Source organism: Chryseotalea sp. (genome assembly GCF_057350905.1).
In genome coordinates, this window is sequence record NZ_JBMRCF010000012.1 from 57672 (window position 1) to 115342 (window position 57671).

General features: G+C 40.4%; 51 protein-coding genes and 2 tRNA genes (2 of these 53 cut by a window edge). 26 read left to right on the top strand and 27 right to left on the bottom strand.

Annotated features, from left to right (window positions below):
• A protein-coding gene (locus tag ACO1XM_RS15640) for an Mrp/NBP35 family ATP-binding protein (protein WP_486230658.1) crosses the window boundary here: on the bottom strand, positions 1 to 735 show its 5' portion. It extends 360 nt beyond the left edge of the window; only the first 735 of its 1095 coding nucleotides appear in the window; its start codon is at positions 733 to 735; its stop codon lies off the left edge, out of view.
• Between the two features lie 1002 nt (positions 736 to 1737).
• On the opposite strand from ACO1XM_RS15640, the gene dnaG reads away from it, so the two are divergent.
• The 4 genes from dnaG (at position 1738) to surE (ending at position 6596) form a co-directional block, all read left to right on the top strand.
• Positions 1738 to 3651: a DNA primase gene (dnaG, locus tag ACO1XM_RS15645; RefSeq protein ID WP_486230660.1), complete on the top strand. Its 1914-nt coding sequence runs from the start codon at positions 1738 to 1740 to the stop codon at positions 3649 to 3651.
• A 146-nt stretch (positions 3652 to 3797) separates the two neighbouring features.
• Positions 3798 to 5021, top strand: a complete 1224-nt coding sequence (locus ACO1XM_RS15650; RefSeq protein WP_486230662.1) for a bifunctional 3,4-dihydroxy-2-butanone-4-phosphate synthase/GTP cyclohydrolase II — start codon at positions 3798 to 3800, stop codon at positions 5019 to 5021.
• A 71-nt stretch (positions 5022 to 5092) separates the two neighbouring features.
• Positions 5093 to 5713, top strand: a complete 621-nt coding sequence (locus tag ACO1XM_RS15655) for a hypothetical protein (protein ID WP_486230664.1) — start codon at positions 5093 to 5095, stop codon at positions 5711 to 5713.
• Between the two features lie 106 nt (positions 5714 to 5819).
• Complete coding sequence (gene surE / locus ACO1XM_RS15660; protein ID WP_486230666.1) at positions 5820 to 6596, top strand: 5'/3'-nucleotidase SurE; 777 nt, start codon at positions 5820 to 5822, stop codon at positions 6594 to 6596.
• A 237-nt stretch (positions 6597 to 6833) separates the two neighbouring features.
• On the opposite strand, the gene priA is transcribed toward surE, so the two are convergent.
• From priA to rpsF, 7 genes are all read right to left on the bottom strand, one after another.
• Positions 6834 to 9326 carry a replication restart helicase PriA gene (gene priA / locus ACO1XM_RS15665; protein WP_486230668.1) on the bottom strand — a complete coding sequence of 831 codons (2493 nt, stop codon included), beginning with the start codon at positions 9324 to 9326 and terminating at the stop codon, positions 6834 to 6836.
• A gap of 10 nt (positions 9327 to 9336) precedes the next feature.
• Complete coding sequence (locus tag ACO1XM_RS15670) at positions 9337 to 10215, bottom strand: alpha/beta hydrolase (RefSeq protein ID WP_486230670.1); 879 nt, start codon at positions 10213 to 10215, stop codon at positions 9337 to 9339.
• The gene (locus tag ACO1XM_RS15675) at positions 10212 to 12185 is read right to left on the bottom strand and encodes a thioredoxin domain-containing protein (RefSeq protein WP_486230672.1); all 1974 of its coding nucleotides are present in this window, start codon (positions 12183 to 12185) and stop codon (positions 10212 to 10214) included. Before ACO1XM_RS15675 ends, ACO1XM_RS15670 begins: the two co-directional genes overlap by 4 nt.
• 164 nt (positions 12186 to 12349) lie before the next feature.
• The gene (locus ACO1XM_RS15680; protein WP_486230674.1) at positions 12350 to 13327 is read right to left on the bottom strand and encodes a GSCFA domain-containing protein; all 978 of its coding nucleotides are present in this window, start codon (positions 13325 to 13327) and stop codon (positions 12350 to 12352) included.
• Positions 13328 to 13492: 165 nt separating this feature from the next.
• On the bottom strand, positions 13493 to 13936 hold the full coding sequence (rplI, locus tag ACO1XM_RS15685; RefSeq protein WP_486230677.1) for a 50S ribosomal protein L9: 444 nt from the start codon (positions 13934 to 13936) through the stop codon (positions 13493 to 13495).
• Positions 13937 to 13962: 26 nt separating this feature from the next.
• Entirely contained in the window at positions 13963 to 14214 is a 252-nt protein-coding gene (gene rpsR, locus ACO1XM_RS15690) for a 30S ribosomal protein S18 (RefSeq protein WP_127123633.1), read from the bottom strand.
• On the bottom strand, positions 14211 to 14591 hold the full coding sequence (rpsF, locus tag ACO1XM_RS15695) for a 30S ribosomal protein S6 (RefSeq protein WP_127123634.1): 381 nt from the start codon (positions 14589 to 14591) through the stop codon (positions 14211 to 14213). The genes rpsR and rpsF overlap by 4 nt, the downstream gene beginning before the upstream one ends.
• 259 nt (positions 14592 to 14850) lie before the next feature.
• Here rpsF and ACO1XM_RS15700 point away from each other — a divergent pair, with 259 nt between their 5' ends.
• From ACO1XM_RS15700 to ACO1XM_RS15710, 3 genes are all read left to right on the top strand, one after another.
• A complete protein-coding gene (locus tag ACO1XM_RS15700) occupies positions 14851 to 15291 on the top strand; it encodes a hypothetical protein (protein WP_486230679.1) in 441 nt (146 codons plus the stop codon).
• Positions 15292 to 15362: 71 nt separating this feature from the next.
• Positions 15363 to 16268 (top strand): site-specific tyrosine recombinase XerD, encoded by a 906-nt coding sequence (gene xerD / locus ACO1XM_RS15705; protein ID WP_486230681.1) that lies wholly within the window; start codon positions 15363 to 15365, stop codon positions 16266 to 16268.
• Positions 16269 to 16372: 104 nt separating this feature from the next.
• Positions 16373 to 17407, top strand: a complete 1035-nt coding sequence (locus tag ACO1XM_RS15710) for a quinone-dependent dihydroorotate dehydrogenase (protein ID WP_486230683.1) — start codon at positions 16373 to 16375, stop codon at positions 17405 to 17407.
• Positions 17408 to 17572: 165 nt separating this feature from the next.
• Here the strand turns inward: ACO1XM_RS15710 and ACO1XM_RS15715 are convergent, their stop codons facing one another.
• The gene (locus tag ACO1XM_RS15715) at positions 17573 to 18043 is read right to left on the bottom strand and encodes a RidA family protein (RefSeq protein WP_486230685.1); all 471 of its coding nucleotides are present in this window, start codon (positions 18041 to 18043) and stop codon (positions 17573 to 17575) included.
• A 140-nt stretch (positions 18044 to 18183) separates the two neighbouring features.
• On the opposite strand from ACO1XM_RS15715, the gene ACO1XM_RS15720 reads away from it, so the two are divergent.
• The 4 genes from ACO1XM_RS15720 to ACO1XM_RS15735 all read left to right on the top strand — a co-directional run bounded on the left by ACO1XM_RS15720 (position 18184) and on the right by ACO1XM_RS15735 (position 22053).
• Complete coding sequence (locus ACO1XM_RS15720; RefSeq protein ID WP_486230687.1) at positions 18184 to 18660, top strand: hypothetical protein; 477 nt, start codon at positions 18184 to 18186, stop codon at positions 18658 to 18660.
• Between the two features lie 116 nt (positions 18661 to 18776).
• Positions 18777 to 19601, top strand: coding sequence for an outer membrane beta-barrel protein (locus tag ACO1XM_RS15725; protein ID WP_486230689.1), 825 nt, complete (start codon positions 18777 to 18779; stop codon positions 19599 to 19601).
• A gap of 253 nt (positions 19602 to 19854) precedes the next feature.
• Entirely contained in the window at positions 19855 to 20760 is a 906-nt protein-coding gene (locus ACO1XM_RS15730) for an EamA family transporter (protein ID WP_486230691.1), read from the top strand.
• A gap of 102 nt (positions 20761 to 20862) precedes the next feature.
• Positions 20863 to 22053 carry a metallophosphoesterase gene (locus ACO1XM_RS15735; RefSeq protein WP_486230693.1) on the top strand — a complete coding sequence of 397 codons (1191 nt, stop codon included), beginning with the start codon at positions 20863 to 20865 and terminating at the stop codon, positions 22051 to 22053.
• Here the strand turns inward: ACO1XM_RS15735 and ACO1XM_RS15740 are convergent.
• The 10 genes from ACO1XM_RS15740 to ACO1XM_RS15785 form a co-directional block, all read right to left on the bottom strand.
• A complete protein-coding gene (locus tag ACO1XM_RS15740) occupies positions 22048 to 22851 on the bottom strand; it encodes a glutaminyl-peptide cyclotransferase (protein WP_486230695.1) in 804 nt (267 codons plus the stop codon). The two genes, ACO1XM_RS15735 and ACO1XM_RS15740, sit on opposite strands and share 6 nt — an antisense overlap.
• Before the next feature lie 432 nt (positions 22852 to 23283).
• On the bottom strand, positions 23284 to 24006 hold the full coding sequence (locus tag ACO1XM_RS15745; RefSeq protein ID WP_486230697.1) for a head GIN domain-containing protein: 723 nt from the start codon (positions 24004 to 24006) through the stop codon (positions 23284 to 23286).
• Positions 24007 to 24172: 166 nt separating this feature from the next.
• On the bottom strand, positions 24173 to 24823 hold the full coding sequence (locus tag ACO1XM_RS15750; protein WP_486230699.1) for a pyridoxamine 5'-phosphate oxidase family protein: 651 nt from the start codon (positions 24821 to 24823) through the stop codon (positions 24173 to 24175).
• A gap of 584 nt (positions 24824 to 25407) precedes the next feature.
• A complete protein-coding gene (locus ACO1XM_RS15755) occupies positions 25408 to 26487 on the bottom strand; it encodes a tetratricopeptide repeat protein (RefSeq protein ID WP_486230701.1) in 1080 nt (359 codons plus the stop codon).
• 210 nt (positions 26488 to 26697) lie between these two features.
• Complete coding sequence (locus ACO1XM_RS15760; protein ID WP_486230703.1) at positions 26698 to 27768, bottom strand: branched-chain amino acid aminotransferase; 1071 nt, start codon at positions 27766 to 27768, stop codon at positions 26698 to 26700.
• A 54-nt stretch (positions 27769 to 27822) separates the two neighbouring features.
• Positions 27823 to 29214: a pyridoxal phosphate-dependent decarboxylase family protein gene (locus tag ACO1XM_RS15765; protein WP_486230705.1), complete on the bottom strand. Its 1392-nt coding sequence runs from the start codon at positions 29212 to 29214 to the stop codon at positions 27823 to 27825.
• Position 29215: 1 nt separating this feature from the next.
• A complete protein-coding gene (locus ACO1XM_RS15770) occupies positions 29216 to 29665 on the bottom strand; it encodes a DUF1572 family protein (protein WP_486230707.1) in 450 nt (149 codons plus the stop codon).
• A gap of 22 nt (positions 29666 to 29687) precedes the next feature.
• A complete protein-coding gene (locus ACO1XM_RS15775; protein ID WP_486230709.1) occupies positions 29688 to 30239 on the bottom strand; it encodes a GNAT family N-acetyltransferase in 552 nt (183 codons plus the stop codon).
• 3 nt (positions 30240 to 30242) lie between these two features.
• Entirely contained in the window at positions 30243 to 30707 is a 465-nt protein-coding gene (locus ACO1XM_RS15780) for a GNAT family N-acetyltransferase (protein ID WP_486230711.1), read from the bottom strand.
• Positions 30683 to 31597, bottom strand: a complete 915-nt coding sequence (locus ACO1XM_RS15785) for a DMT family transporter (protein ID WP_486230713.1) — start codon at positions 31595 to 31597, stop codon at positions 30683 to 30685. The genes ACO1XM_RS15780 and ACO1XM_RS15785 overlap by 25 nt, the downstream gene beginning before the upstream one ends.
• A 107-nt stretch (positions 31598 to 31704) precedes the next feature.
• Here ACO1XM_RS15785 and ACO1XM_RS15790 point away from each other — a divergent pair, with 107 nt between their 5' ends.
• The 5 genes from ACO1XM_RS15790 to ACO1XM_RS15810 all read left to right on the top strand — a co-directional run bounded on the left by ACO1XM_RS15790 (position 31705) and on the right by ACO1XM_RS15810 (position 38730).
• Positions 31705 to 33141: an aminotransferase-like domain-containing protein gene (locus ACO1XM_RS15790; protein WP_486230715.1), complete on the top strand. Its 1437-nt coding sequence runs from the start codon at positions 31705 to 31707 to the stop codon at positions 33139 to 33141.
• A gap of 208 nt (positions 33142 to 33349) precedes the next feature.
• Positions 33350 to 34681 carry a M24 family metallopeptidase gene (locus tag ACO1XM_RS15795; RefSeq protein WP_486230717.1) on the top strand — a complete coding sequence of 444 codons (1332 nt, stop codon included), beginning with the start codon at positions 33350 to 33352 and terminating at the stop codon, positions 34679 to 34681.
• A gap of 35 nt (positions 34682 to 34716) precedes the next feature.
• Entirely contained in the window at positions 34717 to 35442 is a 726-nt protein-coding gene (locus tag ACO1XM_RS15800; RefSeq protein ID WP_486230719.1) for a lysophospholipid acyltransferase family protein, read from the top strand.
• A complete protein-coding gene (gene gatC / locus ACO1XM_RS15805; protein ID WP_486230721.1) occupies positions 35432 to 35719 on the top strand; it encodes an Asp-tRNA(Asn)/Glu-tRNA(Gln) amidotransferase subunit GatC in 288 nt (95 codons plus the stop codon). The genes ACO1XM_RS15800 and gatC overlap by 11 nt, the downstream gene beginning before the upstream one ends.
• A 68-nt stretch (positions 35720 to 35787) precedes the next feature.
• Positions 35788 to 38730 carry a tetratricopeptide repeat protein gene (locus ACO1XM_RS15810; RefSeq protein ID WP_486230722.1) on the top strand — a complete coding sequence of 981 codons (2943 nt, stop codon included), beginning with the start codon at positions 35788 to 35790 and terminating at the stop codon, positions 38728 to 38730.
• Positions 38731 to 38969: 239 nt separating this feature from the next.
• On the opposite strand, the gene ACO1XM_RS15815 is transcribed toward ACO1XM_RS15810, so the two are convergent.
• Together ACO1XM_RS15815 and ACO1XM_RS15820 are read right to left on the bottom strand one after the other, a co-directional pair.
• On the bottom strand, positions 38970 to 39473 hold the full coding sequence (locus tag ACO1XM_RS15815; RefSeq protein ID WP_486230724.1) for an SET domain-containing protein: 504 nt from the start codon (positions 39471 to 39473) through the stop codon (positions 38970 to 38972).
• A gap of 94 nt (positions 39474 to 39567) precedes the next feature.
• Positions 39568 to 39999 carry an RrF2 family transcriptional regulator gene (locus tag ACO1XM_RS15820; protein ID WP_486230726.1) on the bottom strand — a complete coding sequence of 144 codons (432 nt, stop codon included), beginning with the start codon at positions 39997 to 39999 and terminating at the stop codon, positions 39568 to 39570.
• Positions 40000 to 40279: 280 nt separating this feature from the next.
• Between ACO1XM_RS15820 and ACO1XM_RS15825 the strand changes: the two genes are divergently transcribed.
• From ACO1XM_RS15825 to ACO1XM_RS15865, 9 genes are all read left to right on the top strand, one after another.
• Positions 40280 to 40364, top strand: a tRNA-Leu gene (locus tag ACO1XM_RS15825).
• Positions 40365 to 40395: 31 nt separating this feature from the next.
• Positions 40396 to 40477, top strand: a tRNA-Leu gene (locus ACO1XM_RS15830).
• Positions 40478 to 40686: 209 nt separating this feature from the next.
• A complete protein-coding gene (locus ACO1XM_RS15835) occupies positions 40687 to 42609 on the top strand; it encodes a 7TM diverse intracellular signaling domain-containing protein (protein WP_486230728.1) in 1923 nt (640 codons plus the stop codon).
• Between the two features lie 50 nt (positions 42610 to 42659).
• On the top strand, positions 42660 to 44534 hold the full coding sequence (locus ACO1XM_RS15840) for a 7TM diverse intracellular signaling domain-containing protein (RefSeq protein ID WP_486230730.1): 1875 nt from the start codon (positions 42660 to 42662) through the stop codon (positions 44532 to 44534).
• Positions 44506 to 45258, top strand: a complete 753-nt coding sequence (locus ACO1XM_RS15845) for a LytR/AlgR family response regulator transcription factor (protein ID WP_486230732.1) — start codon at positions 44506 to 44508, stop codon at positions 45256 to 45258. The genes ACO1XM_RS15840 and ACO1XM_RS15845 overlap by 29 nt, the downstream gene beginning before the upstream one ends.
• 135 nt (positions 45259 to 45393) lie before the next feature.
• Positions 45394 to 46008, top strand: coding sequence for a hypothetical protein (locus tag ACO1XM_RS15850; protein WP_486230734.1), 615 nt, complete (start codon positions 45394 to 45396; stop codon positions 46006 to 46008).
• A 100-nt stretch (positions 46009 to 46108) separates the two neighbouring features.
• Positions 46109 to 47890 (top strand): hypothetical protein, encoded by a 1782-nt coding sequence (locus tag ACO1XM_RS15855; RefSeq protein WP_486230736.1) that lies wholly within the window; start codon positions 46109 to 46111, stop codon positions 47888 to 47890.
• A gap of 28 nt (positions 47891 to 47918) precedes the next feature.
• Positions 47919 to 50666 carry a hypothetical protein gene (locus tag ACO1XM_RS15860; RefSeq protein WP_486230738.1) on the top strand — a complete coding sequence of 916 codons (2748 nt, stop codon included), beginning with the start codon at positions 47919 to 47921 and terminating at the stop codon, positions 50664 to 50666.
• 109 nt (positions 50667 to 50775) lie between these two features.
• Positions 50776 to 51090: a LytR/AlgR family response regulator transcription factor gene (locus ACO1XM_RS15865; RefSeq protein ID WP_486230740.1), complete on the top strand. Its 315-nt coding sequence runs from the start codon at positions 50776 to 50778 to the stop codon at positions 51088 to 51090.
• On the opposite strand, the gene ACO1XM_RS15870 is transcribed toward ACO1XM_RS15865, so the two are convergent.
• The gene (locus tag ACO1XM_RS15870) at positions 51077 to 52096 is read right to left on the bottom strand and encodes a DUF3137 domain-containing protein (protein WP_486230742.1); all 1020 of its coding nucleotides are present in this window, start codon (positions 52094 to 52096) and stop codon (positions 51077 to 51079) included. The genes ACO1XM_RS15865 and ACO1XM_RS15870 overlap by 14 nt on opposite strands.
• A 199-nt stretch (positions 52097 to 52295) precedes the next feature.
• Between ACO1XM_RS15870 and ACO1XM_RS15875 the strand changes: the two genes are divergently transcribed.
• Positions 52296 to 54335 (top strand): PKD domain-containing protein, encoded by a 2040-nt coding sequence (locus tag ACO1XM_RS15875; protein ID WP_486230744.1) that lies wholly within the window; start codon positions 52296 to 52298, stop codon positions 54333 to 54335.
• Positions 54336 to 54484: 149 nt separating this feature from the next.
• Here the strand turns inward: ACO1XM_RS15875 and ACO1XM_RS15880 are convergent, their stop codons facing one another.
• From ACO1XM_RS15880 to ACO1XM_RS15900, 5 genes are all read right to left on the bottom strand, one after another.
• Positions 54485 to 54991 (bottom strand): tetratricopeptide repeat protein, encoded by a 507-nt coding sequence (locus ACO1XM_RS15880; protein ID WP_486230746.1) that lies wholly within the window; start codon positions 54989 to 54991, stop codon positions 54485 to 54487.
• A gap of 342 nt (positions 54992 to 55333) precedes the next feature.
• Complete coding sequence (locus ACO1XM_RS15885) at positions 55334 to 55894, bottom strand: dihydrofolate reductase family protein (RefSeq protein WP_486230748.1); 561 nt, start codon at positions 55892 to 55894, stop codon at positions 55334 to 55336.
• A 164-nt stretch (positions 55895 to 56058) separates the two neighbouring features.
• Entirely contained in the window at positions 56059 to 56313 is a 255-nt protein-coding gene (locus tag ACO1XM_RS15890; RefSeq protein WP_486230750.1) for a BPTI/Kunitz domain-containing protein, read from the bottom strand.
• A gap of 77 nt (positions 56314 to 56390) precedes the next feature.
• Entirely contained in the window at positions 56391 to 57335 is a 945-nt protein-coding gene (locus ACO1XM_RS15895) for a hypothetical protein (RefSeq protein WP_486230752.1), read from the bottom strand.
• An 85-nt stretch (positions 57336 to 57420) separates the two neighbouring features.
• Positions 57421 to 57671: the 3' portion of a helix-turn-helix transcriptional regulator gene (locus ACO1XM_RS15900; protein ID WP_486230754.1), read on the bottom strand. 304 nt of this gene lie beyond the right edge of the window; only the last 251 of its 555 coding nucleotides appear in the window; its start codon lies off the right edge, out of view; the stop codon is at positions 57421 to 57423.

Below are 57671 nucleotides of genomic sequence, written 5' to 3' on the forward strand. Positions count from 1 at the left end.
AACTTTTTGAGGCGTGGTTACAATGATGGCTCCGGTAACAGGCACAGTTTGTACAAGTGTTAAGTGGATGTCGCTGGTGCCGGGTGGTAAATCAATAAACAAATAATCAAGTTCTCCCCACTCAGCATCTGTAATAAACTGCTTAAGAGCAGAGCTGGCCATCGGCCCACGCCAGATCACCGCACTTTCGGGCGGTGTTAAAAAACCAATCGATAAAAGTTTTACACCGTATTGTTCAATAGGTACAATAATGTTTTTGCCATTCACCTGTTTTACCGTTGGCTGCTCATGTTCGCAGTTAAACATGACTGGTATAGAGGGGCCGTAAATATCAGCATCGATAAGGCCAACTTTTGCACCGGCTTTTGCGAGCGCTACCGCCAGGTTAGAGGTAACGGTTGACTTACCCACACCACCTTTACCGGAGGCCACGGCAATAATATTTTTAACCCCTGGCAACAAGGGTGCATTGTCGCGTAAAGAAGTTACAGAAGAGGTCATGAAAATGTCGATGGCAACAGCTTTCCCGACTACTTTTTCAACAGCGTCCCGGCAGTCTTTTTCAATTTTGCCTTTTAGGGGGCAGGCCGGGGTGGTCAATACAACTGTAAAGGCAACTTTATCCGCACTTACCTGAATATCCTTGATCATACCCAGGCTAACCAGGTCGCGTTGAATATCAGGATCGTTAACAGTAGAAAGGGCCTTGCGTATATCTGCTTCTGTAAAATTCATGGCGCAAATTAGGCTTGGAAAATGGAAATTGGAAATTAGAAGGTAGAAGTTAGAAAATAGACGTTAGTATTTAGACGTAAGACGTAAGATATAGGTGGTAAGAGGTTAGAATTTTGAGGCTAGAGGTTTGAAGTAGCTATACAAAACTCCTTTTCAGAAGAATAGAAACTGAATAAAAATTAGTCTCTGAAATTAATGAGTGAATACTTGAAACGGGCTGCAAATGTAAATAGAAACTACTTTTCTTCAAATGACAGTTGTTGTGATGTAATTTTTAAATTGCATTGATTTTAATTCCCCCGCGACTAAATCCACTAAACATGATAAAAAACGTATAAGTTTTTAACGATATCTATTGCTCATAAATAGACCCGAGTTAAAAACGACTCGGGTTTTTTTATGCAAAAAATAACCCCTGATAGCGGGAACTATCAGGGGCAAATGGGGATCTGAGCGCCCAGTAACTTGCTCGGATTAACATTAGAAGTTAGTAAATGAAAGTCCGTATTACACGGGTTGTTACTATTCGCAGAACGGTTACTGTGCGTCCAATACGCGTAACTATAAAACGAATTAGGTAACACTCAAAAGAGATAGTACTTACAAGGTAAGTACTACTCATGGGAAACAAGTCCTCTAAAATCAAGAGGCCAAAAGGGGTAGGTCACATCATTAGAGTGGCAGCCCCTTTTGCATTTTAATACCCAATATTAGCGTTTTAGTTTAAATGCACCGAACATAAATCGTTGTAAAACTTACCTGAGTGGGTGAAATACACTCAAACTGCCTTATGTAAAACCCTGGTTCCCACCTATAACCAAGAAGCTTGTTTTGACAGAAATCTTTTGAATTTTTGCAAAAAAACTAGGTTTTTTCTGTGTAAATCCGTGTAATCAGTGGCGGATAAAACCTTCAATTTTAGATTCTATCAAATTATCTAAGAAATCTAAAAATCCATCCTCCAACCTCTAGCCTCCAATAGGTATCTTAGCCCCCCAATTCATGATCAGCCGCGAAACCATAGATGATATTAAGAACCGCATGGACATTGTCGATGTCCTGAGCGATTTTATCACCCTGAAGCGCTCTGGTCAGAATTATAAGGCACTTAGCCCTTTTAACAACGAAAAGACACCTTCGTTCTATGTGGTGCCTGCAAAAGGCATTTTTAAGGATTTTAGTAGCGGAAAGGGCGGGGATGCGATCACTTTTATAATGGAACACGAGGGCATGAGCTATACCGAAGCCCTTCGTTACCTGGCCAAAAAGTACGGTATTGAACTGAAGGAAACGGTAGCTGCCAAGGAAGAGCTGGAAGCCCTGAGCGCCCGCGACAGTCTTTATATCGTCATGAACTTTGCCAAAGAGCACTATAAGGGCCTTTTAAAAGAGCATGAGGAGGGAAAAAGCATAGGTTTGAGTTATTTCCACGAACGTGGCTTTAATGACCGCACCATAGAAAAATTCGAACTGGGCTATGCCCTGAATGAGTGGCACAACCTGGAGGAAACAGCACTGACAAAAGGCTATAGTGCTGAAGTGTTGGAGAAGTCAGGGCTGGTTATTTATAAAGAGGATCAAAAACACTATGACCGTTTTCGCGGAAGGGTGATTTTTCCGGTGCACAACCTGGCGGGTAAAATTATTGCCTTTGGTGCCCGTATTTTAACCAAAGAGAAAGACCAGCCGAAGTACATCAACTCACCTGAAACGGAGATCTACCACAAGAGCAATGTGCTCTATGGTATGTATCAGGCGAAGAATGCCATTCGCAAAGAAGATTTTTGCTTTTTGGTAGAAGGCTATACCGATGTGATCTCCATGCATCAGGCCGGTATTGAAAATGCCGTAGCATCATCGGGTACCGCTTTAACGGAAGAGCAGATTAAACTCATTCGCAGGTTTACTGAAAACATTACCGTTTTATTTGATGGTGATGCGGCAGGTATTAAAGCAGCCCTGCGGGGTATCGATTTAGTACTGAAGGGTGGATTGAATGTGCGCGTTTTATTATTGCCCGATGGCGATGACCCGGACAGTTTTTCGAAGAAACACAGCAGCACAGAACTGAAAGCTTATTTTCAGCAGAATACTAAAGACTTTATTTCTTTTAAGATAGATCTGTATGCAGCAGATGCTTCGCGCGATCCGATTAAAAAGGCAGAGGCCATCCGTGAGATCATCACCAGTATCTCAGTAATACCCGATCCGATTAAGCGCTCGGTGTACATCCAAGAAACAAGTGTGCTGCTAAAAATACAGGAAAGTGTATTGCTGACGGAGCTCAACAAAATACTGATTGGCGAACGCAAAAAGCAGCAAGAGAAAGTAAAGGATGAACCTGAAGTTGCCCCAGATTTTAGTGAAGAGTTTCAAGAGAGCACTAAACTGGATACCAGCGGCATGGTGCAAATGCAGGAGCGTGAAACCATACGCCTGTTATTGAATTATGCCGAGAGTGCAGTGGAGGAACAAAAGCTCATCCATTATTTGTTACATGAAATGGATGAGGTGGTGTTTACGAATCCTGTGTTTGGAGAGATTTTTCAAACCTTTAAAACCTTATCCAATGAGGGTAAGGCAGTAGATGAATTTTACTTTTTAGAAAATGGTTCTGCAGAAGTGAAAAAAATTGTGGCTGACCTGATGACTTCACGTTATCACACCAGTCCGCATTGGAGTGAGAAGTATCACATCTTTTTCCCGCATGAAAAAGAGGTAATAGGCGATGTGGCCTACAGCAATGTGTTGCGATTTAAGTTCAGAGCCGTGCAGAAATTAATGGAAGATAACTTGCAGAAAATTAAGCTGGCCACAAGCGATGCAGACCTGGATAAATTTATGACAATCCATGAGCAATTAAAGAATGCGGAAAGGGAAATTGCGGAGACTTTAGGTATCGTGATAGCCAAGTAGTTCAATTTCAAAGTTCAAATTTGAAATTCAATAAGGACAATCCGTCAGACCGCTGAATGCGAAAGTAAACAGCGGTCAGACGGATTTGAATAACAAAAAAGTAAGTGAGAAGAAAACCGAAAGCACTTCGGTAAATTTTTAGAAATATGAGCGAGATAAAATTAAACACGATTGAAGAAGCCATTGAAGATATCAAGAATGGTAAAGTGATTATTGTGGTGGATGATGAAGATCGTGAAAATGAGGGCGACTTTATTTGTGCGGCAGAAGCTATTACGCCAGAGATAGTGAACTTCATGGCCAGACATGGCAGAGGCTTAATATGCTGTTCCTTAATTGAAGACCGCTGTGAAGAACTCGGCTTGGAAATGATGGTAGGCAAAAACACGGCTGCTTATGAAACTAACTTTACCGTTTCTGTTGATTTGATTGGTCATGGTTGTACAACGGGTATTTCTGCCCACGATCGTTTTAAAACCATCAGGGCCCTCGTTGACCCTGCTACCGATCCGGCAGAGTTGGGCAAGCCTGGTCATATTTTTCCGTTGAAAGCAAAACGTGGAGGTGTGTTACGCAGAGCAGGGCACACAGAAGCATCGATGGACTTTGCCAGACTGGCCGGGTTTAAACCTGCAGGTGTATTGGTTGAAATCTTGAAAGAAGATGGCAGCATGGCACGCCTTCCTGATCTGGTTCATGTAGCTAAAGAGTTTAACATGAAACTCGTCTCTATTAAAGACCTGATCGAGTACAGACTGAAAAAAGAATCACTGATAGAAAGACAAGTAGATGTGAACATGCCTACTGCTTATGGTGACTTTAAATTAGTGGCTTATAAACAACTCAATACCAGCGATACACACATGGCGCTTGTAAAAGGCGATTGGGAAAAAGACGAACCTGTCCTGGTACGTGTGCATTCATCTTGTGTTACCGGTGATATTTTTGGATCGTGTCGCTGCGATTGTGGTCCACAGTTACACCGAGCCATGGAGTTGGTTAACAAAGCAGGCAAGGGTGTAGTGCTTTACATGAATCAGGAAGGTAGAGGGATTGGTTTGCTCAATAAGCTGAGGGCCTATAAACTGCAGGAAGAAGGCCTGGATACTGTTGAGGCTAATATTCAGTTAGGTTTTGATATGGATGAACGCGATTATGGCGTTGGTGCGCAGATATTAAGAGATTTGAATATTACGAAAATCAAACTGATTACGAATAATCCGAAAAAGCGTGTAGGCCTTATGGGGTATGGATTAGAGATTGTTGATAATGTTTCAATTGAGATCTCACCTAATCCTCACAACGAAAAATACTTGACTACAAAACGCGATAAATTAGGACACACTATTTTAGGAAAAATAGCGAAATAAGATATTGGTTTTTGATTGTGTGTCGTTTTAAGCACTGAACGTATACATAGAAAAGAAAACTTAGGAGTGACATGAATCGTTATACTAACATGAGGCATCTTCTTTCACTATCCATTATTTGTTTAAGCTTTACCATACAGGTGAATGCGCAGGAGTGGGCATTTGAGCTTTGGCATGAAGGAAAAATAGTGCTTGAGTCAGGCGATACATTAAGAGGTCAGGTTAAATATGATTTGCAGCAAGATTTAATTCAATACAAACATGGCCAGTCTATAGCGCAAGCGCTAACAGCTCGTAAAGTGTTGTATTTTGAGATTTTTGACAGTACCATACGCAAGTACCGTCAATTCTTTTCACTCCCTTATGCCACCAACACTGATTATAAAGCTCCTGTATTTTTTGAATTGCTGGCTGAAGGTGATTTGACATTATTAGGTCGTGAAGCATTGGAATACAAAACCTATAGCAGCCCGTATATGGTAGGCTCTTATACACGCCTGGTGTTGGTCAATACTTATTTCCTTTTGAAGGAAAATGGCAGCATTGAACCCCTGGAAATTAAGAGAGCGGAACTACTTAATATGATGGGAAAGAAGTCGGGCAAAGTGGAGGATTATATGAAAGACAATCGTTTAAAGGTGGACGATAAATTTGATCTTGTACGGATCGTGAAATTCTACAATAACTTATAATTAAATAGTCGACAAACATTTATGAAATGTCCATGAGCAGGGCTCAACCACACAGCTGATCATTAACCTGGACATTTCATTAGATTAAACCTAAAATTATTAATAAATGAAAAGACCTTTGATATTGGTTTCGAATGATGATGGTATTACTTCAAAAGGTATACTCACTTTAGTGAATGTGATGAAAACGATTGGTGAGGTTATCGTAGTGGCGCCCGATGGTCCACAGTCGGGTATGGGGCACGCCATTACAGTAGGAGAGACCTTGCGTCTGGAAGAGTCGACCATATTTGAAGGTGTGAAAGCATATCAGTGCTCAGGCACTCCAGCTGACTGCGTAAAAATGGCGAGACATTATGTGTTGCGTGACCATCGTGAGCCTGATTTAGTTGTAAGCGGTGTTAACCATGGCAGCAATACTTCTATTAGTGTATTATACTCAGGCACAATGTCAGCAGCGATAGAGGGAGCTATTGAAGGAACACCCGCAATAGGTTTTTCACTTTGTGATTTTGGACACGATGCAGACTTTAGTCATGCAGAAGAATATATCAAAAAGATAGCCTTGCAGGTGTTAGAAAAAGGCTTACCTAAAGGTGTTGCCCTGAATGTCAACTTTCCCCCTAAGCGTAACGAGTCGATTAAAGGCATCCGCATATGCAGACAAGCAAATGCCAAATGGGTGGAAGAATTTGATGAACGAAGAGACCCTAATGGCAGACGTTACTTCTGGATGGCAGGCAACTTTGTGAACTTCGACAAAGGTGAAGACAATGACGAATGGGCAATTGCCAATAACTATATCTCTGTAGTGCCTTGTCAGTTTGATTTAACTGCGCATGCGTCTATTGCTGTGTTAAATGAAGCGTGGAGTATACTTTGATTTTTTTTACACACTAGGTAATAACACTAGCGCTTATCTAAAAAATAAGAGGACTCGTCATTACCCCAACACACATTCAACGCTTCGTTCATCGCAATGACGCGATTTTTTAGGTTCGAAGTATTTTTGAGATGGCTTCTAAATAAACTAAGGTAATCCGTCCGACCGCTGAATTCTAAAGTATGCAGCGGTCTGACGGATTTAGTTAACGAAACGGATTACTACTTTAATTTCAGATTAGATAGGATCAACATCAATAATAAAGCGTACAGCGCGAAATTCTTTTTCCTTGTTCAGGCGATCGATTTCACCTTGTATGCTTTTTTTAATTTGAGCTAATTGTTGATTCCCTCTGGCTATCTTGACAAGAATACTCATCAGGTATTGGTTCCTTATTTTGGAAATCATCGGTTCACCAGGTCCCAGCACCTGAATATCTGCAATGGTATTCCGAATGCTTTCTGCCAATTCGCTGGATGCTTGTCTGCATATTTTTTTATCGATATGCTTAACTGTGAGTTCGATTAATCTTGAGTAGGGTGGATACACGTGCTGATGTCGCTCGTTTAGCTCTGCACGGTAGAATCCTTGATAATCGTGGTTGAGGATATAATTGAGTACGGGATGATCAGCCTGAGACGTTTGAATAATGACTTCACCGGTTTTCTTTCTTCGGCCTGCCCGTCCGCTTACCTGTGTAATCAGTTGAAAAGCTCTTTCATAAGACCTGAAATCAGGAAAGTGTAACATGCGATCAGCATTAAAAATACCCACCAGACTTACATTGTCGAAGTCCAAACCTTTGGTAAGCATTTGTGTGCCTACCAAAATATTGGTTTCACCTTTTTCGAATTGCTCTATAATGTTTTCGTAACTGCTTTTAGATCGTGTAGTGTCCAGGTCCATGCGTTGCACATTGGCATCCGGAAAGTGAAGATTCAATTCCTCTTCCAGTTTTTCTGTTCCATAGCCTATGGTTTTAACGCGCTTGGAGGTACAGGTAGGGCATTGATCGGGCATAGACTCTTTATAACCACAATAATGACAAATGAGTGCGTTCCTGTATTGATGGTAGGTGAGACTCACGGCACAGTTAACACATTTGGGTATCCAATGACAATCCTCACAACTGATGCTGGGTGAATAACCACGCCTGTTTTGAAAAATGATGACTTGTTCTTTGGCAGCCAAGGCTTCTTCCATTTTCCTGATCAATAAACCGGAAAACTCACCTTTGTTCGTTTTACGCTGTTGCTCTTCTTGCAGATTGCTGATAATAATAGTCGGCAATTGTGCTTCAGCATAGCGTTTATCAAGTTTTACTAAAGCGTATTTTTTTTGTTCTGTTTGAAAATAAGTTTCAATGCCAGGTGTAGCTGAGCCCAATAATACTTTAGCGTGGTGTAACTGTGCCAGGTAAATAGCACTATCACGTGCATGATAGCGTGGGGCGGGCTCATGTTGCTTATAAGAAGAATCGTGTTCTTCGTCTATGATGACAAGGCCGAGGTTTTCGAAAGGAAGGAAAATAGAAGAGCGAACACCTACAATAAATTTAAAGGTACCATTAAGTATGTTCTTCCAGACTTCAACCCTTTCATTGTCAGTAAAGCGAGAATGATAAATACCCATTACCTCACCAAACACTTTTTTAAGCCGTTGGACAATCTGCGTAGTTAGAGCAATCTCAGGTAGTAATAAGAGCACTTGCGATCCGTCAGCCAGGGCTTTCTGCACCAGGTTGATATAGATTTCAGTTTTGCCACTTCCAGTAATACCATGCAAGAGGACAGTATTTTGTTTCTCGAAAGCAGTCAGTATACTTTGCTCAGCTTCAGTTTGTTCCTGACTTAATACAATTTCCTGTTTTTCGTTTGTTGTACTATAGTCGAATCGTGAAATGTGGATTTCAAATTCTTCAAGTATATTATTTCTGATCAGGGTTGAGAGGGATGATTCTGACAAGTCAGACTGCAGGAGTGTGGAGCGACTAATACCCTGCTTGTTTAATGTTTTATCTTGCAGCACAGGAACTTCCTGTAGATAACGGAGTAAAATTTCTTCTTGTTTAGGTTTATTACCTAACAATTCAAATAATCCTTCCAGTTGTTTATTATTTACATAAGCTTCATATAATCTGATGCGCCTTTCTGTTTTGGGCTTGTATTTATCTTTGATTTCTTCAAAAACAATAATGGCTTCTTTTTTTGTTAGCGATTTGAGAATGCTGTGAACTTGTTTAACACCTAGTATTTTAGAAATATCTGTATAGGTAAGTGGTTCTTGCGCCAGACGTTTTAGGAGGACTTCTTCCTTTTGTGTAAACTCAAAATTACTTTCATTCCAGTCAAAAGCGGGATGTAATTGCACCATGCTTTCGCTGGATAACTTAAGTCCTGCGGGTAAGGCAGCATTAAGTACTTCACCGGGCGTGCAGCAATAGTAATCGGCAATCCATTGAAAAAAGCGAAACTGTATATCAGAAACGACTCGCTCTTCATCGAGCAATTCTAAGATGTATTTCGCTTCATAATCCTTGGGTGGATTTGAATGAAGTTGGGTAACCACCCCTGTCAACACTTTGCGCTCTCCAAAAGGAACAATGGCGCGCTGACCTATTTTGATGTAATCATTAAAATCTTTTGGAACACGATACGTGAATAATTTCGGAATGGGTACCGGAAGTAAGAGTTCTGCAAACAGTGTATTGGTTGATTCAAAAAGTGACACAGTGAATCGTCTAATGTTTTAACAGAAACCTTGCGGGTATATCAAAGCGTGCTCTCCAGTCTGCTTCATGGTGTTCCGCTCCTTCAAATTTTTTGGTTACCCAATGTTCTTTTGGATAGCCACGTTCTTGCATAATCTCGTCAACCACTTTTTGATGCTTTTCATAATAGGCATCTAAACCACCAGTGCCATAATCGAAATAGATGTACGTATGGTTAAATTTGGGAAGATGTTCCTTCACATATTTCTCAAGCACCATGGGTACTTCGGTTTGTTTAAGGTCAAGTGTACCTAACCAGTGTGTTGATAAGCAAGCAACCTTACTAAAAACATCGGGATATTCAAGTACAGCGTATAAAGAAATTAAACCACCCATGCTAGAGCCAGCCATATAGGTATGATCGCGGTCTGGTTTGGTGTGAAAGGTTTTATCAATAAAGGGTTTTAGTTCTGTTACTATAAATTTCAAGTACTCATCAGACAAGGGAGCGCCAGAGACTTTAGTAAATTTTTCTTTAGCCTCGTCAGATAAAAAGGGAAAGGCTTTGGCAGGAAAATATTCAGCAAAGCGTTTTCCTGAATTCCAAATGCCAACGACAATACATTCTTGTACATCTTTTTTGTGCATTAAAGCATGCAGTGTTTCATCCACGCCCCATTCCTGCCCGTTAAAAGCAGTTGAAGCCTGAAAAAGATTTTGCCCATCATGCATGTATAAAACAGGGTATTTCTTTTTTGGATCAGCACCATAACCTTCCGGCAACCATATTTCTACATGGCGCGTGCTTACGTGCGTGGATTTAAAATCTTCAATGCGTTCCAACCGGCCATGACTTACTTGGGCGAAACCGGAGAAACTGATGAGTAGTAAGAGGGCTATACTTTTCATTTGATTTGTTGTAAGGCTTCTTTAATGGTGTTTACTGGCAATTTACAGGTCTTATTAAAACAAACATATACTTTTAAATCACTTTCTTCATTCGTTTTTCCTTTTGCGAGGGATAAAATGCCCTTTTCATTTGCTTGCATGATCAGTGTAAAAGGAAGAAACTCAGCATGCAATTCATTCACTTTTTCATGCAGTTTTTTTCCGGTAACTACTACCTCGGCACGCGTGTGGTATAGTTCCATAGCCGCCATGCCCCAGTTGGCTGTGTAGTTCAACTCGCTTCTTAGTACATGGGCCAGCGATTTAATCATGCCTTCAGCCAGTCGTAAATAGTGATCATGCTCAAAAACCTGTCCAAGTAAGATCAAATTTCGGGCCATCATGGAATTGGAAGAAGAGATTACATTATCGAATACTTCTTTTTTGCGTGCGATGAGATCCTGTTTTGAAGAATAGTAGAAGAAACCATCGCTGTCATCAAAAAATTTATCAAGTACTGAGGCAGTTAAGTCTTTAGCTTTTGCAAGGTAGGAATCATCCAATGTAACCTGATGCATAGCGATGTAGGCAGCAATCAGGGAGGCATAATCATCCAAAAATGCTTCTGTAGCAGAGGTTTTATCTTTATAAGAACGAAAGAGAACATTGTCTTTTAAAAGCTTTTTCTCTATAAAATTGATAATGCCTTTTGCAGCGCTTAAATATTTATCATCCTGCAAATAGCGGTAAGCATCTGTAAGCCCGATAACGGTGAGCGCATTCCAACCACTGAGTATTTTATCATCTAAACCAGGTTTCGGTCTTTTATCGCGTACCGTCAGCAATTCACTTTTTATTTTATTCAGTAGTTCATGATCTACTTCACTATCGGCCTTTCGCTTCAGAATGTTGTTGCCATGCTCCCAGTTTCCTTCGGTAGTACATTCGAAGTGTTTTATAGCTGCTGCATAATTTTCTTTCAAAACACTTTTTAGTTCAGCATCAGTCCAGACATAAAACTTACCTTCTTCACCTTCGCTATCCGCATCCAGTGCAGCGTAATAAGCACCTTCCTGATCCTTCATTTCTCTTTCTAACCATCCGAAAGTTTCTTCTACGGCTCTTTTATATTCTGTGTCTTTGGTCAGGGCATAGGCCTCAGCGTAAAGGCTTAACAATTGTGCATTGTCGTAAAGCATTTTTTCAAAGTGTGGTGCAAACCACTCCCTGTCTACTGAATAACGGGCAAAGCCACCGCCTACCTGATCGTAGATACCCCCATATAGAATGCGCTTAAGGGTAAGGTTGAGGTGACTTAATGCTTCTTCATTGTTGGTGAGTTTGTAATAACGAAGCATCCATTGCCAGACGGATGGCATAATAAACTTAGGTGCCTTGTCTATACCGCCCCAGGTTTTATCAAACTTGGGTGCTGTAGATTGGTATGCTTGCTCAAGTTCCTGTTTCAGGTCGTTGATGGAGTTATTTTGTTTGAATCGTTCAATGTCATTACTGGTGAGTATGTTTCGTAGTTCTTCCGCGGAAGCCAGTACCTGTTCTCGTTTATCGTTGTATGCTTTGTTGATATTGATGAGTACTTGCGCCCAGGCTTTCGGTGAAAAATAAGTACCACCAAAGAAAGGCTTTTGATCAGGGGTTAAAAAAACATTTAAAGGCCAGCCTCCATTAGCGCCCATGGCTTGTACCGCTTCCATGTAAACCTGATCGATGTCAGGTCTTTCTTCTCTGTCTACTTTTATACAGACGAAGAATTCATTCATCAGCGCAGCAATGTCTTCGTTTTCGAATGACTGCTTTTCCATGACATGACACCAATGGCAAGAGGAGTAACCTATGCTAACCAGGATGGGTTTATTTTCCTCTTGTGCTTTTGCAAGGGCCTCTTCATTCCATTCAAACCAATCTACAGGATTTAATGCGTGTTGTAAAAGGTAAGGTGATGTGGCTTTTATAAGACGGTTGGGCTTCATGATCTTTCAAGATTTTAAATTCAAGATTTCAAGGGAAATGTCGTTTAGTCAAGCCTTTTTATAGCCATGGCTCTGCCGAAACGGCCACGTGTAGGCAGGCTCACCTCTAATCCTCTCCGATCGGAGAGGATGAAAATGGAAGCTTGGCTAAACGACATTAGATATCAAATTGCATTAAGCTGCGATTTGATAAGCAACAGTTCTTCTTCAACATTCACCACATTTTTTAGTTCACTTGCTTTAGTGTAAAGTGACTTTAAAAATTGTTGGTGTGCAGCAGAAGAGGGGTGAAAAGGTTTGTGCATTAATGCTGCCTGTATTTCTTTCCATTTTTTAATGAAAGCGATGGTATCAGCATTAAAATAGGTTTGCTGAAATTTTTCCCAGATATAATCTTCAGCTTCTGCTGTCGGATGTAACATATCACTTTTATAGAAGCGATAGTCACGCAAATCATCCATCATGATTTCGTATGCCGGGAAATAGTCAACGTCAGCATATCGCTTACTTAAATGATAACAGCTGGTGCGTAATGTTGCTTTACTTACAGCATTAAGTTCCAGGGTATCTTTCATGTGCCTTACGGGACTTAAGGTTAAGATGATGCGTAAATCGGGCCGTACTTTTTTTAGCGTCTGATATAAATTGTCAAAACTGTCCTGAATTTCTTTTTCGCTTAGTAATGCTTTATTAAACAAGGAAGCAACTTGCTTATGGCAATTGTTTACAATATCGCCTTCTGCTTTTCTTTTATAAACCCAGGCAGTACCGTAGGTAATCAATAAAACGTCACAAACCTGTAAAGTCGCGAGCACACTATTCATTTCTTTTTGAATCTTCTGTTGCAATTCAGTTTTACTCATGGCACTGAAAGAAGAATGCAAATGATAGTTCAGGAATACATCCTGCTGTGCTACGTAAGCATTCTCAGCCAGCCTTGTGCCTGAGAGTGCATGCGACAGTAAATAATGAATGGAGATCGGGTTGTACGCGGTGCCAAATGGATTTACAATCACCTTAAACTTAGCTTCCTTCATTCGTGAGCCAATGGCATCTGCGAAGCAAGAGCCTATAGTGAGGTAGGAATTATTAAGTCCTGATTTATGCTTAGCAGGCGTTGTAAGGAGTTCAGTGCGGAACATGACGAAAGATAGAGATTTTTAGCCTCAACCTCTGCCTCTTTCCATTGGTAGGGTGGTCAACACATAAGAATGAGAACACGAGCGTGGTAAGTCGAGGGTGTGAAGAGACTAAAACAAAAAGGTCAACCAGTAATGGTTGACCTTTTATTATTTGTTCAGTACTGATTACTCAGCTACTACAGAGATTTTAATCTCATGCTTTACTTCTTTGTGGAGATCAAGCAATACTGAGTAGGTTCCTAATTGCTTAGGGCTTTCTTTCAATACTACTTTTCTACGGTCTACATCAAAGCCTTTAGCTTTTAATGCATCAGCTACCTGAATAGCCGTTACAGCACCGAAAATACGGCCTGTTTCACCAGCTTTTGTACCGATAGTAAGCGTTAAGTCACCAATGTTTTGAGCCAATGCATCAGCATCCTGCTTTAACTTGGCAGCCTTGTGCGCCATCTGGCGGATGTTCTCCGCTACCATTCTTTTATTTGAATCTGTTGCTACTGATGCTACACCAGAAGGGATCAGGTAATTGTTGGCATAACCAGGTTTTACCTTTACCACATCATTTTTATAGCCCAAACCCGCAACGTCTGTTTTCAAAATTACTTCCATGATTCTTTCGTTTTCGTGTTGGACAATTATTTCAAGCCATCGCCAGTGAAAGGTAGAATCGCCATGTGACGTGCACGCTTTACAGCCTGGGCCACGCGAGTCTGAAATTTCCAGCTGGTTCCGGTTAGCCTTCTTGGAAGGATCTTACCTTGCTCGTTGATAAACTTCAACAAGAAATCAGGATCTTTGTAATCGATATACTTGATACCGTTTTTCTTAAAGCGGCAATACTTAGGTTTTACCTCAGCGCGCTTGATTGGTTCGTTTTGTAAGCTCATCGTGCTAATTCCTCCTCAGTTTTTCTAACAGGTTTTACTTTTCCTTTGTTAAACTCGCCTTTGCGTCTGCGTTCGTTGTATTTAACAGCGTGCTTATCCAACACGGTTGTTAAAAAGCGCATAACTGATTCGTCTCGTCTGTACTCTGTTTCCAAAGTGTTGATTAGACTAGGAGCTGCGGCAAATTCGATCAGTGCATAGAAGCCGGTTGACTTATGCTGGATTGGGTATGCCAGCTTCTTAAGTCCCCAATGCTCAACGTTTACCACGTTAGCATCGGCCTTCTTCAACACCTTCACAAACTTGTCGACAGTATCCTTCATCTGATCTTCAGACAAAACGGGATTTAAAATGAATACCGTCTCGTAATTGTTCATGTTTTTGTGTGTTTTTAAAATGAGGTGCAAAGATAGGAAATGTGCAGGAAATGGTAAAATACTGTGAGAAGATTGTTTTAGAGCGATGAAATGCAATGAAATTTTGGTTAAATAATTGATTTTCAGCATCTTAAAATAACCTATAAGCTGATGGCTGCCAGCTACGAGTTTCTAGCTTCTAGCCTCTAGTCTCGAACCTCCAATCTCAGGTTTTACAACTATTTAATGCCTAATCTTGTCTAAAGCCTAAAAACTTAGCATGAACAGATTTACCTCAGTGCCTCTTTTAACAGGAATTTTGCTTTCAGCCTGCTTTAATGCCCCACAAACGCAGAAAAGTGCCTGCGCAGTAAAATGGCAATTGGTGGAAATGACTGGTAATATGGCCAATGTGCCACCCCAGAAAGGAGAAGCCATGAGCTGGCAGGAATCATACATCCTGCATGCTGATTCGACTTTTACGAAAGAGAGGCGTGGAGATAAAAAGTTACAGGCAATTGGCAGGTATAAATTTGTTAACATCGGAGAGGAGCAAATGATAGAATTCCAGTATGAGGCTGCCAGCGAGATTGTTGGTTCTTGCATGGCTGCCGACAAAGAAACATTACGATTATCAAATGGCAAATTATACGGAACCTGGCAGGCTTGCGATGGCCCCGGGCTTACCTACGAACGCATGACCGTTGACTGCGAAGATTGATAACATCATTCTTTTAAATTTTTGTTGAGGCTTAGCAAGTGTTCATCGGCTGTTCTACCTTGCTGTGGCATATGTGGACGAGTTATATCAAGCAATTCGAAACGTACCTGAAACTGGAGCGTTCACTTTCTTCAAATTCCATAGAAGCTTATAGTCGTGATGTAGAAAAACTGGCGCAGTTTACGGAGATGACTTATCCGAATACTTCGGCATTGAAATTAAGTTATCCGCAATTACAGGCTTTCATCCAATACATTTCCGAATTGGGTATGAGTGCTTATAGTCAGGCACGCATACTTTCTGGCATAAAGGCATTTTATAAATTTCTGATTGCTGAAGAACTGATCAGTGATGATCCTACTGCTTTATTAGAAGGTCCTAAACTAGGGCGTAAACTACCCGATACACTGAGTGTAGAAGAAATTGATAAACTTTTTGCGGCTATCGATTTATCTACTCCTGAAGGGCAACGCAACCGCGCCATCTTAGAAGTATTATACAGCTGCGGCTTACGTGTTTCTGAATGTGTGGAGCTGAAGATTAATAATTTATACCTGGAAGAAAAAGCTGTTGGCTTTGTGCGCGTGATCGGTAAAGGCAACAAAGAAAGACTGGTGCCGATTGGGCAGGATGCCACGAAATATGTAAACATCTACCTACAACAAATAAGGCCGCTGATTCCTGTGCAAAAAGGATTTGAAGGACACGTATTCCTGAACAGACGTGGCAAGAAACTCACTCGCGTGATGATCTTTACCATTATTAAAAACCTGGTTGCCACCATAGGTTTAAAGAAAACGATTAGTCCGCACACCTTCCGGCATTCATTTGCTACGCACTTAATTGAAGGCGGTGCTGATTTACGTGCCGTGCAGGAAATGCTGGGGCACGAATCGATTACGACTACAGAGATTTACACACATTTAGACAGAGATTATTTACGAAGTGTGGTTCAGCAGTTTCATCCGAGGAGTTAATTGTTGGTTGTTAGTTGATGGTTTTTCGTTATTAGAAATAAGCGAACAACGAACAACGAACAACTAGCAACAATCATTACTTTTGCGCTTATTTGACTGCTGCCATGTATAAATCAATCATTCGCCCGCTTCTCTTCCTTTTCGATCCTGAGAAAGTCCATCATTTTACATTTCGTTTACTGACCTTAAAAGGGAAGGTGCCTGGTTTTAAAGCCATTGTTTCCAGCATATTTAATTACGAGCACGCAACACTTGAGCGCACGCTTTTTGGCATTAGGTTTAAAAATCCTGTGGGACTCGCAGCAGGTTTTGATAAAGATGCAAAACTAATTGATGAATTGGCTGCCTTTGGTTTTGGCTTTATCGAGATAGGTACACTTACACCAAAAGCACAATCGGGTAATGATAAGCCTCGCTTATTTCGTTTGCCCAAAGACCAGGCCATTATTAATCGCATGGGTTTTAATAATGGGGGAGTAGCTGAAGCAGTTGAACGTTTAAAGAAGCGGTCATCTCAAGTGATTGTTGGGGGTAACATTGGCAAGAATAAAATCACACCTAATGAAAATGCACTGGATGACTATGCTTATTGTTTCGAACAACTCTATGCACATGTCGATTATTTTGTAATCAACGTAAGCTCGCCAAATACCCCTGGCTTGCGCGAATTGCAGGAGAAAGAACCCCTGCGCAAACTCTTGTCGTACGTGAAAGGCTTGAGTTTAGCGAAACCAACACCTAAACCTGTGTTATTAAAAATTGCTCCTGATCTTACTGAGAGCCAGTTGAGTGATGTGATTGAGATTTTGAAAGAAACCAATACAGACGGTATCATTGCCACCAACACTACCATATCACGCGAAGGCTTAAGCACATCAACTGCAGAAGTGCTGGCAATTGGCGCTGGTGGGTTAAGCGGTAAGCCACTGACCCAACGGTCGACAGAAGTAATTACCTATTTAAGAAAAAATTTAGGCAAGACTTATCCCATCATTGCTGTGGGAGGTATTATGACCCCACAGGATGCGATTGATAAATTAAATGCCGGTGCAGACCTTATTCAGGTGTACACTGGTTTTGTATATGAAGGGCCAGGCTTTGTAAAAAAAATAAACAAAGCGATTGCCTCAATTTCTTAACCCTCACTTTCTATCAACATTGGTCAGCATTAACTTTTGTTATTCAATCGGAACAACAGTCACTGATTCTTTAACGTATTTGGGTTATGCTGTTTCGGTCTGAGGGGACTCAGACCGAGGAGTAGTGTTTGTAAAAAGAATTAGCAAAGCCATTGTGTGAAATTATTAATTCTCTTTGTCCGGAATAACCGCTATGGCTTCAATCTCAATCAAATAATCCGGATGGACTAGTGATTGTACACCTACCAAAGTACTGGCAGGCGGATTTTCTTTAGACAAGTATCCCTTTCTCACTTCACGCACGATATCAATATCGCTTGGTTTATAGTTAACCACATAGGTTGTCATTTTCACCACATCCTCAAACCGGGCACCGGCAAAACGCAAGCAATACAAAAGGTTATCGTACACCTGTTTTGTTTGTGCTTTTAAGTCTCCTTCGCCCACTACTTGCCCTGCTTCGTTAACGGGTACTTGTCCGGAAATATAGATGGTTTTACCTGAGCCAGTCACCACTGTATGCGTATAGCCACTGGGTTTTATTCTAAAGGGATTGATAAATTCTTTTTCTACAGATTGCGCAAACAGCCCAGACGCAATACTGAATAAGACGATGATAGTTAATAAGTGTTTCATAGAAGTATTTTTTATTGGAAATTAAGATTGTTGATCGCATTTATGACCTTTATCAGGAGAACGATTGCCTTAAGGTATCCTTTCTTATTCCGCTTTCAAACCTAAATTTATACATTAGCTGAAGTAAAATTTATATAGCCATGACACCACTTTTCAAAAAAATGAATTTTAAAGCGCATGAAGCGATTTTCGCTATACAAGCACCTGAAAGTTTTTCCGCTGAATTAAAAGAAATGGGAAAAGTGACTGCGATTAAAACAAGTTTAAAAGCTGCAAAGGTTATTCCTTTCTTCATAGCTTTTGTAACCAAACAAAAAGAAGTTGATGCACTGGCAGAACAGATTGGGAAGTTGGTGAAAGCAGATGAGGTGATCTGGTTTGCTTACCCGAAGGGTACATCGAAAAAGTATACCTGCGAATTTAACCGCGATAACGGTTGGAAAAGCTTAGGAAAACTGGGCTTTGAAGGTGTGCGCATGGTGGCTATTGACGAAGACTGGAGTGCCTTGCGTTTTCGCAGAGCAGAGCATATAAAAACCATGACACGCTCTTTTGCTATGTCAGATAAGGGTAAGGAAAAGGTTGCAAAAACCGCAAAAAAGAAGGTTAAAAAATAACTTTTTGGTATTTTCTCACCTTTGAAATTCTGTTTTTTGATTGAATATCATGCATGCACTTTTAGAATGGTTACCACTTTCTGATCTTGCGCATCAAGGCTAAACGATTAAAACCTATGACTAAACCCCTTTACATTTTAGTGCTTTTTATTTGCCTCGCAACGGTACCTGTATGCGCCCAGATACATTTGGGTGCCACCTCTGCTTACAATGCAACTTTTGTATTGGACAAAGGCTTAAGCGATGACCCCCGCTATAACTCAACGTATACCTATCAGTTATCGCCCGTGGGTTTCAACTTTGGTGTTGACTTCGGAAAAAAATTCGGTTTACAACTGGAGTCTATTCTTTCAAACCAGGGTCAGATTTATGAACTGGTAGATGTTGCCGGTAAGGTGGCAGGTGAGCGCAAAATCGATTTGCAATACATCAATATTCCCATGATGATGAAATTTATGGGCGGTGGCGATGGTAAAGCAAGAACAAATTTCAACTTTGGTCCTCAACTTTCTTTATTAAGTAAAGCCAAAGAAACATTGCAGGCTAATGCAGGTACTTTTTCAATTCCTGAAGGTGTAGATTTTGCAGCTATACAGCAAGAGTTTCCTTCCGCAGTAGATAATGGAGATGGCACTTATGATATCCCTACTACCCAAACACCTAAAGATCTTTTAACAAAGGAGGCCAATGATTTTCGCAATGCTGAATTTCAATTAGCCATGGCTTTTGGTTTTGATCTGGATTTAAGCAAACACTTATACTTGTCTGCACAGGTACGCGCTAACTACAGTTTAACAGACATGCGCAATGGCGATGTGATTGATGCTTTAAAGGCAGGCAATGCCGGTGACATTTTTGGCTCAAGAGCCAACTTGCTGGTGGGTGTACAAATGGGTTTACACTGGTACTTCGGTACTTTGCGTTCTTTTAAGAATAAGTAAGATTCTATATATCGATAATAGAAAGCCATCCCGCATGTGGATGGCTTTTTATATTACTAGAAGTCTTCTCAAAATACTTCAAACAGTATCATTGCGAGGAATTGGGCTGGGATATGCGGTGGATTGACGAAGCAATCTATTTATGATTATTTAAAGCAATGAGGAGGTCTCTTTTTTTTATATGGCCCCTAATGACATTGTTTTTATCGGCTTTAAGTAGCTAAGCACTAAAACTGTATATTCGCCCCATTCTATGCAGAGTTCAAAACATGTGGCGTCAGGGATCGCTGCTTTTATTATCTGGGGCTTTTTTGCCATTCCTTTACGTGCACTCAGTGATTATTCTGCAGGACAGATTCTGTATTTCCGGATTTTATTATCACTGGCGGTTCTCATTGTTGTGGTCGCAGGCTTCAGGCGTAAACAGGTAGGGGAGGCTTTGCAACTATTGAGCGGTTTCACAAAGCGCAAACGCTGGTTGGTCATTCTGCTCACCTTGGGTGGAGGGCTGCTATTAACCATTAACTGGCTTACCTTTATTTATATTGTCAACAACATTAATATTAAAACAGCTTCTTTCTCTTACCTGATCTGTCCGGTGATTACCGCTGTACTGGGGAGTCTGCTTCTGAATGAATCCATGACACAACAAAAATGGCTGGCTGTTGCTTTATGTGCCCTTAGCTGTGTGTTGATTGGATTGAGTTCGGCATTAGAACTTGGGTATAGTTTCCTTACCGCGATTACGTATGCGCTTTACCTGATATCGCAACGCAGAAACCAGGGCTTCGATCGCATGATTACCCTGGCCATACAAGTGGCATTTTCCTTACTGGTGCTGACAGCCTTATTGCCCTACTTGCTAACCGAGGTTCCGCAGACCACAGATTTTTATGTAATCATTTTTATTGTGGCAGCATGCTTTACCGTACTACCGCTTTTCTTAAATCTGTTCGCCTTAAATAAAGTAGATGCAGCTACCATTGGTATCATTATGTATATCAATCCTTTGTTAAACTTCACCATTGCTGTAACTGTCTTTGGCGAGAAGCTGAGTACGATTCAGATTATTGGTTATACAACCATCTTCATTGCCTTGGTATTATTTAATTATACCAGCCTTGCTAAAATTTTTCAACCATCGCACGCTAAAAATTGAACAGTCGCATGTTCACAACTGAACAAAGCTTGCTGCTAAAAGCCTTTTTTAATATGTAATCGGATTGGCAGTGTATTTGAATAGAAGCGGAAAACTTTGTTCATGAAAAAAAGAATCCTAACCTATCTGAAGTACACACTCTATGGTATCCTCATCGTTATTGTTGTTTGTCTTGGTCTTTTATTTTATTCAGGTAATAGCGTAAAGTATAACCGCAATCATAGCATTAACAGTGATTCACTAGCCGGAGAAGGCCCTTATATTGTTTACCAGCATGATCAGGTGCGTCAGGTTTATTTCAAGGGTAGTAAAGCAGAGGGGTATGCGCTTGATGAAAAAATAGTTCAGGACAGTATCGCAGAAGTACGTGTGAATTATTATCCTGATCAATCTTCCTTTAAAGTACAACTCCCCATCTATAAGCATTTTAGACCTGAGGCTGCTGTTTATCCTGAGCCGGAAAAACTGCTTGTTATTTCTGATATCGAAGGCGGTTTTTCGGCTTTCAGAAATCTACTCATCGCTAATGGTGTTATGAATGAAACTTATCAATGGACGTATGGTAAAGGTCATGTAGCACTGGCAGGTGACTTTGTAGACAGGGGTTATTTTGTAACACAGGTACTATACCTGATTTTTCATTTAGAGCAACAAGCCCAGCAGGCTGGTGGAAAAGTGCACTACATATTAGGCAATCATGAAATTATGAACATGCAGGGCGATCATAGTTATGCCGTTGGTAAATATGCCTATGCAGCTACTCTGCTGGGGATACAGCATGCAGAACTGTATGCCGGAGATAAAACCTTTTTGTCGCGTTGGCTGTCTTCAAAGAACACCATGGTAAAAATTGGAGATAATTTAATCGTACATGCAGGCCTGCACCCCGACTTTGTTACTGTAGATTTTAATATTGATTCTATTAATCAGAAAGTAAGAAATAGCTATGCACATACGCCAGTAAGAAGAATGGGTGATGATAAAATGCAATTCGAGCTCTTGTACAGTTACCATAAAAGTCATTACTGGTACCGAGGTTATTTTAAAGAATCGCTTGATGAAAAGGATCTTGACAAACTACTAAAGCATATTGCTTGTAAAAGAATTATTGTTGGGCATACCGTACAATCAAAAGTAAAAACTTTGTATGGTGGAAGAATTGTGGCTGTGGATGTACAGCACAGACAAGAGGAGTGGGGTAGCTATTTTCCGGAAGCTACAGCACAAGCTCTGTTAATCGAACAATCGACTTTATACCGTGTCGACTTAAAAGGTCAGAAGACTGTCTTATAAATTCTCGGCCTCTTTGAATTTTAGGGAATAAATAAATGGCCAGTACTTGCCGGTAACCAGCATAGACTTGGTGCCGGCATGCCAGGCTATTCCATTTAATACATCCATAGAAGGATTAACCATTCTCGCCTGTGATACAAGATCAGACAGATCCATGATGCCAACCACTTTGCCATTGGTGAGATCGATTTTAACAATGCTATTGCTTTGCCATACATTAGCAAAGACAAAACCATCGATGTACTCGAGTTCGTTTAGTTGGTTGAGTACTTTTCCTTCGTAGGTTACAGGCAATGATTTCACCACACTTAAATTCACAGTGTCAAGGAAATAGAGTTTATCGCTGCCATCGCTCATAATGAGATGCTCATTGTTGTGAGTAATGCCCCAACCTTCAGTGCTATAGTTAAAATCTTTTAATTTTTTGAAAGTAGTAAGATCATAGACGAAACCAATTTTACTTTGCCAGGTGAGTTGATAGATTTTATTATTGAGGATGGCAATACCCTCTCCGAAGTATTGATTTGCGAGCGTTACTTTTTTATCAGCTTCCCCGGTAGAAATGTTGACAATACCAATCCATGAATTATTCTGCCCTGTGCTTTCATATAGCTTGCCATTGTGAATGGTGAAACCCTGTGTGAAAGATTTTGTATCGTGTGGAAAACTCCGCTGAACGCTGTAAGCGATGCGTGGTGTCTGAGCAGGAGTGCTATTTTCCTTTTTTTCTTTATCGGAAGAACAGGCACTGACTATCCATGTAGAAAGGAGTATGAAGAGGAGGAGACGATTTAACATGGTCAAAAAATTATGGCTAATACATATGCAAGCTAATTTTTTGTTTGTGATAATAAAATAGGGTGGGGTATTTAATGATGTAAGGTTATTCCTAGGGGTTTATAACTTTAGTATGAGACAGTCTAATAGATGCTGAACTAAAAGAGAGTATTTCAAATTATTTGGTGAATGGGCAATGACAGAGTTTTTACTCTCAGGCCGCATGGCCTCGCATACTCATTCAAGGCTGTATGCTACCCCTGCTTGCGCTAAAGCTTCAGCGAAAGCAAGCGCACGTATCCCTGCCAGGCCGAAGGTAGCATAATGCCTTGTCTGAGTAGGCTGTAAGGAAGCAGCGTAAATTCAATGGATTCAGCACTAAAAAGAAAACCTTCGAATAATCCTGTTGCCAGTTAATTCGAAGGCTTTTTAATATCTTAATGACAGTGCTATTTAATAAGCTCTTTCAACCGTGCCAGAGCCGTAAACTTTTTTAGAAGTGTTTTTTGTATTGCCTTTGTGTTTCAGACTGCCGCTACCCAACACTTGTGCATCCAGCGTGGTGGTTACATTAAGCTCGCAGCTTCCTGAACCACTCAGTTTTGCCTTGACTGTCTCCAGGGGGCAATCAAAAGCGTAGAGGTTACCGGGGCCGCTGATGAAGGCATCCATGTTGGTAGCATATCCCTTCAAAATCAATTTACCAGGACCACTAACTTCAGCTTTGATCTGCTCACCTTTTACATCCACTTCAATGCTGCCACTACCTGATACAAGTAAAGAGATGTTAGAGGCGGCAATAGAGTTTTCAGATACGATCTTTCCGCCACCATTTACCTGTAGTTCGCTTATGTTTTTAACACTCACATAAACCTTCATTGTAGGGTTTACCTTGATGTCGTCAATTTTTGCCCAGATACTTTTGTTGGGTGCTTCTGGTTTGCGTTCAATGTTGATAAGCAATACACCATTTTCGACCTTGATATCCGTAAGGTCATAAATTTCTGTAAGGGCTTCAACGGTTACTTCCTGTTTGTTGGTCTGCTTTAAATATACAGTGTAGTTTGAGTTAACAGCGATGCTCTTAAACTCAGGTAGCTCCAGGGTTTTCTTGGTTACTTGTGCCACACCGAGTAGGGGCAACAAAAGAAATAGAAGAAGGGATTTTGTTTTCATAGTCGATAGATTCATAGGGTTAAATTACAGTTTAGCGGTAAAAGGAAACCGAAATTTATCGATAAAAAAGGCGGTTTATCTCTTTTCTTTGAAGATTGCCCTGTAAACCAGTATAAAAACAACCAGCCCCACACAAAGGGCAATGGTATTACCAAGGGTTAGAAATTTAATCGCGTGCATGTTTCAGGTACGCTGGTAAAGGTACACTTAATTTCATTTCGGGATCAACAATGGGCGCTTTTCTCTCAACTTGTAAGGGCACCACACCCGCCCATATGGGCAGACTATAATCTTCCTCATCGTCTTTAGGGGCACCTGTTCTTACCTTGGCTGAAGCTTCTTCAATCTTAAACTTAAGTACCATGGTCGCCTTCCATTCATTGTCTGTTGGCTTGCGTACATCATCCCACCTGCCAGGTTGCATTTTATTGGTAAACACTTCCAGCGATTGATAAATTTCCTCTTTATCTTCAACACGAACGGCTTCGCTAAACATAACGACTGAGCGATAGTTAACGGAGTGATGAAAGGCAGAGCGTGCAAGCACTAATCCATCGAGGTGCATAACACTAATACAAACTTTCGCTTTGTGCTCTGCCAAATAACGCATGTAATGACTACCCACTGAGCCATGAATGTAGAGATGATCACCAATTCTGCAAAAGCCGGTAGGAATCTGGAAGGGCGCATTGTCTTGTGTAAAGGCAACAGTACAGACGAGCGCATCATCTAGTATGGCATAGATAGTGGCTTCATCATATACGCCCCGCTTGGGTAAGCGTGTGATGCCGGTCTTGTCGGTTTTTTTGATGGTCATGGTTGTATTAATAAGTTTGTTTCAATTTTCTTAAATCTACAATTGTTAGTACTAGGTATCCCATCAAAAATATGGTTGGCGGAATCACTTTCCATGATAGATAAGAATCCCAGGTAATTAGAGCAAAAGTTCCTCCTATTAGTGTAAGAATTTGAAAGACTAACCCATAAATTCGAAGATATTTTATATTACTGTTAGTTACGTTCTTTAATTCTTTAATCCCTTCGTGAATTGAATATACAATGAAACCCAGTGTAAGAGAATTTATTAGAATATTAAGAGTTATGTCAAGCTCATCCTGTGAGCCCCATTTATTTAATACCGTTGCAATCATGTTGTAAACCATATAGGCAACTACACTAAATCTTATTATGGGTATGATCTTCATATTTGCTGCTAACTATTGAATTAACTCCTTAGCTCTTCCGGATTTACAATCTGGAAGCTCTATCAAAGATTTTTTAATTCGTTTTTATACCTAAAGGAATTGAAATGACTTCCTAAACTATTGCGCTTAACTTATGGTCTCAGACCTTAGGATACAGCTTCCGAATTGCAAATTCGGAAAAGCAGTGTAGTTACTCTTATTGACAATACGTTTTTTGCGCGTCTAAGATCATTGCTTTATGATCACCCAGTTTAATACCTCTTGCTAAATCACTGCATATTTTCTCTAATTCATCCTTAGGAATATCGACTTTGTCTTTGGAGGCCATAATTGTCACACCATTATTCTTGCTCAATGTCCGACTGTTTTTAAATTCATATTTTCTCAGTCTTGAAAAGGCCCTGTTACTAATTGCCTCCTTGTATAGAGGCTCTAATTCAATCGCTTTATCATAATCCCTTATAGCCTCATCAAACCTGAGGTCGTTTAAATATGCTGTTCCTCTATGAAAATAGGCGTCACTCAAATCTGGATTTAGTTCAATGGCTTTGTCCAATGTTTTAGCAGCACCTGAATAGTTATACTCGTCAAACATCTTCATTGCTTTTTTAAATAGTGTTTGAAGTTTTTTTTCCTCCGCAGTCAGTATCGGTTCACCGTCCTTGAATTGTGTTTGTCTTTTTAATTGTCCACCAGAGTACCAGTCTTGCCAAAGGCCATCATTTTTCCCATTCTTGAAATTTCCTTTCTGGTGTATTTGTCCTTCAATAAAATAATCAACAGTTTCCCCATGAGTTACCCCGTTTACATAAGTTCTAAAATATTTCTTACTCCCATTTTGATAGTAGACCGTGCGAATTCCATCAAGGCCTCCTTCTTTCAGAATTCCTTCCCCTTGTTTTTTTCCGTTATAGTAGTAATCAATAAATGGTCCAGTGTATGGAACTGTCGAGCCTTTGGAGTACCATTTTCCGTCCTTTTGTTCCATTTGTCTTGTTGTTGATATCTTTTTTATTTCATCAGGCCTTTTTGCAAATTCCTTGGTAATAATGAAAATTATTTTGTCAAAATCTTTATATCCATATTTACCAATCTCAATTTTGTTCGTTACCACAGTTAAAGTTTCAATATCTGTTTCTGTAAGCGTTCCGTCTTCTTCGTCCGGATCTTCTATTATTGCAATGGAGTCAACCACATACAAAACTCTTTCTTGTGTCTCTTGCCCGTAAGTCGTTAAGGTTAAAACTGTTAAAGCGAGAAATATTATTCTTTTCATATGTTAGTTAATCTTTGCTTAAAGCACTACTTCTACTCTTCTAGATCTACAATCAGGAAGTCTTATCAAAGGATTTTTAATTCGTTTGTTTTACTTAAAATAATATTAAAGCTATTGTGTTTAAATAGAAGTCACAGACCTCTGGATACTGCTACCGAATTGCAAATTCGGAAGAGTATACTTTCTAATTTAGTTCTTTTAATTCACCACCTACCGCAGCGTAAAATTCCATCCATGGTTATCCTTCTCCAAACCCATGCGCATGTTGGTCAGTTTCTTTTTTACGCGTGCTTGTATGCTTCCTTCTGAAGCAGGAGGTAAGGTGTAGTCCTTACCATGTATATTAATGGTGGCAATGGGTGCTACAATGGCAGCAGTGCCTGCACCAAAGGCTTCGGTTAGTGAGCCTTTCTTATGTGTTTCAATTAATTCTTCCACACTTACCTTACGCTCTTCCACCACTAAATCCATTTCTTTGGCAAGGGTTAGTATGGAGTCGCGTGTAATGCCGTCCAGGATAGCAGAGGTTAACCTTGGTGTAACAAGTTTGCCATCAATCACGAACATTACATTCATGGTGCCTGCTTCATCGATGTACTTATGTTCTTTAGCATCTGTCCAGAGTACCTGGTCGAAACCTTCTTTTCTCGCCATTTGTGTTGGGTAGAAAGATACACCATAGTTACCGGCACATTTGGCAAAACCGGCACCACCTTCAGCTGCTCGCACATAGGTCTCTTCAACTTTCACGCGCAAGGGTTTGCTGTAATATGGTCCTACTGGACTGGTCATGATCACAAACTTGTATTGATCTGAAACCTTCACACCCAATCTTGCTTCTGATGCAAACACAACAGGACGAATATAAAGTGAGGCACCTTCACTGGTTGGAATCCAGTCGCGGTCTACATCAATCAAAGTAGTCAGACTTTGTTCAAATAAATCGTAAGGTATAGACGGCATGCACATGCGCTCCAGTGATCTGTTCATGCGCTCGTGGTGGCGCTTTAGTCTGAAGATGGTGATTACTCCTGAAGAAGTTTTATAGGCTTTCATGCCTTCGAAAATGGCTTGGCCATAATGAAGGGAAAGAATAGCGGGCGACATCGCCATCTCTCCATAAGGAAGCACTGTTGCTTCTCCCCACTTACCATCAGCATATTCGGCCACAATCATGTGATCGGCAATGTGCTGACCAAAGGCAAGATTATTAAAATCAATTTCTTTTAATCTTGATTGGCTGGTACGTTGAACACGTATGCTGTTGGCTGTTGTTTCCATGGGGATTTGTTTTAATGAAGGTAAACTATTCTATTGTTTTTAAAACAATGGTACTTACATTTTTTTAAAGACTTCCTGTAAGGCATTGAAAGCCTTATCCATGTGATGCTTGTCTGTCATCCAGTTAGAAATGGCGGCACGGATGGCAGGTCTACCTTTATAGACAGTGGGTGTAAAAAATACCTGGCCATGGTCTCGCACAAGACTAAGAAAATGATTGATTTCTTGTGAACTCACGGTTGCTCCATTCAACGTGAAACAAACAATATTGAGTCGTACAGGTGCGAGCAGTTTAAATTCAAACGATTGTTGAAGTAAATCACCAAAATGTTCTGCGGCTTCACAGTTTCGTTGAACAATTTCAGCATGACCTTCTCTGCCGTAAGCCATTAAAGTAAACCAGGTGGGCAGGGCCCGCCAGCGTCTTGAATTTTCAGGCGTGTAATGAAAGAAGTCAGGGCTGACACTCGCATCGCTGAGGTAAGCGGCTGTATTCTGAAATACTTTTCCCTGTAATTTTTTGTGTTTGGTAAACTGCATGGCCGCATCATAGGGAACATTGAGCCACTTGTGGGCGTCAATGGTAATGCTATCGGCATAATTAATGCCCTTCATAAGGTGCTGATGTTTTGGAGAAAGGGCAGCGAAACCACCAAAGGCAGCATCGACATGTAACCAGAAGTTATATTTCTCCTTCAGCATGCCTAAGGCAATCAGGTCGTCAAAATCGCCTGTGTTAACCGTGCCTGCATTGGCAATAACAATTGTCGACTGTTGTGTATGAGTGCTTAAAAAGCTTTCTAGCTTATCTACATCAATGGCTTCGCGTTCAGGTAGCGTGTCCAAGCTTTTCCAGTTTTTGCGGCCTATGCCCAACATAGAAAGCGCTTTGATGCTGCTGGAATGTGCGGTGGCACTTACAACCTGTAGGGATAGGGTTGTAGCTCCCTCCTGACTTATATCGATGCCTTGTTGCTCACCAGCCCACTGCCTTGCAATGGCAAGACTCACAAAATTAGACATAGTAGCACCTGTTACAAAGCTGCCATCAAAATTTGCTTCCAGACTGAAAAGTTGTTTTAAGAATGCTATGGTTTGGTGCTCGATTAAAGGTGCAATAGAGTCATGACTACCAAAAGCATTTTGATCGAAAATGCTGACTAACTGATCGCCAATGAGGGAAGCAGGTGTTGAACCACCTGTTACAAATCCAAAATAGTTAGGGCCTGTGGAATGAGCCAAGCCTGGCACAACGTTTTCTTTAAAATACTGCAATACACTTTCTGTGCCAGCTCCTTTATCATGTAGTTCCTTGTTTTCAATGTTGTCTACATAGCGTCCCGGTCTTGCCACCTCAATGTTTTTGAAATGGTCGGTGGCCATTTTTTTCACCTCATCCAAAAGTGTGGCGATATTTTGGAGATCGCTTTGTAACAGCTCGTGCATTTTATTCTTTGTCGAGTAATCTCCTGTGATAATTGATTTGCCCTAAATGATAACTAAAGTGGGCAGTGAGGTGAACCAGGAAAAATTCTGTAGTGGTTTCTTTATCCATGACAATAATCGGATAATTTGTTGGCATGATGCTATCGTCTAAAGTATCCATAACAGTGCTGATCATGTTGCTGGTGCCATCAATTTTTTCCAGCAGTTCTGTTCGTGAAATGTTCTTTAAAGAGAATTCTAAATCACGCTGCCGTACATAGCCTGTATTGCCTAATGTTGCACCGATGTAGGTATTTAAATTACCAACCAGGTGTAGAACAAGATTACCTGCCGGATTGCTGATGTTGGGAACAGCTATCCAGATGTTTTCTTCTTTCTTGTATAGTGTAATTTCCTCGCGAAGCTTACGTAAGTCGCGGAGTAGAATTTGTTGTAGGGTTTTTACCAGCATTTAGTTTGAAATTTGAAATAATTTACTCAATCCTCTTCTTCATTAAAATATCCGTTTGCACATCGTAGCCTAATGTAAAAGTCTGCTCACTGAATTTCTCAAAGCCCCATTTTTCGTAAAAGGCAATGGCCCTTGGGTTGTATTCCCATACGCCTAGCCAAAGTGTATCAAAGCCCATCGCCTTGGCCATTTCCAGACTATATTCCATTAATTGTTTGCCTACTTTTTTACCTTGATAAAATTTTCTTGCGTAAATACGTTGAAGCTCTAATGCTTTATTGTTTTTAAGTTCAATCGGATTTTTAGAAGAACGCAGTTTGGCATAACCAGCCAGGCGATCGCGTTCAAAGGCCATTAAAAATGTGGTGCCTGGTTCTGCCAGCTCTTTTAGTAATTGTTTTTCGGTGAAGGCCTTACTCACATACTGATGCATATCTTCCTTCGTGTTGGCATGTGCAAAAGTTTCTACAAAAGTCATTCTACCTATAGCAGCCAATTTTGAAGCATCGACTACACCTGCTTTTCGAATACTGATTCCTGATGCCAAGCGTGTAAGTGGGTTTTGTAAAGTCATTGTTTAAAGTGTCAATTTCATTTTGATGTCGCTTCGTTTATAAGGACCATCAAGTGGTACTTCAACGAAGCCAAGTTTTCTATAAAGTTCAATCGCATTTTTCAACGCGGTGTTCGAGTATAGTATAATGGCATGCGCTTTTTCTTGTTTTGCTTTTTCGATGGCGGCCTCTGCTAAAGCCCTTCCAATTTTCAGCCCTTGATATTTTTCATCTACCGCCATTTTGGTAAATTCAAACACACCTGTTTCTACAAATTTTAGTGCAACCGTTCCAACGATATGGCTTTGGTATCGTGCCATGAAGATCTTACCATTGTTACGTAAAATATGTGTCTCTGGTTTTTGCAGTACTTCAAAGTCGATGGGCTCCATCCAGAAGTATCTTTCGATCCAACTCCTGTTGAGCTGTTCAAACCAGGGTTGATGTTCCGATTGGTAATCGATTATTTCGAGAACTGCGCCTTCCATAGATTTTTCAATTGATATCCTCTGTTGACTAAATAAATTCCTGCAATGGTGATGAGCATGGCAATGCCTATTCTCATGTTTAATACTTCGTCTAACACCAGCCAACCTAATAGTACCGCTACCAAAGGATTGATGTATGCATACATGGATACAATCGTCATGGGTAACTTACGAATTGCGTAAGCATAGCAAGTATACGCGATCAACGAACCGAAGATAACCAGATAAAGCATGGCATAAAAGGCTTCTGGTGACCAATGCACATTACTTAAATCATCAGTTAACGGACTTAAGATCAACATAAACAAACCACCAAAAAACATTTGCAAGCCGGCATTGACAAAGGGATTCGTATTAATGTGCTGCTTTTTGATCCATACACTGCCACTGGCCCAACCAGCAGTTGCAAGCAAAGTCATGCCAATGCCCATTAAGTAGTTGCTGTTGGTGAGGTCACTCAGGTTGTTTCCAAAAATAAGTACGATGCCAAGTAAACCCATGATAGTGCCAACCACTATGGGTAGTGTTGGTTTTTCACCTTTGTCAATCGAAATATTGATAATGATGACCCAGATTGGCATCAATGAACAAAGAATGGCTGCTATACCACTGGGGATATGCATTTCAGCCCAGGCCACCAGTCCGTTACCTACAGTCATCATTAAGAAACCCGCAAAGGCTTGTTGCCAGAGAATTGATTTTGAAGGAAGCTTTTGCTTGCCCAGGGTTAGCATGAATGCCAATAGAATAATGCCCGCTGTTGTTTGTCGTATGCCTGAAAACAGAAAAGGCGGGAAATGTGTAACCGCTATGCGAAGCGCCAGGTAGGTAGTGCCCCAAATGATGCAAACAGCGGCCAAAGCGAGGTAAGCGAGGAGATCTTTTCTCATGGTGTAAAAATGATGAACAAATTTGTCGATAATACGTGTAAAAAACAGTTTCAGTTTTATTAATTTTGACCATATCAGTTTAGGATGTCAATTTACCAGTTGCCGTTATGGAAGAGGTATTAGTTAAGGAAGACCATAAATATGTGGAAGTGGCCGACCGCATTGAAAGGCTCATTGAAAATGGTGCTTTAAAAGTGGGAGATAAGCTTTTATCAGTTCGGGCATTGAGTAAAGAGCAGGGCATTAGTGTGAGCACGGCCTTTCAAGCCTACTACCAATTGGAAAGCAAAGGACTTATTGAAGCAAGACCGCAGTCTGGCTATTACGTTAAGTTTTCGCATGCTCACGTATTAGACTTACCCAAGGTAAGTTCTCCGCTGCACGATGCGGTGCCGGTAAGTGTAGATGAAATGATTGACAGTGTGTACAGTGATTTGAACAACGAAAAACTGATTCACTTTTCATTAGGTGTACCTTCTATTTCCTTACTACCAGTGGCACGTCTTAATAAATCCTTATTACACGTTACACGCGATTCCAAAAGCAGTTGCCTCAACTATGAGCATGTACAGGGCAATGCATCTTTGCGCAGGCAAATTGCAAGGCAGTCTTTTAATTGGGGTGGTACCCCCTCAGAAGAAGAGGTCGTGGTTACTGCAGGTTGTGTTGAAGCCTTATCACTTTGTATTAAAGCCATCACCAAACCGGGCGATGCGGTGGCCATTGAAAGTCCGACTTACTTTGCCATTTTTCAGGTGCTGGAAAGTCATGGCTTAAAAGTAGTGGAGATACCAACGGACCCCCTAACAGGAATTGATCTCGCCTATTTGGAAAAAGCCATTCCTCGCTTTGATGTAAAAGCTTGTCTTTTTGTAACAAACTTTAATAATCCTTTAGGCAGTTGCATACCCGATGAAAAGAAGAAGCAACTTGTAGAAATGCTCGCCAAAAAAGAAATCCCCTTAATAGAAGATGATATTTATGGAGAAATGTATTTTGGTAAAACCAGGCCGAAAACCTGTAAGACTTACGACAAGAAAGGACTCGTGCTCTATTGTTCATCCTTTTCCAAAACACTGGCACCGGGTTATCGCATCGGTTGGACTATTCCGGGAAGATTCAAGGAGAAAATTATTCAACTGAAAAGGATGCATACGGTTTCTACCAACACCTTGACGCAGGCAGCCATTGCACATTTTTTAGAGAACGGAAGATTTGAGTTGCACTTAAGACATTTGCGTAAAGCACTGCACACACAATCTTTGCGCTATATACAGGCGGTATGTGAATACTTCCCGGAAGATACACGCATGACACGGCCGCAAGGAGGCTTTGCCTTGTGGATAGAAATGAATCAGCGTGTGGACGCCTACAAGTTGCACAAGAAAGCATTGAAGCAAACCATAGGCATAGCACCAGGGCAAATTTTTTCTTCGCAGGCACGCTTTAGTAATTGTTTTAGAATGAGTTATGGTGAACCCTGGAGCGACAGAATTGAGCAAGGCATAAAAACACTGGGTAAACTGGTCATTCAATCGATTTGATTTCTATTGATAAGCGGTATGCTTGTTAGGAACAAACCATGTATCTTACCTCATTAATAATTAATATTAGATTTCTCCATAAGACTAAGTTTGAAGCAATAAGAATTTCAACCAAGCAGACAATCCGTCAGACCGCTCTATTGCGAAGCAAATAGCGGTCAGACGGATTTTAAGAAATAGCAAAAGCTCTAATAACATATTTAATCTCATGAAATATAAATTACTCTTCATTTTATTGTTGCTGGTGCAAACTTCTTTTGCTCAGTACCCTGTTATACTTTCTCAACGTGAGCAGGCACGTGTTATTGACGAATTGCTTGAAGACCGTTTGCGAAATGTATTGCCTGGATTAATGCGCAATACCGGTATTGATATGTGGGTTGTGATTTCGCGTGAATACAATGAAGATCCTGTTATTGAGACCTTGTTGCCAGCTACCTGGTTTGCCGCGAGACGTACCACTATGCTGGTGGTATTCGACAAAGGCAATGGTGCTGAACTTGAATACCTGGCTGTTGCCCGTTATGATGTAGGCAAGGTTTTTAAACGCGCCTGGAATCCGGATGCCCAACCTGATCAGTGGTTGCAATTGGCGAAAATTATTGAAGAGCGTAATCCAAAAAAGATAGCCGTTAATAAATCAGTTCATGTTGGTTTGGCCGATGGCATTACCGCCAATGATTATGAACAACTGATAAAATCATTAAAGAAAAGCTTCCAAAGCAAAGTGGTTTCTGCTGAGCCATTGTCGGTGGCCTGGCTGGAAACAAGATCAGAAAAAGAGATGGCCATCTATCCGCAAATTTGTCGTATAGCACACAACATTATACAAGAGGGTTTTTCTGAAAAAGTAATACATCCCGGCATCACCACTACCGATGACGTAGTGTGGTGGTACCGCGAAAAAATAAAAGAATTAAAATTAGACACCTGGTTTCAACCTTCTGTTTCTATCTCGCGTAACGAACCTGAAGCCATTTTTTCTAAAAGACCCACACCGGTAGTCATACAACAGGGAGATTTACTGCATGTTGATTTTGGCATTACCTACCTGAGATTAAACACAGATACACAACAGCATGCCTATGTATTAAAACCTGGCGAAACAGATGCACCAGACTATTTGGAGAAGGCATTAGCGACAGGCAACAGATTACAAGATATACTAACAGGACAATTTGCATCTGGTAAAAGTGGAAATGAAGTATTGGCTGCCGCCCGTGCACAAGCCATACGCGAAGGCATAGTTCCCAGCATTTACACACACCCAATTGGTTTTCATGGCCATGCAGCAGGCACCACCATTGGTATGTGGGATATGCAACAAGGTGTACCACACAATGGTGACTATACGCTGCACTATAAAACAGCCTACTCAATAGAATTAAACGCCACCATAAAAATAGCGGAGTGGAATAAAGAGATACAGATTAAGCTGGAAGAAGATGGCTACTTTGATGAAACGGGCTTTCGCTATATTGATGGGAGACAAAAAGAGTTGCTACTGGTACAAAGTCCAAGTACAGTTAATAGACAATAAGTGTAAAAAATTCGGATCTTTGGTGTTTAACTGACATGACCTTCCTTCGCTGGCTCTACACTGCTTATGTTGCTGTACTATTCGTAGTGCTTTTTATACTACTGTTTCCTTTTTTTCTGATTCCCATTTTTTTTCCCAGGCTGCACGCTTTAACGGGTGTGCTTAACCGTGTGTGGGCTTATTTTTTCTTTTCGTTAATCGCCATGCCTTTCCGCCTGGAGGAGAAAAAGCGACTCGACCGCCAGCGACAGTATATTTTCGTGGCCAATCACTTTTCCTATCTGGATATCGCCAGCATGGGTTTTAATCCGGTTAACGCTGTTTTTGTTGGTAAAAGTGATATGGAAAGTGTGCCCTTGTTCGGTTTTATGTATAAGAAACTGCACATCACCGTAGACCGTGGTAGTTTATCCAGCAGGGTAAATACCTTAAAGCGCTCCATGCAAGCCATCGATGAAGGAAAGAGTCTGGTTATTTTTCCGGAAGGCGGAATACTAACACATCACGCACCCAATATGATCAAGTTTAAAGATGGTGCCTTCAGGGTGGCTATTGAAAAGCAAATCCCTATAGTGCCCGTTACCATTCCGAATAATTGGATAATTTTACCAGATCAAACTCCGTTGTTATTGCGGTGGGGTGTAATGAAGGTTGTCTTTCATGAGCCCATAGAAACCAAAGGCATGACATTGGATAACCTGACAAAACTGAAAGAAGATATTTTTAACATTATCGATAAAGAACTTAAGCATGAAAGTTGATCGCGATACCTTGGATAAAATGGCGCACCTTTCTCGCCTGCATGTGGAGGAAAAAGACGCAGAGAAGATGATGGAAGATATGTCGAACATTTTAAACTGGGTAGGGAAACTCAATGAAGTTAATACGGAGGGTGTTGAACCCTTAACCAGTATGAGTCATGAGTTTAATGTGATGAGGGAGGATGTGGTAAAAACGGACATTGCTAAAGAAGATGCATTAAAGCAGGCACCCTCAAAAAATGAAGACTTCTTTCGGGTGCCCAAAATGTTGGAATAGTCTAGTATTAAATGAATTGATGGTAGCGCCCCGACAACAGGGGCTTTATTTTTATTGAGACCGCAAATATGAATAAGCTTTGGTTTTGGAGAACATGGAATACAACGTACAAGCAGCACACCTATTTATTGATGGCTGTCATGCTTATCTCCTTCGTGTTTTTTGCTTTTTATTATTTTAAAGGTGTCGACAGTGTAATCAGCTGGGAAAATTTTCAGGAGCAGAAAATTGTGGAAACCAGCATACACGAATTTCAGTTAGGGCCTTTTGAAATTACAGTACCTGTTAATGTGTACTTGCTTTTTGAATATTTTCAGGGTGGTAAGCTTCAGCCTAATCTATACATCTCTTATGTATTTGTATTGGTGATGGCCATTGCTTTTGTATACCTGGTTACTATTTTTTCAGCACTCGAAAAATTCTGGTACTTCATAGCCAGCGGATTAGTTATTCTTTTTTTAGTAAGCCTCCGGTTGGATGTATTGCAGGTAGCGGGTTTAGGCAACAGTTGGTTTACCATTGGGACTATCGCAGTGTTTCTGCTCCCCAGTTTTTATTTCAATGCTTTTAATAAAACAGCAAGCTTCCAGTTTCGGCTTTTGATTTTCGCACTCATTACTTTGTTGGTCTCTACTGTAATTTATTTTATGGCTGGTGTAAAACTGCCCTTCCTGTATTTGAGTGTAACGGCATACGTACCTGCCATGGTGCTTACCGTAATTTTTATTATGATGGTTGCGCATGAAGTACCGGCAGGTTTTCTATACCTCACCACACAAGCGCAGGCATCAACAGGGTTACGTCATTTTCTAGTCATTACGATTATTTATTTGTTAAACCTGGTCTTGATTTACGGACACGACCATGGTTTCATCACCTGGAATATTCTTTACCTCGACATCTATTTGATTTTTAGTATCACCGTATTTATTGGTTTCTGGGGTTGGAAGCACAGAGAAGTATTATACCAGGGACTCATGCCCTTTTATCCTTTCGGGGCATACTTCTACCTGGCCATGTCGAGCATTGCGCTGATCACTTTCGCTTTCTTATTCGGCACAGCCAATGATGCACCGCTGGAGGCGTTGCGCGATATACTTGTATTTAGTCACCTCGGTTTTGGTTTAATTCTATTATTGTATGTTTTTTCAAACTTTTTAAAGCTTATCGATCGCGATTTATCTGCGTGGAAAGTTTTGTATAAGCCTAACAGAATGCCCTACGAAACATTCAGATTGGGCGGCATTATTGTGGTAGTAAGTTTACTTATTTATAATGATTGGAAAGATTATGTGAATAATTCCTTTGCCGGTTTCTGGACTTCCATGGCCGATCTCTATGTAGCCATAGGAGAGGAGGATGTAGCACAACTCTATTATGAGCAAGGCACAACTTATGGTTATGCTAACCATCACGCTAACTATGCGAAGGGCTATTATTATTCAGGCGAGTTTCAATGGCAACAAAGTCACGAATATTATACACGTGCTAATCTAAAAAGGCCTACTGCTTTTGCCTTGGCTAATGATGCGAATGTTTACAACTGGGAAGAAAATAATTTCAAATCCATTTTCAGTTTAAAGGATGCGTTGAAGCAATTGCCTGATGATCCTTACCTCACCAATAATTTAGGGCTCTTTAAAGGCAAGGTTCACGAACTGGATTCTTCCTTCTTTTTATTAGGCGCCTCACGCAATCATGCAACTACAAAGCATGCCGCTGAGACTAATTTCACAGGAATAGTGGGCATGGAGCTTCTTCCAGTTTCACCAGATTCACTCGCATCCCTTTTTAAAACGGATAACAAAGGTGTGAATGCAAATCTTTTGGGATTATCGGCCATAACACGCCTTCCTTTAAACAAGGAGATAGATTTTATGAAAGAAGGTGCTTTGTCTTTGCATGAGGCAACCCTGCTTCACAATTTTATTCTTGCCAAATCATTAACTATTAGTGGTACAGAGCTTGACAAAGCAGAAGTGGTGGCACGTGATAGCGTTAACCTCGATTATGCAGAAGCCCTGAAAGTTGCCTTGGCTCACGCACACTATCTGCAAGGGAACGTTGCAAGAGCCTTACAACTGATGAGTGAGTTGTCGTTTGTTAGTGCTTCCAATCAGGGTAAATATAATTTTGTGATTGGCTTATGGCTACTGGAGCAAGGTGACCCTGAGGCAGCAGCACTTGCCTTCCGCTATGCTTTTAATTATAATTATGAGGATGCCCAATTCTATATGGCCATAGCCGAAACCGAAAGTGGAAACCTTGGTGAAGCCCTTGCTTTGTGGAAAGGATTGTTGAGTGCCACCAATGAAGGTGAAAGAAGATTGGCCAATACCATGACACAAGTGCTGAGCATGAATTTGCAAGAAGCCGTTAAAAGCACCGATGCTATTAAATACCAGTACAGCCGCTACCGGCTAGGCACCCGGGATACTACCATGTTTACTGTGTTGGTAAACAGTATGGAAGAGGCAGACTACAAGGCACAAAGCCTTACGGAGATGGCGGTACGGCAACTAGAAGCAGACAGATTGAATACAGCGCAGCGTTATGTACAAGAAGCGCTTAGCCTTACCGTTAATAGCCCTGCCGTACGCACATTCAGACAGTTTACACAACTGCGTGTGCTGGCATCACTTGGCGAATTAGATGCCCTGGCGACTCAGTTGAGCGATGTTACTTTCTCGCTAAACCGTAAGCTGGACAAATTGTATTATGAAGGTTTACTGAATGAAGCAGGAGGAGAAAAAGCCCTGGCAGATAAAGCTTTTGCCCAACTGGCCCATGCCAATCCTTTCTTTGAAGAAGGTGTGATTACTGCAGCTGAATACACAAGGAAATTTTCTAAAGACAATGGAGCAGCCTACGCTATACTTTCGGAAGCGGTGCAGGTAAATAAATCTTCCGTTCGCTTATGGAAAGCCTATATTGGAGAGGCACTCAGGCTGGGTTACGATGATTATGCAGTGAGTGCCAGAACATCGCTGCAGCGTTTGATGCTGAAATAAATAGTAGGGTTTACTTAATAAGTTGGTTTGGTTACTAGCTATTGGCTTTGAGCCGCCAGACAGGTGGGAGTATGGAGTTAATTAATACTATCAATCGGTCTAACTTGAAAATCAAATAGTCAGCTTAATTTTATTCAGCCTAAGGGAGTTTCTTTCTTAAAATCAAAAAGCCATCGGTATGTACCAGATGGCTTTTGATTGAATGAGTATGTAACGGGATTTTAATCCCCGTATTCAGATTACTTTTTCTTCTTGGAAGACTTTTTACCCGCCTGCTTCTTACCACTGGTAGCTTTCTTGCTCTTGGTTTTTTTACTTTTAGCCTTTCTTTCTTCAAGCTTGATATTGTCTTTGATGGTTCTCCAATAGTCAGCGCTGTAGCTTACTAAAATTTCAGAACCCGCCTCAATGTCCTTCATGGCATCGATGTAGCAACGTCCCTTGCTGATGATGTATTCCGCATTGTTACGAATACCATCAACCTTAGACATACCCCGGGCATCATTGGCATAACGACCGAGCGCCTCTTTGTGAGGTAGGGCATCGATCACATTGTTTTTAGTGATGTAAAAGATATAACCGTTTTTACCGTCATCGTCCTCCACTTCAGCCCAGGTTGTTCTGGTACCTTTGTATTCAACAATGCGTTTACCTTTTGGAATATCCACTGTTGTAAACAAGCCTTTACCGGCTCCCGGCAGGGTCGACTTTTTTACTAATAACTTCTTTTCAAGAAATGCCATGTATTCTATTTTGCTAAAGCCGCGCAAGATAGAACTAGAATCGGATAATAAAAACAGCGCTTGACAGAAGGTGACTTCCCGTTATGAGCTAAGCTCAGAGGCCCAGCTGTTTTTGCCTTTTGATAATGTGGGCGAGGGTGCTTTTCTCCAGCACTTTCAGGGTTTGATCCCTCACCTGGATAAAAGCATCACGGATGCCGCAGGTGATTTCGTTCTGGCACTCATCGCAGCGTTCGTAATAATTGAGCGAAACACAGGATAACATGGCAATGGCACCATCCATGTGGCGGATGATGTCGATCATGTTTACTTCTTCAGGCTTTTTATAGAGGTAATAGCCTCCACCTTTGCCCTTCTTGCTGTGCAGAATTTTGGCGTTTCGAAGCTCCAGTAAAATGGCTTCGAGGAATTTCTTCGGTATCTTCTGTTTCTCAGAAATTTCCTGAATATGAACAGGACCTTGCTCATAGCGCTCGGCCAGGTATATCAATGCGTGAATGGCGTATTTACATTTTTTAGAAAGCATGCGTGGCAAGATAGGTTTTAGCTCAGAATTGTAAAAGTTTTGCAGGTATTTGGGAAAGCCTGTAAATTATAAAAGCTGCCTCCGCCTGAGACAGCTTTTACACTCGTTGTGCAGCAATTAGGAAAATTTAGATGGGCTCCTAAATGCGGAGCACTAAGGTATGGATATCTTCTTCAAAAAGTCAAGACATATTAAGAAAACTTTATCCTGAGTTAAGTAATTGTTTATCTCTGTAAAGCTTTTTACATTTGCGACCCGTTAAAAAGAAGTTTTAGCATAAGCCCAGGTGGTGAAATTGGTAGACACGCCACTTTGAGGGGGTGGTTCCGTAAGGTGTGCTGGTTCGAGTCCAGTCCTGGGCACCAAGCCTCATCTGCCCGATGAGGCTTTTTTATTGCCTAAGTGGTGGAATTGGTAGACACGCACGTTTCAGGGGCGTGTGGCGCAAGCTGTGGGGGTTCGAGTCCCCCCTTAGGCACAAAAGAGGTCTGCATCGCAGGCCTTTTTTCGTTTTTTGCCCCGCCAACTTCTAGTGCTTCATTAAATTAAATACTAACTTCGTTACAGTCTCAAGTGTTGTGTTGCCTTTCTGTTGGGTTTGCGTTGATTGAGTTCTCTTCGTGCACATACTTAGCCCCTTTCTGACTACCAGGTTGGTTCAGTTTACAGCTGTTTACAGTTTTAGCTGTGCTAAGCGTAAAATATTCTACTCCCTCTTACGTGATTATGCGCCCTACCGTGTGCTGGTTCTTCATTTTGTATTTCACCAAGGCTTTCGCTCAGGGGAAGGAACCCGTTATTGTGTTGAACGATAAAAGCCAACTAGTATCTATTGGCACGCAGATCATGTATTATGAAGATGAAAGTGCAGCCCTCTCATTTAAGGATATAATCAGGGAAGGCCACCTGCGTGGATTTAAACAACACACAAAAGAAGTATACACACATAAAGCATCAAAGTCAGTTGTGTGGTTTAAAATTAACCTCCAGAATAAAACAGGAGAAGAGACCTGGCTTTCTACCGGAGGCAATGTTTGCTGGTATATAGATTTCTACAGACCAGATGATAAAGGTGATTACGGAAATCCTGTACAAACAGGCGCCATGCGCGCTGCGACAACAAAAGAATATCCTGTAAATTTTTATTGGCTCAGGTTGGCCGACCGAAGTGATACTACGGTGCGCACTTATTATGTGCGACTAGCCAATGGACTTACACAGGAATATTTTCTACAGGTGGGTACCATCCGATCGCTCTCAAAAAACAAGGAAGTGTATGATTTTCTGGCCGCAGCATTTGTTGGGCTTATGCTCGTGATGATTTTGTACAACTTTTTCCTGGCCTCAGCCACCAAAGATAAAATTTACCTCACTTACGTAGGCTATCTGATTTCTGTAGTCGTGGTGGTCACCTTTGCCAATGGATATCCTTTTACCGACAATACCTTTCTGTTGAAATACTATATTGGCTGGATTCCGATATTCTTTTTTTTCGCTACGCTTTTCGCGGTGCAATACCTCAACCTTCCCGTAAATGCTCCCATGATCAATAAGGTGCTATGGTGCATGATGGCTTGCTTCCTGATGACTCCAGTGCTGTTTATGTTGGGGGTTGATCTTTCGGAAGGGTCGTTCATGATGCAATTTTTACTCTTTCCTTTCTTTTTAACATTACTATTTTCAGGAGTCTACTTATTGTGCAAAGGGCATAAGAATGCAAGGTTTTATGTATTGGGCTGGTCGTTCGAAATTTCAAGCGTACTGATTTTTTTTCTGGCGATAGATGGTATTCTTCCTTTTAATATCATCACAAGAAATGCTGTGTATTTCGGCACCAGCATGGAAATATTAATGTTTTCACTGGCGCTTGCCGATCGTCTGAATATTTTAAGACTAGAGAAAGAAAAGACAGAAGCCGAAAAACTCACCATCATTCGGGAGCAGAATAAAGTATTGGAACAACGTGTTGCTGAACGTACAGCCGAAATACATCATCGCGTTAAAAACAATCTCCAGATAATCTCCAGTCTGATTAATTTAAAATCGAGGCAAGTATCCGATGAAGCAATAACAATACTGAATCAGTTAAATGGTCGTATTTTCTCTATGGGACTTTTGCATGAAAAATTGTACAAGAATGAAAATCTGCAAGCCATACGATTGGACGTATACCTGGGCGAATTGGTTAAATACCTGCTGGATTCATTTCAGAACCTGAATACTTCCGTAGTACTTGAACAGGATTGCGATGAAGTAGAAGTTAACATTGAAAGCGCATTAACCTGCGGATTAATATGTAACGAACTTTTTACCAACTCAATCAAGCATGCCTTTGATCAAGATCAACAACATGCGGTTATAAGACTTAGTTTAAAACAGAAACCACCGTATGTAGAATTTGCGATGAGTGATAATGGTTTGAGTTCGTCAAAGGTAGTTATTGAAAAATCTTTTGGATTGCGTTTCGTAGACCAATTAGTCAGTACAAAGCTGAAAGGTAAGTGCCGCTTTGATGTAGCGAATGGTTTTGCAGTATACATCGATATCCCGATTGAAGATACTGTTTGGGTAGGTGCTTCTGATCATCGAACTCACACCTTTGTAACATAGACACACATGGAAATACAGGTATTAAGATTATTTTATAAAAATCAACCAATATGTTTAAGATGTCAATGAAAGAATTGCTATTGTTCTTTTTTATTTCTCAAAATCTACTTGCACAAGAACACAATAGCCTTATTGTACTTCATGATAAATCCGAGTTAAAGTCGGTAGGTTCGCAAATATATTTTCTGGAAGATGAAAAGGCAAAACTGACCTTTAGTGAAATATTGACCAAAGAATACCAACAAGCATTTAAGCTATATACAAAAGATGTTTACACCCATAAGGCATCGCCATCAGCAGTGTGGTTTAAGTTAAACGTACAAAATAAAACAGGAGAAGATGCCTGGCTGTCAACAGGTGGGAATGTTTGTTGGTATATAGATTTTTACAGACCCGCGGCCGGAGGTGCTTATGAAGAAGTGAAGTCAGGTGGAATGCGGCCTGTTAGTACTAGAGAATATCCTGTTAACTTTTATTGGTTTAAACTGGCCGACAGAAGCGACACAACCATTCGAACTTACTATGTACGCATAGCCAGTGGGTTGACCCAGGAGTATTTTTTACAAGCAGGCACCATTCAATCCTTAACGAAGAATAAAGAGTCGTACGATTTTCTTACCGCTGCTTTTGTCGGTCTTATGATCGTGATGAGTTTATATAATCTCTTTTTGGCTTCTGCCACTAAAGATAAAATATACCTTACCTATGTGTGTTATCTTATTTCGGTAGTCATCGCCATTACCTTTGCGAATGGTTATCCTTTTTCAGATGAACCTTTTCTATTGAAGTACTACATAGCATGGGTTCCCATCTTTTTCTTTTTTACTACCCTGTTTGCTGTTCAGTATCTGAATTTACCCTTACATGCACCCTTATTGAATAAGACGCTATGGGTAATGTTAAGTTGCTTTTTTATGATACCACTCATTTATTTTTTGGGATTTGATTTATCAAGGGGGCCTTTTATTTTCCAATTTTTCCTTTTTCCTTTCTTTTTAACATTACTTTTTTCGGGAGTCTATCTATTGTACAAAGGACATAAAAATGCCCGCTTTTATGTATTGGGTTGGTCTTTTGAAATCGCCAGTGTGTTGGTTTTCTTTATGGCGATGGATGGTTTTCTTCCCTTTAACATCGTTACGCGCAATGCCATCTACTTTGGTACCAGCATGGAGATACTCATGTTTTCACTAGCGTTGGCGGATCGCCTCAATATCTTGAGGCAAGAAAAAGACAAGGCAGAAGCAGAAAAACTCACCATCATCCGTGAGCAGAATAAGGTATTGGAACAACGTGTAGCCGAGCGCACTGCCGAGATTCATCATAGGGTGAAAAACAATCTTCAGATCATATCCAGTCTTATCAATTTGAAATCGAGACAAGTAAGTCACGATATACGGGAGATACTCAATCAGCTTAATGGCCGAATTTTTTCTATGGGCTTGTTGCATGAGAAATTGTATAAGAACGAGAATCTCCAATCCATTCGGCTTGATTTGTACCTGGTTGAATTGGCAAAGTATTTGTTAGAGTCCTTCCGTGAATCAGAAACATCAGTAAAATTAGAGGTAGATTGTGAGCCGTTGGAAATTGATGTTGATCATTCTCTTACCTGTGGATTGATTTGTAACGAACTGTTTACAAACTCCATGAAGTATGCCTTTACAGAAGAACAGGAGCGCAAGATTATCAGCATCAGACTAAAACAGTATACAGACTTTATAACACTGGAAATGTCAGACAATGGTAAGAAAGTCAAGACAGCTCCTGATGACTTGATGAAATCTTTTGGTTTACGTTTTGTAGATCAATTAGTAACTTCAAAGCTGAGTGGAAATTGGAAATATAAGGTGGATGAAGGTTTTAAAGCAGTGATTCAAATGCCGATAAAAACAAATGGAAAAAGTCAGGGTAGTCATTATTGAAGATGAATTCGTAATAGCTGAGGACATGGAGACACATCTTCGTTTGTCAGGTTATGAAGTATCAGGCAAGTTTGATAAGGCTGAAAAAGCTTTGCCCTTTATTTTGGACAATCAGCCGGACATTTTATTGGTAGACATCAAATTAGCGGGATCAATGAATGGTATTGGTCTTGTAAAAGAGGTGCAGGCAAGTTTGTCCATTCCTATTGTGTATATCACAGCTAATTCTGATCAGGCCACTTATGAAAAAGCTAAAAGTACCAGGCCCCATGCCTTTTTAGTAAAACCCTTTTCTTCAGCCAATTTATTAGCCGCTGTTGACCTGGCCCTGTATCATTTTTCCAATGAAACCACCCCCGATCATATTGAAAGACCAGTTGCTAAAGAGTATGAAGCAGTACCCTTCGAAGTGAATGGCTCCTTGTTCATTCGAACGAATGGTAAATATAAAAAGATACAATGCGAAGACATTCTCTTTATCGAAGCCTCAGGCAGCTATGTTCATGTTCAAACAAAACATGAGCGTTTCACACTTTCACAGAATCTTTCACATTTTCATAAAAAAACACCCTTACCTAACCTTGCGCGTATACATCGATCCTACATTGTAAACATGAACCATGTAGATTCTTTCGAAGATTCCTTTGTTTATATCAGAGACCATAAGCTGCCCATCAGCGAGAACTTTAAAGTTGATTTTTTGAATAAGGTAAGATGTCTATGATCAATTGCATAGCTAAAAAGTTCAGCCTTTTATAAAGTAAGTAACCACCTCCACAAAGATTTTACATCCTTTTACAAAAGCATATTTGTTTAGCCAGGTATAGGTTTACACTTTCAGTTGAGTAAACCCTCTTGTATGAAACTGAAGGCTATAGGCTTTTTACTCTTGCTTGGCAGTGTGGCCATTGTAAATGCCTGTTTAATGAGCAAGCCACTCGAGTCAGAAGTAAAAATAAGTCTGAGCGAGCAAGTTGCGATAAATATTAGCAAAGACCTGGGAGCCTCTTATATAGATGTCTATTCCGAAAACGACTATAAAAAGATTTTTTTTGATGAATTGAAACGCCTGCTGGCTTTGGAAAAAATAGTGGTGGATAATGCTAATCCGCAATTCAGCGTCAATATTACGCAACTCACTTTGCAGGAAAAGTTAAGTGCAGATACTGTAAAAGATGAGCGCTCGCCTGATCATGGTAAGGTTTTCAGAATTACAGAAGGCATAGTAAGCGCTAACGGGACACTAACGAATGTGACAAACCAAAAAGCAGTTAACTGGACTGCGACAAAGGATAAACGTGAGCGCATTACATCTATGCAAAGCCTTGGACAAATGGTTACGGGTGATAATAAAAACCTTACTGAATACAGAAAGAAGGAATTTGACAAAACAGAGTTTTATGCATTAGCCGGACAATGCGGTCAGAAAGCAGCAGCAGTCATTGCCAGTAACATTAAAAGGCAAATGAAATGATGAGGGTAACGCAAAAGTTGATTTTCTGCTAATAAATTCATTTCTATTTATAAATATGATACTCTACCAAAAGCCAAAGACCTCATTTACCTCCAGATTCATGTCAGTTATTTTCAACCCTGTGTTGTTACTGATGACAGGAGGTGTAATTACACTAATCTACTTTGCTATTCATGACGAAACACAAAAGGCTTACGGTTTCTGGATTGGCGCAGTGGTAGTGGGTATGCTGACAGGAATTATGTTTTACAACATGCTAAAAGCAAGTGCGCATGAAATTGTTTTGCTGGAGTTAACGGCAGATGCACTAAAAATACAAGCATTTAATTTTAAGCAGCTGGAGGAAAGTTTTATTCCTATTAAAGATATTGATGTTAGTATAAACAAGCATATCAGGAATAGTAAATCAAGAGACGGTTCCTCAACAACAAGTGTCAGCTATAGCCTCAGCATCTATAGTAAAGATCAGGAAAAACCACGAATAGTCTTGAACCAACCAAGGGCAGTGCTTGGCGATATAATCCAAAAAATTAAAGAGCATGGTGCGATAATATTAAAAAACAATGAGCTCGAATTTTTGGCTATGCACCAAAATCAGGGTAGGCCGCTCATACCTTCAACAATGGTCAGTTTATGGAACAGAATAGTGTTGTTGTTGGTAGTACTGATGATTGGCGCGGTGTTTGCCGATTTTAAATTTAACAACAAGAAAATACTAAGCCACCTGGGTTTTGTTTTCGATGCAGACAAGCAAGACTATACCGTGGCAATCAGATCGCTAAGCAGTGGGGAAATGGATTCTGTTTTCTACCTGTCTGATCAGGGTTTGGAAATGTCAGTCGCCTGGAAATCATTTAAACCTGACTATGGCAGGGCTACTTTATCAGATGGCGCAGACAACATATTGCTGAACATAGAATATCCAACAGCCTGGGATGGTATGATCCCTGACTCTTTAAAAACAATGCGAACCATTCGTTATGAATTTACTCCCAACGATAAACCCGGTGAATGGCATTTGCGAATGTACTTTAATGATGAAGAGATTGTAAATCATAGTTTTACTGTATTGGCAGCACTAGCCGATGAACCCCCTTACAAAAAACTGAATTGTTTCATAGAAGATGGTAAGGTGAACCTTGCCAATTTCTATCAACTGTCAAATGATGAAATAGAGAGTTTGAAGGAGCGTAGGGGAGTATGGTATTGGAGCACGGCACTCATAGAATTTAAGAAGCGCGTTACGATCTGTCAGGCAGCTGAATTTAATTATTTTGAAATGGATAATTGGGAGCAATGGGCAGCATCGCTTTCGGGAAAGCCAGTCAGAAATCCATCGCCCCAAGTACACGAACGCATTAAAGCAGTAATGCCGGTTTATGAAGAGGAATTTTTATTCGTGAATCCTGATTTCGTGGCCTGGTTCTCAGCGAATATGATCCCAGATCCTGATGATAAGCAAGTTAACGGATGGGTTTACCAAAAAATGTACTATGCTGTACAAGATGCGGCACGCAGCCTGGCACTTACTTATTTATATTATCTGACTTTGCCCAACCAGGGGCTTGATGCACAAGTGCAATATGCGGAGACCATGGCACGTAAATACATTAATCAGGACGAAGAGAGGGTAATGGAACGGAATGATTATGCGGATGTATACCAACATGTTAATGAGTGGCACGAAGCTTCGGCCAAGCGTTATATCGAAGACCTTGATAATAGTGCCGGTTATGTTTACAACGGTGCAGATATGGCTTTTTGGTTAAGACGAGGCATTGATGGCTCAGCCAACGAACTTTGGTTAGGCCTGCGCGAGGTGCTGAAGCAGTATGATCGTGAATGGTATGAACAACACATCAACCCATATTGGGCACCTTGATTTTGAATAGGGTATAATTTATTTGTGCATGAAAAAAATTGTATGGATGATTTCGTGTATTGTACTGATGCAGTGCACTACAAAAAAAGAGGAAGTTATGCGCATACCCGATGGGTTGAGCATACGATCTCAGTTTACCTCAGCATTAGATCATATCCAGCAACCCATCAATGATGTGGCCTACATGACTTCCATGATGTCTGAAATCGTTTTGTATGTCAATTTCGAAGGTTTAAAAAAAGGTTTACATCACTACCAATATATTGTACACAATGCTCAAGGTCAGCATGCCTGCCCGCAAGAAGGCGTTTATCAGTTTAATGTGGAGGGTACAGGGTATAATGTATGGACGACAATCCAGACTGCTAAATGTTTAGCAACACCTGGAGACTATAGTGTAAAGGTGTATTTGGATGGTAACTGGGTGTTAACAAAACAAATCAAAGTACTGTCTGAAGAAGAAGCTAATGCCGGACAATATGAGGCGTATTGGAAAAATGATAAGTACATGGAGGTATTTCCAATTGCAAAAACACCGGTAAAAGGAGAATGGTTAGTAAAAACACTCGGCAGCTATGGCTCATCAATTTCAAATCTGTTTGTAGTTACACATAAGCAATTGAATCGTATTTTTTTTATTGAGCGCGTATCGGATGATGATGTTTATTTGAAAGAACTTCATAATTATGGCGCTGATCTGGTGTATACTTTCCCGGGAGGAGCGCGTGACGAACCCTGGAATATCCACTATCGGCTGATGGGGGATGAGCTCTATTTTTATAATAAGGTTATCACTGGTGTTTTTAACCTCAATACAGGCGAAACCAAATCGTCATCGTTGCCATTTACGCCACCAGCAGATAATGCTTTTAGTTCGCCAAGCAATAATCATGTATTAACAAAAAATGCCTTACTCGATGGGAAAACGCTCATCACAAGTGGATTATACTGTAATGACCCCGAAATCAGATGGGCAAGCTGGAACGAAATCGAAGACAAGGTTTTCTATTCTATTGAATGCGGAGAAGGCAATGCCTATGGCTTTTTTATGTTTGATATCAGTAAAAATCAGCCACAAAGACTATTGGAAGAATTTATAGGTGTAAGCTCTCCTGTTTACATCCAGAATAATGGCAGTGAGTTTATTTATTTTATAGAGCAAGTGGAAGGACAACCAAATGCCATAAAAGTGGCTACACAGAAAAGTTACTTCGCTGAACTGGGTTTTGGTACAAATTTTTACTGGGAAGGAGCATTCAGTTTACCGTATACGCAAGAAAATATGAATGGTGCCTATATGTCTGTAAATTTTCTGGCTACGTCTGAAACCTATCTGTCTTACCGATACGCTTCGGACATGAGCGAAAGATCTGGTGAGATAAAACGCATTGGGAGAATTCGTGATGGCGCTTTGGCCGGTAAAGAAATTTACAGGATGATCGATGAGGGCTCCTGGTACGAAGATAAGGGAGGCGATGAGGCTTATCCGATTAAACAGTATAGTTATTTGGTAAGAAATGACAAAGAGCTTATCATTATTAACATACCTGATCAGCAGGAAACTGATTTTCGTATTTGTGATCTGGACGGGAAGCGAAGAAAATCTGACCTTTTTAAAGGCGTAACAAGTATTAAACATTATGCTAACGTATTTATTTCAGGATTGCTTTCTTCATCTCAGATTGAATTACCGGACTCACCTACATCCTTGCGAAGAGTAGGTATCGTGGAGCATATGGGCGATAAAAACGCATACAGAAAATTGATAACACACGCCATAGAAGGTGATATTTATGTAAAGGAGAAAGATGATGGTTCGTTTTGGCGCTTTAATGGGGATGGTACGGCAACGCTATATCAATTTGATTTCAATTTTGTAGTCAATACAAATGAAGGTACTGAATTATCAATGGAAGAATATGTACCCTACACGAATCATAGTTGCTTAGGTTCCCCGCTTGACTATGCACATATTATTACACCTTATCCAAGCCGACTAAAGGAAATCGGGAAGACAACAACGCATGCGCCAGTTTTTGGATTTGCCTCAGCGCAAGATGATGTGCTAGTGCAGGAGTATGAACTATTGAAACAAGCGTATGCCGATTCAGGACAGGAGTTTAAAAGCTTGGAGGAATTTTTAAGACAAGTTCCACTGTTCTTATGGAAAGATCCTTTTGGCAGGTATGTCCGTTTTATTCGAAGAGAATACCTTGCACCTACTAACTGCGAACCGATCCTATACCTTTATCCGGAGTCAGCGACTGAAGTAAAAGTTTCGTTAAGTAATAAAATAAATGTGATAGCCGCTGATCCTGCTTTAGAAACAAACTGGCATATGCGTGCTGAGCATGATGGCACGCTAACGGATTTAAGGAGCTTTAAAAAACATGACTATATTTTCTGGGAGGGAATAGCTGCTTATCTTCCACCCCTTCAAAAAGGCTTTGTATTAGATACAGCACACTTGGATAGTTTCTTCGATGAAAAGTTAAATGAACTTGGCCTTATGGATAAAGAGATTGAAGATTTTAAGGAAGCCTGGTTAAAGGAATTTAAAGAGGGGCCATATTACTTTATCGGATTTTACGACCAGTCAATCATAGATAAGTATGCGCCAATGAATATAAGTCCGGAACCAGAAACAATCATCAGAATATTAATGGATTATCGTCCGTTGGCAGATTATGAAAAAACAGAAGTGCCTGATTTAAAGATCGCACCAAAGCGAAAGGGCTTTACAGTGGTGGAATGGGCAGGGTTAAAGAGAAGATGAGGTTAATGACAAAATAATTGGTATATCCATAAAGAATATAGCCGTACTCGTAAAATATTGTTTGCTTTTGGTTGCGTCAGATTGGCATTTTAACACAGCAGCGTGAGTGATGAACGATATCCTATTTATAAAGAAGGAAAGTAAATACAGGAAAGTGCCTGTACAAAATATACTGTACCTGAATGCAGCAGGTAGTTATTTGAATATTATTACTATAAACGAAGAGTTTTCACTGGCACAGAACCTGAGTCAATTTGTTCGGAAGAATGAAATCCCTTCTCTTGTGCGCATTCACCGCTCTTATTTAGTCAACATCCAGCACATAGATTCATTCGACCAGACTTATGTATATATAGGGACACACCAGATTCCCATAGGCGATTCTTATCGGCAAGAATTCATGGAAGGCATCAGGCATTTGTAATTTGATGTTCAGAACGAAGGTTTTCTACCGCTTCTGCTAAACCCAATGCCAAATTTAAATAAGTAAAATATTTCAATGTCACATTTTTTTCAGTGAGTGACTGATGTGCATTTACCTCAAATAGATTTACACCATAAAAACCAAAGTGCAGTTCGTTTTCAAACAGGGCAAGATGAACTGGTACTTCCAGTTGCTTTTTAAAGGCCAGCAGCATCTGTACGAACGTAGTGTTAATAATTTTTAAAGCTTCTGCTTCATCTTGCGACCTAAGCAAAAAACTATTATCAAATTCTGCATTGCCTGTTTTAATCTGTGTGCCTGTAATGTGGTCTTTGAAACTCTTTATGGCAGTGATATCTAAAAGGCTTTGGATAAGTTTATCAGCTGCGTCAAAACCTGTGTAGGTAGGTTTTAGATAAATAGGTGTAGCAAAATTCCTGTTTAATTTAGTATAGCCATATAATCCAGTAAAAACGGTTTCTGTTGAACTTTTACCACCACTATTGGCACTTCGCGTGGCTTGGATGTCGGCTATTCTGAAATTGAATTTTCCTGCAGTGCCGCTTATCAGATCTTCTGACTTAAACATACTGGGTCTTTCAAATAGACCACTGCGAATAAATTCAGCCTGACTGATACCTTGTGCCCCATCGTACTTCAACTCCTTATCTATGAATGAAATAAGTTTAGGAATAACAGTTGTTTTGTATTCTGTAATGAGTGGATCGAACACGAGATTTCTTTTGATGAAAATGTAAATGGGGGCAATGATAGCGTAGAGAAAAGATAGCGGAATCAGTACTATGAAGTTTTCAATATCTACTTGTGGAAAGAAATTAAGCGTAACAAAGAACACAATTAAAAATAGGAGTAATTGTAATAACCTTTTTCTGTACTTTCTAAAGGAGTATTTGTTGGCTATGGTAACTCTTTTTTCTTCCAGTTTTTCCACGTCACTTTTAATGTGACTTTGGTAATAAGCTTCAAACTCGATTGTGGATTTCATGTTCTGGGGTGTAAAGGTCCTACTAAAGATAAGTCGGCTGTGCTGGATTCTGTAATTTTTTGAAATTTATTTTTACAATCAGCTTAATCGGCTTCAAGTAAAAATAGAGTGTGTTAACAAACAAAAGTAGGGTGTTCACAAAGCTGTGGTTGTTTGATTTTTTACAGAGAATTAGTTTTCATCATAAAACCAAGCAACCATGAAAACCCTCTTCAGAATCTCAATGCCCTTTATTTTACTAATGCCCTTTGCTTTTTTCTCTTGCGAAGAAGATGAACCCATTCGCTTAGTAGCCAATGCAGGCGAGGACTTTAGTGGCACAGTAGCCACTATCATTACACTGGACGGATCGGCCTCTACAGGGCCGCAGAACTTTCAATATGAATGGACGTACCAGGGTGGACCTGTAGCAAATGCAGATGTGAATCAACTACAGATGTCTAATAACTTTTCAGCAAATCCTACCTTTATACCTCCCAAAAATGGCGAATATAATTTTACACTCAGGATAGAACATAATGGATCTTTTAGCGAAGATCAGGTTAAAGTAACCATCAGTGGTGTGCTCAGCTTACCTGCCGTAATTTCATCCAACACTGTGCTCAGTGACATTGAAATAGATCCGACTAAACCGGACTATGAAATAAGTGGTATTGTCACTATTCAATCAGGAGGTGCTCTGTCAGCAAATGCGAGTGCTCAAAGCATAGTTTTAAGCTTTGCAGAAAATGCGGGGCTGATTATTGAAGGTGGAGGTGCTAATCTTGGAAAGATTTCCCTTACCTCTACCAATGGCTGGAAGGGAATCTTGTTGAGTGGTGGCTCGTTAACAACTGAGGTATATACGCAAATTGTTAAAGGCGGTAAGAGTGCTTTTAATGGCCAATCCGAGACAGCAGCCTTAACTATGACAGGGGGGAGTCTGACACTCTATGGCACACAATTTTTAGAGACACAGGGTAGTTATGATCTCATAGTGACAGGAGGAACAATAAATGAGAATTTTGCTGGTAATGTTTTTAGTTCATTAAAGCCAATTAAGGCAGATATAAAGTATGTAACGCGCTTTTATGGAAACACATATCCAACTAATTATGATTACCTGCATTTAACAACCTCAGGAGCTGGTACTGTGGCAACTGCTATTGGCAACAGTGGTTTTCAGTTTTATGCTTATAAATATTTTATTGATGGAGATTTCACGGCAGGTTCTGATGTTTTGATTAATCAGTCAGCAAAAATATTTATGAAACCGGGTGCTGGCTTCTATCAAAGTTTTGGTAGTATAACCAGCAATGGATGCTTAACCTGCAGTCCCTCTACAGGCCCTGTTATCGATGGCTTAAATGGTGAGCCATGGAAAGGCATAGCCATCGGTTTTAACGGTACAGTTAATTTGGCAAACATTGAAATTAGGAATGCAGGTAGCGCTGTTTTTAATACGGGTTCATTTAATTCAGCAGTGAAGGCGTCTATTTATTTTGCATCAAATACCAACTGTACTTTAACCTCATCCATGATAACGAACAGTGGCGGTTATGGAGTTTACTTAGACTCGCAACCCTCTACTTTTATGCGTGTAAGTTCAACAATTTTTACAGGTACAACCCAGGCAGCCATAGGTGTCATGGCTACACATGTACAGAATGCTATTGGGCAATCTCCCAATACATTTACCATGCCTGATGGTGTGCCAGCAGTAGAGGTAAAGTCGACCAATCCAAGTGTTAACCAGGTTTTTGGTGAATGGCGAGCTTTACCCAACGATCATTATTATCTGATTACAGGAAGCCTTGTACAAGGTAACAATACCTGGACACTTTCTCCTGGTGCTAAGCTGCGATTTAAAACAGGTAAATCAGTTATGATACAAGGCGGTTTGTTCAACGCAATAGGCACAGCCGAACTACCCATTGTCTTGGATAGCGAAGCAGGTACTCCAGGCACCTGGCCGGGAATTATATTGGAGTCGACCTATAAAATTGAACATTGTCAGATTAAAAATGGTGGTGAGTCATTGCTTTTCAGAGGTGGTATAAGTCCGGCTACGTCCCTTGCAAATGTTGTATTCAACTATGGAGGTACTTCAAACGCGAACACATTCAAGAATAATACCATCAGTGGGGGTGCGGGTTATGGCGTATTGGTAGAAGCGACCAAACAAAATCCGGATGTGTTGAATGTGGCTAATGCCAACACATTTACTAATAATGTGAGTGGCGATGTGATCATTAAATAGTTCCTTAAGTCCTCCGGGTTTCTTTCTTATCCTCGTTGTAAAAAAGTAATGTCAGATGTTTCTACTTGACTACAGTTGAGGCTGTAGGCAAGTGGAAACATTATAAAGGATTTACTATGAATTTAAATATTCACTTTAATAGCTACTGACTACCCATTTTTTGAAGTATGAACAGACAGGCCTTCAAAACTATTGATCATTCTTAAAGCGGCTGTGGCAATCGCATTATCTGGAAATTCTTCCAGAATATTTTTGTAATAATTTTTTGCTAGCCCAGGCTCGCCTATTTGGCTATAACAGAAAGCGATGTTGCATAAGCTCATTTCTTTGTAAGTCATCTTAGATGAACTCAAAAGCAGAACATATCTGTACTTATCTAGCCATTTTTTTTCCTTGAAGAAGCTAATACTTTTTTCAAAATGCGGTATGGCTTCTTTGAACTGATGTGCTTTACAAAGCTGCATGCCTTTTGTGAAGTCTATTACAACATAAGTGCGCAAGACATAAGAAATGAGAAGATAAGTAAGCCCTCCTAGAAGAATTGGTTGTATTAATTGGAATAGGAAGTAGATGTAAATGATCAGTAACAAAATGAACAATTGTGGAATCAACGCTATCCATGCTATCGATCTGTTAACGGGAATGCCTGCAGCCATTATTGATTTAAAATTTACTTTTAAAATAATTAGCAATATTAAAAAATCACACTGATTTAACTACAAGTCCGTGCCTTTATCTAAAATCCGTCTGACCGCTGTTTGCTTCCGCTTTGTTTAATCAGCGTCTCCGAAAGAGCGCTGATTAGATACGGAGCGGACAAAGGTTTACAAGCTTAACTTGACAGCTCTGGTATAACGATACAATCAGGTTCTCATTTCGTATTGAGAAACAAAAATGAGTTTTAGATTTGCTGAACAGAGATCGAATAGTGAATTGTGTAGTATACCTCCTGTCGTACGAGTACTTTCTGCAGTGTAATTGAAAAAGTGTGATTCTGATTAAGTAGCTTTTTTATACCTGACGAGTACGGCTCCACTTTTTTCAAAAGTCTTTGATCCGATAAACTGAAGCTGTAATTTTTTTTGCGTGTTTTTAAAAATGCTTACCCCTTTTCCAAGCACAACAGGATCAATCAGGAATTCGTATTCATCGATAAGTCCTGCTTCCGTTAATGTTTTCACAACCTCACCACTACCTAAAATTGTTATGTCTTTGCCTTCGCCCGATTTAAGTTTCTGGATTTTCTGAATCACATCACCTTGTAAAATACTGGTGTTTTCCCAGCTTGCTGCCTTTAAGGTATTTGATATTACAATTTTCTGCGCGGTATTCATACCCTTAGCCACAATGGGGTAGAGACTGCGAGCGGTTTCTGTGGGCCAGAAGCTGTGCATCATTTCAAAGGTTTTTCTACCAAACATAAGTATGTTACCCGCGGCTAATTGCTCTTCAGAAAAACGATTGCCCTCTTCACCATGTACATGCCAGCTGATATCTTCATTTTCACTTTTATAGTAACCATTAAGGCTCAAAAAAATAAAGGAACTTATTTTTCTCATAATCTTAAAGTATTAGTGTGAAACATACTAAAGCTAAGCTGGCCTTCGTAACAATGTATGATTCACCACGTGTTAATGGAAAATTATGGAATATTTTAATTTCCTGAAATCTTTCGTGCCAGAATTATCAAATTACCGATTCAATTCCATGGCGTGACAGAACGCTATCGACAAGAACAGGCGCCTTCACACGCTTTCATACTTTCGAATGGCACCGTGCCACCACAGCCACCCCATGTAAATGACTTGCACTTTTTGTCTTTCTGGTCGTAGTAGTATCTGATAAAGGCGGCTTGACAAAGACCTGTATCAGGTTCTAATTGACAAAGTGCTGGTTGGGGGCAATAGGAATCGCACTTACTGAAGAGAAGGAGTAAACCAACAGTGAGGGTTGTTTTAATCAGTATTTTTGTTTTCATATGGCCAGACGGTACTAGTAACAACGTTGGAGGTGAAGTTATAGTATAATCTTTTTCGATTGAAAAATGACGATTGATTATTCAATAACAAATTTTTCGTTAGCGCAATCTAAAACTATCATCTTACCTTCAAAAAGTTTATTGCCAATCATTCCATCCATACCAGAAAATCGCATTAAAGTATTTTGAATAAAAGAGGTGCCTTCTATAAAGGTAACGTCTTTTAGTGGAACTTGAGTAGGGCCAAAATGAATAGCCTTATCAGATTTTTTTGTGTGAACAGTTAATGTTTTGCCCCATGAGTTGGCCTTGGTTAGCACTTCTTCACTTCCAGTACTGGCATACTCTTGATACTTCTCCTGATTTGTAATGAGTGAGTAAGCACTGGTTCCACTATCAAAAAGAAATTCGAAGTCTTTGCCATCTACTTTTCCGGGAAGAATAATTTTCCGTTTAGTAAACTTAAGAGGCTGTAGCAAATTTTTGTTGATACTGGTGGGAAGTTCAGTTGTAAACGAACAAAGGTTGTTTCTGAAGTCCATAATGGAAATGCGCTTTTCAAGCAGATCTGCACCTATGGTTCCGATGATATTCACCGAATCGGTCAGGTTAATAGATTTACCATACTCAAGTACATCAAACGTAGAAGATGAAATGAGTAAATTGCCAAGTGAGTAGGTGAGTGATGCCTGCTGTAAACTATCGCTATATTGAATGGCATCAGGAAGGTTAAGCGCAATTGACTCCAAAGCCCTTGAATAAAAAATCGTGTTAGGAGAGCCACAATCCAATTGCATGTACAACGGAGCCGCTACCCCCTGAATTGTTACGGGCAGGAGCATAGCGGCTATGTCGCTATCTTGGTTGCGTTGCCAGTAGATCGGAACATGCCCACTGGTATTTTCTACTAGCAGATCATTTTTTTTCGGAGTAAATTTTTTATTAAAATAAACGTATCCACCACCTAGTGACAGCACTATCAGGCTTACCGTAATCATCAGAATCCATTTCAAGACTAGCATAGTTTTTTTGCAGCAAAACTGCACAAGGGAAGCTATTTTCTATGCAAAACAAGGATGTCAAGTAAACGCCAATTTTACGTCAACATTATAACAAGCTGTATTTCAGCAGCATGTAAGGTCTGCCGCTACGGCTCAGTTCTACCGCATTGCGTAAAATGATAAAGAGATTAATGAAAACCAGCAGGAAGAGATTCACAAAAATAATAGGTACAGGTGTTTTTAACATGGCTTGCACAGCCGGACTGACGGATAAAAGCACCGAGGTGATGAGTGACCACAGTATTTGTGTGCTTAGCAGGTTACGACATATTTCCCGAGTACTGCCTTCTGGTTGCT

What these genes read in the sequence shown, in the direction of transcription:
- ACO1XM_RS15785 (WP_486230713.1), bottom strand. Translation starts at nt 31,597, where the DNA reads ATGAGAAAAGATCTCCTCGCTTACCTCGCTTTGGCCGCTGTTTGCATC.
- ACO1XM_RS15710 (WP_486230683.1), top strand. Translation starts at nt 16,373, where the DNA reads ATGTATAAATCAATCATTCGCCCGCTTCTCTTCCTTTTCGATCCTGAG.
- ACO1XM_RS15730 (WP_486230691.1), top strand. Translation starts at nt 19,855, where the DNA reads ATGCAGAGTTCAAAACATGTGGCGTCAGGGATCGCTGCTTTTATTATC.
- ACO1XM_RS15850 (WP_486230734.1), top strand. Translation starts at nt 45,394, where the DNA reads ATGAAACTGAAGGCTATAGGCTTTTTACTCTTGCTTGGCAGTGTGGCC.
- xerD (WP_486230681.1), top strand. Translation starts at nt 15,363, where the DNA reads ATGTGGACGAGTTATATCAAGCAATTCGAAACGTACCTGAAACTGGAG.
- ACO1XM_RS15680 (WP_486230674.1), bottom strand. Translation starts at nt 13,327, where the DNA reads ATGTTCCGCACTGAACTCCTTACAACGCCTGCTAAGCATAAATCAGGA.
- ACO1XM_RS15895 (WP_486230752.1), bottom strand. Translation starts at nt 57,335, where the DNA reads ATGCTAGTCTTGAAATGGATTCTGATGATTACGGTAAGCCTGATAGTG.
- rplI (WP_486230677.1), bottom strand. Translation starts at nt 13,936, where the DNA reads ATGGAAGTAATTTTGAAAACAGACGTTGCGGGTTTGGGCTATAAAAAT.
- ACO1XM_RS15870 (WP_486230742.1), bottom strand. Translation starts at nt 52,096, where the DNA reads ATGAAATCCACAATCGAGTTTGAAGCTTATTACCAAAGTCACATTAAA.
- ACO1XM_RS15740 (WP_486230695.1), bottom strand. Translation starts at nt 22,851, where the DNA reads ATGTTAAATCGTCTCCTCCTCTTCATACTCCTTTCTACATGGATAGTC.
- ACO1XM_RS15800 (WP_486230719.1), top strand. Translation starts at nt 34,717, where the DNA reads ATGACCTTCCTTCGCTGGCTCTACACTGCTTATGTTGCTGTACTATTC.
- ACO1XM_RS15880 (WP_486230746.1), bottom strand. Translation starts at nt 54,991, where the DNA reads ATGGCTGCAGGCATTCCCGTTAACAGATCGATAGCATGGATAGCGTTG.
- ACO1XM_RS15760 (WP_486230703.1), bottom strand. Translation starts at nt 27,768, where the DNA reads ATGGAAACAACAGCCAACAGCATACGTGTTCAACGTACCAGCCAATCA.
- ACO1XM_RS15720 (WP_486230687.1), top strand. Translation starts at nt 18,184, where the DNA reads ATGACACCACTTTTCAAAAAAATGAATTTTAAAGCGCATGAAGCGATT.
- ACO1XM_RS15725 (WP_486230689.1), top strand. Translation starts at nt 18,777, where the DNA reads ATGACTAAACCCCTTTACATTTTAGTGCTTTTTATTTGCCTCGCAACG.
- ACO1XM_RS15755 (WP_486230701.1), bottom strand. Translation starts at nt 26,487, where the DNA reads ATGAAAAGAATAATATTTCTCGCTTTAACAGTTTTAACCTTAACGACT.
- ACO1XM_RS15750 (WP_486230699.1), bottom strand. Translation starts at nt 24,823, where the DNA reads ATGACCATCAAAAAAACCGACAAGACCGGCATCACACGCTTACCCAAG.
- ACO1XM_RS15815 (WP_486230724.1), bottom strand. Translation starts at nt 39,473, where the DNA reads ATGGCATTTCTTGAAAAGAAGTTATTAGTAAAAAAGTCGACCCTGCCG.
- ACO1XM_RS15890 (WP_486230750.1), bottom strand. Translation starts at nt 56,313, where the DNA reads ATGAAAACAAAAATACTGATTAAAACAACCCTCACTGTTGGTTTACTC.
- ACO1XM_RS15810 (WP_486230722.1), top strand. Translation starts at nt 35,788, where the DNA reads ATGAATAAGCTTTGGTTTTGGAGAACATGGAATACAACGTACAAGCAG.
- ACO1XM_RS15745 (WP_486230697.1), bottom strand. Translation starts at nt 24,006, where the DNA reads ATGAAAACAAAATCCCTTCTTCTATTTCTTTTGTTGCCCCTACTCGGT.
- ACO1XM_RS15675 (WP_486230672.1), bottom strand. Translation starts at nt 12,185, where the DNA reads ATGAAGCCCAACCGTCTTATAAAAGCCACATCACCTTACCTTTTACAA.
- ACO1XM_RS15845 (WP_486230732.1), top strand. Translation starts at nt 44,506, where the DNA reads ATGGAAAAAGTCAGGGTAGTCATTATTGAAGATGAATTCGTAATAGCT.
- ACO1XM_RS15860 (WP_486230738.1), top strand. Translation starts at nt 47,919, where the DNA reads ATGAAAAAAATTGTATGGATGATTTCGTGTATTGTACTGATGCAGTGC.
- gatC (WP_486230721.1), top strand. Translation starts at nt 35,432, where the DNA reads ATGAAAGTTGATCGCGATACCTTGGATAAAATGGCGCACCTTTCTCGC.
- ACO1XM_RS15820 (WP_486230726.1), bottom strand. Translation starts at nt 39,999, where the DNA reads ATGCTTTCTAAAAAATGTAAATACGCCATTCACGCATTGATATACCTG.
- ACO1XM_RS15775 (WP_486230709.1), bottom strand. Translation starts at nt 30,239, where the DNA reads ATGACTTTACAAAACCCACTTACACGCTTGGCATCAGGAATCAGTATT.
- rpsR (WP_127123633.1), bottom strand. Translation starts at nt 14,214, where the DNA reads ATGAGCTTACAAAACGAACCAATCAAGCGCGCTGAGGTAAAACCTAAG.
- ACO1XM_RS15875 (WP_486230744.1), top strand. Translation starts at nt 52,296, where the DNA reads ATGAAAACCCTCTTCAGAATCTCAATGCCCTTTATTTTACTAATGCCC.
- ACO1XM_RS15885 (WP_486230748.1), bottom strand. Translation starts at nt 55,894, where the DNA reads ATGAGAAAAATAAGTTCCTTTATTTTTTTGAGCCTTAATGGTTACTAT.
- ACO1XM_RS15735 (WP_486230693.1), top strand. Translation starts at nt 20,863, where the DNA reads ATGAAAAAAAGAATCCTAACCTATCTGAAGTACACACTCTATGGTATC.
- ACO1XM_RS15790 (WP_486230715.1), top strand. Translation starts at nt 31,705, where the DNA reads ATGGAAGAGGTATTAGTTAAGGAAGACCATAAATATGTGGAAGTGGCC.
- rpsF (WP_127123634.1), bottom strand. Translation starts at nt 14,591, where the DNA reads ATGAACAATTACGAGACGGTATTCATTTTAAATCCCGTTTTGTCTGAA.
- ACO1XM_RS15855 (WP_486230736.1), top strand. Translation starts at nt 46,109, where the DNA reads ATGTCAGTTATTTTCAACCCTGTGTTGTTACTGATGACAGGAGGTGTA.
- dnaG (WP_486230660.1), top strand. Translation starts at nt 1,738, where the DNA reads ATGATCAGCCGCGAAACCATAGATGATATTAAGAACCGCATGGACATT.
- ACO1XM_RS15670 (WP_486230670.1), bottom strand. Translation starts at nt 10,215, where the DNA reads ATGAAAAGTATAGCCCTCTTACTACTCATCAGTTTCTCCGGTTTCGCC.
- ACO1XM_RS15700 (WP_486230679.1), top strand. Translation starts at nt 14,851, where the DNA reads ATGAACAGATTTACCTCAGTGCCTCTTTTAACAGGAATTTTGCTTTCA.
- ACO1XM_RS15865 (WP_486230740.1), top strand. Translation starts at nt 50,776, where the DNA reads ATGAACGATATCCTATTTATAAAGAAGGAAAGTAAATACAGGAAAGTG.
- ACO1XM_RS15655 (WP_486230664.1), top strand. Translation starts at nt 5,093, where the DNA reads ATGAATCGTTATACTAACATGAGGCATCTTCTTTCACTATCCATTATT.
- ACO1XM_RS15780 (WP_486230711.1), bottom strand. Translation starts at nt 30,707, where the DNA reads ATGGAAGGCGCAGTTCTCGAAATAATCGATTACCAATCGGAACATCAA.
- ACO1XM_RS15840 (WP_486230730.1), top strand. Translation starts at nt 42,660, where the DNA reads ATGTTTAAGATGTCAATGAAAGAATTGCTATTGTTCTTTTTTATTTCT.
- ACO1XM_RS15650 (WP_486230662.1), top strand. Translation starts at nt 3,798, where the DNA reads ATGAGCGAGATAAAATTAAACACGATTGAAGAAGCCATTGAAGATATC.
- ACO1XM_RS15770 (WP_486230707.1), bottom strand. Translation starts at nt 29,665, where the DNA reads ATGCTGGTAAAAACCCTACAACAAATTCTACTCCGCGACTTACGTAAG.
- surE (WP_486230666.1), top strand. Translation starts at nt 5,820, where the DNA reads ATGAAAAGACCTTTGATATTGGTTTCGAATGATGATGGTATTACTTCA.
- ACO1XM_RS15715 (WP_486230685.1), bottom strand. Translation starts at nt 18,043, where the DNA reads ATGAAACACTTATTAACTATCATCGTCTTATTCAGTATTGCGTCTGGG.
- ACO1XM_RS15795 (WP_486230717.1), top strand. Translation starts at nt 33,350, where the DNA reads ATGAAATATAAATTACTCTTCATTTTATTGTTGCTGGTGCAAACTTCT.
- ACO1XM_RS15765 (WP_486230705.1), bottom strand. Translation starts at nt 29,214, where the DNA reads ATGCACGAGCTGTTACAAAGCGATCTCCAAAATATCGCCACACTTTTG.